Below are 54,938 nucleotides of genomic sequence, written 5' to 3' on the forward strand. Positions count from 1 at the left end.
CCTGAGATCACCTACTTCATGCGTAAGCACTACAACTACCCGGACCTCCCATCCGGGTATCAGAGGACATCCATACCCGTGGGACTTGAGGGTGAATTGAACGGTGTGAGGATCAGGGAGGTCCACATCGAGGAGGACCCGGGCCAGTACAAGCCCGACCAGGGAACCGTGGACTTCAACAGGTCAGGAATCCCCCTCATTGAAATAGTCACAGAACCCGACATGACCTCCCCTGAGGAGGCCAGGAACTTCCTCAGGGAACTCATAAGGGTCCTCGAGTACAGTGGCTGTGCACGTGGGGAGGGTACAATGAGGGCCGACGTCAACATATCCCTTGAGGGTGGTAAAAGGGTTGAAATAAAGAACATAAACTCAATTAAGGGCGCCTACAAGGCCCTGAAATTTGAGATGATCAGACAGAAGAACCTCCTGAAGAGGGGTGTTGAGGTCAAGCAGGAAACAAGGGCCTTTCTTGAGTCGCAGATGATAACTGTTTCAATGAGGCTCAAGGAGGAGGCAGAGGACTACAGATACATACCTGACCCGGACCTTCCGCCAATGAAGTTCACGGATGAAGTGGTGGAGGGTCTGCGGGAGAGGATACCGGAAGCACCCCACCTGAAGGTGAAGCGTTTCATGGAGGAGTACGGCCTGAGGGAGGAGGATGCAAGGGTCCTCACATCAGAGCTGGAGCTTGCAGACGCGTTCGAGGAGGTTGCTGGCTCAATAGACCCTGAATTTGCTGCCCTGTGGATGAGGGATGAACTGAAAAGGGTCCTTTACTACAACAAGATAAGCTTTGCAGAAAGCATGATAACACCAGGGGATATCATCGAGCTTCTCGCCATGATCAGGAAGAAGGAGATAACAAGCAAGGCAGCCAAGAAGATCATAGAGGAGATGCCACTGAATAAAAAGGGTCCCCGGGAGATAGCGACCGAAATGGGACTCATAGGCATCATAGATGAATCGGAAGTCATAAGGGCCGTTGAACAGGCCATAAGAGAGAATCCAGGGGCTGTTGAGGATTACCATGCCGGTAAGGAGGCAGCCATAAATTTCCTGGTTGGTCAGGTCATGAGGATGACCCGTGGTAAGGCTGAACCCGAACGCACCGTTGAACTGATAAAGGAACGGATCTGAGGTGTATGGCCAAGAACGTCCTGGATCTTCTGATGTGGCATCCGAAGTGGGATATTGAAAGATGCAGGATAAGCTACCTCCACAGGGGTGCCTGCAGGAACCTTAAAACAATCAGGGGCTCCGACATAGAAAGGCTTGAGAGGGGCTTCATGATACTGAGGGATGGGAGCTCCATCCCATACCACCGTGTGGTGAAGATAGTCTGTGATAACAGTTTCATCTGGAAAAAACAGAAGAAGGGAATAGGATGAGCAACAAGGCACTTGTAAGGGACTACATGACCCGGGACGTTATAACGGTATCCTCAGATACTTCAACTGCTGAGATAATCAAACTTATGAAGGAAACAGGGCACGATGGGTTCCCTGTTAAGGATAACGGTTCTGTGATCGGGATGGTGACGGCCTTTGACCTTCTGATAAAACCGTGGGTTAAAACCGTCTCAGAGATCATGTCAAGGGATGTTGTTGTGGCTGACCAGGACATGTCACTCAATGACGCCGCAAGGGTGATGTTCAGGATGGGCATCTCCAGACTACCTGTTATAAACAAGGAGGGTAAGCTTGTTGGAATCATAACAAACACCGATATCGTGAGGTCCCACATCGAGCGTTCAACACCCATGAAGGTCAACTACTTCAAGAAGACCCTGGAACAGCTCTATGGTGTTAAACCAGAGGTTAAAAGGATGAAGGTCCCAATCGAGAAATTGAGGCCAACCCAGAACAAGGTCTATGCCGATGAACTCCAGGGCAGGACCTATGAAATTAAAAGGGGTCTTGCAGAGCCCACAATAGTTGTTAAGACAGGTGAAAGGTACGTCCTCATTGATGGTCACCACAGGACCCTCGCATCCTACAGGCTCGGGTGCAAGGAGATAGACTCCTATGTCATAGATATAAAGAAGGATATGAAGCTGGGTATGGAGAAGACAGCTGACCTCAATGGTGTTCACACCCTGGAGGACATAGAGGTCATAGATGACGCCCAGCACCCACTGATTGCGATAACGACGAGCATGAGAAAGGCCATGGCAGGTAAGAAGAATGGTAGATGAGGGAATTTTAAGGGAAGTATACCGTGTGCTTGAGGATCGGAGGGACAGACCCATTGATTCATACACTTCACGCCTCATGAGGGATGATGATAAAATGGCAGAGGATAAGATCCTTGAGAAAATAGGGGAGGAGGCCGCAGAGGTCATAATAGCATCAAAGAATGATGAGAACCTCGTGGAGGAGGCAGCCGACCTCATATTCCACACTCTGCTCCTGCTGGTATACAAGGGCGTGCCCCTTGACAGCCTCCTGGAGGAGTTTGCTGCAAGAAGAAAATAGGGAAAGACAGCTCCAACGATAGAAGCAGAACAGGAAATGGAATAGGCTGGTGGAAACTCAGATAAGAGATAATTCCATGCGGTAGAACATTCTGTTTAAGATTTTTATTCCGCTTTCGTCTTTGATTCTGAAACCGAATTTCCTGTAAAGTTTGAGGGCCGGTCTGTTGCTCTGTGCAACATCAAGGGTGAGTCTCTCAAGACCTTCCTCCTCTGCTATTTTTCGTGCCTCCTCGAGGAGTCTGAACCCCACCCCCATCCCCCTTGCTCCCGCTGAAACTGCAAGGGATGAGATATAGAGATCACCCTCCCCCAGGTCCAGTGTGCTGAGGGAGTCAATTAAATCCATTGCAGAGAACCTCAGGAAATCCAGGGGGCCCAGACATCTTATCAGATCCAGCCTACTGATCTCTGCGCCCTTAAGTTCATAGACCAGTGCCCCAATAACCTCCGGCCCCCTGGATGCCAGTACTATCCTGTCAGGATCCAGGTACAGTCCGTGGGCTATAAGCTTTTCTATTATCAGATCTGGGTCAGTGAAGAACCAGTCAAATAACTGCCTGTCCGACTCATATATGAGGTGGCTGACACTCCTTCTGGATGATGGTGTGGGCGTGAATGGGTGCACTCTCATGGTATCCTCTTTACTGAGAATCAGTGGATTTTTATGATTTAAGTCCAGGTGCATAAAATTTTGTCAAAATGAAGGGGGTTATGAAAAATGGGGGCTGTTAGAAAAGGAGAATTTACTGCTCTGCGTCGAGCATTTCGCCGTATTCTATCTCTATCTGACAGCCCTTTGGACCGCAGCAGAAGTGCTGTAGATCAAAGCTTACAAGCATGTTTTTCACCTCTCAACCTTCTTTACTATAGTAAAGTAACTTAATGTATTTAAATGATGTAGTTACACAGAATGTATATACTTACAATAAGTATACCAGGTTACAGCGGGTATAGTGGTGATGACATGGGAGATGATGAATACCTGTGTTCAGTTGAGGTCGCCGTCAACGAGATAGGTGGTAAATGGAAATCACTGGTCCTCTGCACCCTGAAGGATGGTAAACTACGCTTCAGTGAAATAAACCGGAGGATCCCAAAAATAACACAGCGGATGCTCACAAGGACACTCCGTGAACTTGAATCCAGTGGACTGATAAACAGAGAGGTCTACCCTGAGGTGCCCCCCAGGGTGGAGTACTGCCTCACAGAGAAGGGAAAATCCGTCATACCCATACTGGACGCCCTCTGCGAATGGGGTAAAATGTACGGGTCCCACCAGGAGAATTCAGGTGAGAAAGCCCCCTGAAAGGGCTGCGGGGAGTTAGAGACTGCATGCCCTCAGTATCTTAACTGCCAGAACAGCCGCCCCGAATCCATTGTCTATGTTAACAACCCCTATGCCGGGCGAGCATGACTGGAGCATTGATTTAAGCGCCACTGACCCGCCCTCACCCACACCGTAGCCAACAGAGGTTGGAACCCCTATGACTGGTACATCAACAAGTCCTGCAACCACTGAGGGAAGAGCACCCTCCATACCTGCAACCACTATGAGGGCCTTAACCCCTGATTCATGCATCCTCCTGAGTGGGTCCAGGAGCCTGTGGAGGCCTGCAACACCAACATCATAGGCATTGATGACCTCACAGCCTGATTCCTCTGCAACCACCCTTGCCTCCTCTGCAACGGGTATGTCCGATGTCCCGGCAGAGAGCAACCCTATCCTTCCAATAAACTGGGGGTCTCCTGACCTTGCAGCGAGCACCCCTGCGGTCTCATGGTACTCAATTCTTCTATCAATATCCCCGAGTTCTTTCAGTATTCCTTCAGCCCTATCAGGTGGGAGTCTGGTTACAAGCACATCCCCCACAGCCTTCACAATATTAACTATATCCTCATCACTCTTGCCTGGGGCGAATACTGCCTCTGGAAATCCTGTTCTCTTCTCGCGGAATATATCAAACCTCACCCTATCCCCCAGGCTCAGCTGGGCTGATTCAATGGCCCTCTCAGCTTCCTCCAGTGATATCCTTCCCCTGAGTAGTTCCTCAAGAATTGATCTTACCGGCATCACTACCTAATTTATAAGTACATCAATATAATCTTAGCATAGGAGAACTCATGCAAACTCAAGGTAGATAGAAATGTACCGTGCCCATCTCACAGTGGAGGGAATAGTCCAGGGCGTTGGCTTCAGGCCAGCGGTCTACAGACTTGCAAAGGAACTCAGCCTCACGGGATACGTGAGAACATGGGGAACATGGTGGAAATAGTCCTCGAGGGTAGCCACGAAGGCATTGAAGAATTCATTGAGAGGCTTAAGAAAGATAAACCCCCCATTTCAAGGATAAACAGTATAAAAAAGGACATTTTTGAGGTCAATGAGGCATCATTCACTGAATTCATTATAAAGGAGAGTTCATCCAGTTCCTCAGGGACATCTGTAATACCCGCGGATGTCGCCACCTGCAGCAGCTGTCTGGAAGAGATGATGGATGAGAATAACAGGAGATACCTCTATCCCTTCACCGCCTGCACAGACTGCGGGCCCAGGTTCACCGTTATAGAATCCATTCCCTATGACCGTGAAAGGACCAGCATGCGTGATTTTCCTCTCTGCAGCTCCTGCATGGAGGAATACCTCAACCCCCTCGACAGGAGGTACCATGCAGAGGCCACATGCTGCCCCATCTGCGGTCCAAAGCCCTTCCTGTACAGGGATGGGATCCTGAAGACCCATGACCCCATTAAAATGGCGGCAGAACTCCTTGATGATGGCAGCATACTTGCAGTTAAGGGTATCGGTGGTACGCACCTCGTCTGCCGTGCCGATGATGATGAGGTAGTTAAAAGGCTCCGTTCAGGGCTCGGAAGACCAAATCAGCCCTTCGCATGCATGTCCCCTGACCTCGAATCCATAGAGTCCTATGCGTCCATATCAGACGTGGAGGAGGAAGCCCTCACCTCAAGGAGGAGGCCCATCGTTGTCCTGAAAAAAAGCCGGGACTACTGCCTGGCCCCCTCGGTTGCACCGGGCCTCCATAACATAGGGGTCATGTTACCCTACTCTGGTCTTCACCATGTCCTCCTGAGGTACACAGAGGCGCCGGCCTATGTGATGACATCTGCAAACAGGCCAGGGGACCCCATGTTCATAGAGAACACTGAGATCATAGGGGGCCTTCAGGGGATAGCAGATTACTTCCTGCTCCATGACCGAAGGATTGTGAACCGCTGCGATGACTCTGTTGTCCGTTTCAGGGGTGGTGAGATGGCATTCATAAGGAGGTCCCGCGGATATGCCCCTGAACCCTACGAGATCCCCCATGTTGCCGGTGACGTCTCGGCAATCTGCCTGGGACCGGAACTTGACGTTACATTCTCGGTGCTGAAGGGTGGTCAGTGCTATGTCTCCCAGCACATAGGCAACACCTCAAGGTATGACACCCTCCTCTTTCTTAAGGACGCTGTGGATTACCTCATGGGCATAACCGGGACAGAGGATGTTGATGTTATAGCCTGTGACCTGCACCCCCAGTTCCTCACAACATCCTATGCTGAGGAACTCGCCAGCAGGTTCTCTGCAGAGGTCCTGAGGGTCCAGCACCACCACGCCCATGCCCTTGCCCTGATGCTTGATGCTGGTGTCGATGAGTGCATATGCATAGCTGCAGATGGTGTTGGTTACGGTGATGACGGTACATCATGGGGTGGTGAGATACTCCACTGCCATGGTTCAGATTATGAGAGACTGGGGAGTCTGATGCCCCAGAGGATGCCGGGCGGTGATCTTGCGACAAGGTACCCTGCAAGGATGCTCCTCTCCATGTTGAGGGGACGCTATGAGGGGGACCTCCAGGAGCTATTCAGTGAGAGGTACTCTGACTATTTCCCCCACGGCGAGAGGGAGATCGGTGTGGTGATGAGGCAGCTGGAGTCCGGGCTGAATACAGGTATAAGTACAGGCACCGGGCGTGTGCTTGACGCCATCTCAGCAGCCCTCAGGATCTGTGGTGTAAGGACCTATGAGGGTGAGTGTGCAATGAAACTGGAATCCGAGGCCTTCAGGGCCTCTGGAAAGCTGAGTATGCCCTTTGAGGTTAAAGAAAAAGGTGGGAGGTACATCCTGGACACATCAGCCATCCTGCTGGATGTCATGGAACTTATTGATAGGGGTGAGGATAGAGCAGAGATAGCCCATGCCGCCCAGAAAGCCGTTGCAGAGGGCCTTGCAGAGATGGCGGTACTTGCAGCAGATGATGCTGGAGTGAAGTGTATCGGCGGGACCGGTGGCGTGTTCTATAATGAGGCCATAAGTCTCGCTGTGAGGGATTACGTCACAGAGAGGGGTTACAGGTTCATCCAGCACAGGAATTCCTGTGCAGGTGATGGCTCAGTTTCCCTAGGACAGGCTGTTGCAGTGGCCCTCAGATACCGTTAGGCACCTTCAGTCCATATAAATAAGGTGGGGGTCATGTCACTCCATTTTCCTTCGAATCTCTGCTTCCATCAGCAGGTCCTCGGCCCTCCGCTTAAGGTGATCATAGAGCCTTATGAGGTTCTTTAACTCCTCAACTGCCTCCCATTGGCCTTTCTTTATCTTATTTTCAATGTTGAGGAGTCTGGACCATTCATCCCCGGGAGGTAGCTGCTTCCTGTTCAGGAGGTCATCCATGACGTCAACCCTGAAGGTGTTCCTGTTTATTGTTATGCTGACGTGGATGTCCCTTGAGATGTCATAGTACTTACGGGGCCTTCCCCGCTCTATTTTCCTGAAGAAGGAGCTCAGGATCCCTGCCTCCTCCATGGCCCTCAGGTGCTCTATTATGGCCTTCTGCCCTATATCCAGCTCCCGGGATATCTCACTGACAAATCTTGGCTCCTCACGAAGGAGGTTTATGATATCCCTCCGGGTCTTGCAACCCATGACATCAAGTATAACTTCCATGTTCTGGTTTTCAGTGGATTTTCCGCTCATCATGTAGATTATGTCGAAAGGTTTATATAACCTTTTGTAAGTATAATAGCTATAAGGTTATAGGTAACCTCCGGTAACTTTAATTTCTGTAAAAAATCAAAGGTGAACTGATGTGCGAAGATAAAAAAACTGATTCTAGGTCCCAACAGGAATGCCAGAAGGAACTTGAGGAACTCAGGGAGCGTCTTAAAGATTTAGAGAACGAAATCAAAAAGAAGGAAGAGGAAGTCAGGGAGTACACCTCCCACCTCCAGAGACTCCAGGCAGATTTCGATAACTACAAGAAACAGATGGAGAAACAGGAACTCGAAATCATAAAAAACGCCAACGAAAGGCTCATACTCAAGCTCCTGGATGTCTATGAGGACCTCGAAAGGGCCATTGAAAATCAGGACAGCAGCATGGATGGTCTTGAGGTCATCTACCGGAAGTTCAGAGACACCCTCACAAAGGAGGGTCTCAGTGAGATACCTGCAGAGGGGGAGAAATTCGACCCCTTCCTCCACGAGGCCGTTATGGTTGAGGACCATGACGGATATGAGGATGGTATCATCATCGAGGAGTTATCACGTGGTTACAGACTGAACGACCGCATAATAAAGCACTCAATTGTTAAGGTATGTAAGAAAAGCTGATTTGAGGTGATCACATGGCAAAGAAAGAAAAAATTCTCGGTATTGACCTTGGAACAAGTAACTCTGCAGCCGCAGTTCTCATAGGCGGTAAACCAACCATCATACCCAGTGCAGAGGGTGCATCACAGTACGGTAAATCATTCCCAAGCTGCGTGGCATTCACAGAGGACGGACAGATGCTGGTGGGTGAACCTGCAAGGCGCCAGGCAGTCACAAACCCAGAGAACACCATAACAGCCATAAAAAGGAGTATGGGTACAGACAGGAAGGTTAAGGTCCATGGCAAGGAGTACACACCACAGGAGATCTCAGCATTCATCCTCCAGAAGATCAAAAAGGATGCCGAGGCCTTCCTGGGAGAGGAGATAAAGAAGGCAGTGATCACTGTACCTGCCTACTTTGACGACAACCAGAGGACAGCCACAAAGGACGCCGGGACCATCGCCGGTCTTGACGTTGTGAGGCTCGTCAACGAGCCAACAGCCGCAAGCCTTGCCTACGGGCTTGACAAGGAAGACGAGGACATGGTCATAATGGTCTTCGACCTCGGTGGAGGTACACTGGACGTTACAATAATGGAGTTCGGTGGAGGGGTCTTCGAGGTCAGATCAACCAGTGGTGACACCCAGCTCGGTGGAACCGACATGGACAATGCGATAATGAACTACCTTGCCGAAGAATTCAAAATGGAGACCGGTATAGACCTCATGGAGGACGACCAGGCGGTCCAGAGGTTGAGGGAGGCCGCTGAGAAGGCCAAGATAGAGCTATCAACAACCCTGACAACCGAGGTGAACCTCCCATACATCACAGTGGCCCAGGATGGACCAAAACACCTCATAAAGACAATAACAAGGGCCAAACTGGAGGAACTCGTTGACCCCATAGTCCAGAAATGTGCAGGACCCATGGAACAGGCACTCAGGGACGCCGGGATGACCAGGGAGGACGTTGACAAGATAATACTTGTCGGCGGACCCACAAGGATGCCCATCGTCCAGAAATTCGTTGAGGACTTCATAGGAAAACCCGTCGAGAGGGGAATAGACCCCATGGAGTGCGTTGCCATGGGTGCAGCCATACAGGGAGGTGTCCTTGCCGGTGAGATAAAGGACCTGGTACTTCTCGATGTAACACCACTATCACTGGGTATAGAGACCCTCGGAGGGGTCTTCACCAAGCTAATAGAAAGGAACACCACCATACCCACCAGGAAGAGCCAGATATTCTCAACTGCAGCGGACAACCAGACATCAGTGGATATCCACGTCCTCCAGGGTGAGAGGCCAATGGCCGCAGACAACACAAGCCTTGGAAGATTCCAGCTCGTGGGCATACCACCAGCGCCCCGTGGAGTGCCCCAGATTGAGGTGACCTTCGACATTGACGCAAACGGTATACTGAATGTATCAGCAAAGGACCTTGGAACGGGTAAGGAACAGGCCATAACAATAACAGCTCCAAACAAGCTCTCCGAGGAGGAGATAAAACAGAAGATAGAGGAGGCCAAGAAACACGCAGAGGAGGACAGGCGGAAACAGGAGGAAATCGAAATAAGGAACAACGCAGATTCAATGATCTACACTGCAGAAAAGACCCTGGATGAACTCGGAGACAAAGTGCCAGCCGAGAAGAAGGAAGAGGTTGAGAAACAGGTCAGGGAACTCAGGGAACTCATAGCAGGAGACGACATCCAGGCAATAAAATCAAAGACAGAGGAGCTCACAAAGACTGTCCAGGAGATCGGAGTCAGTTATATACCAGCAGGCAGCACAGCAACAAGCAGCACAGCAGCAGGCAGGTAGCACAGCCTCTGAGGGTGAAGACAGGGGCGGCGATGATACCATAGATGCAGACTTTGAGGTCAAGAACTAGCCCCCAACCCACATTTTTTTATTCTTGATGAACAATTAATTCCTAGTAGACTGTTTCTAGAGTATACCAGGTGAAAATCGATGGCTAAACGTGACTACTATGAGATCCTCGGTGTAGATAGGGGTGCGGATAAGAAGGAGATAAAGAAGGCCTACAGGAGGCTCGCCAGAAAGTATCACCCTGACGTCAGTGATGACCCTGATGCAGCTGAAAAGTTCAAGGAAATAAGCGAAGCCTACGCAGTCCTCTCTGATGATGAGAAGAGGGCGAGGTACGACCGCTTCGGCCATGCTGGTATGGATGGCTTCAGTCAGGAGGATATATTCAACAACATAAACTTTGAGGACATCTTCAGCGGCCTGGGATTTGACATTGGAAACATATTTGACATGTTCGGATTTGGTGGGGGAAGAAGGCACGGGCCACAGAGGGGCGCTGATATAAGCTACACCCTGGATATAAGCCTTGAAGATGCCTACAATGGTCTTGAAACCGATATAAGGGTTCCACATACAAAGAAGTGTCCGGTGTGCCATGGCAGCAGGGCTGAGCCAGGCACCGGTACAAGGACCTGCCAGACCTGCGGTGGCAGCGGACAGGTGCGGCAGGTGAGGAACACCATCCTGGGGCAGATGATGAACATAACAACGTGCCCCGACTGTCAGGGCGAGGGTACAGTAGTCGAGAAACCCTGCAGTAACTGTAACGGTAAAGGCGTTGTCAGGAAGACCAGCACCATCCATGTGAAGGTCCCTGCAGGTGTTGAGACAGGATCCCGGCTCAGGGTCCCCGGTGAGGGGGAGATGGGTCTTCGTGGTGGAGAACCAGGGGATCTCTACGTGGTTATCAAGGTCAAGCCCCACAGCATTTTCAGGAGGGAGGGCGCCAACCTGTACACCGAGAAGCCCATAAGCTTCGTCCAGGCAGCCCTGGGTGACACCGTCGAGGTTCCGACCCTTGACAGGCCAGTGAAACTGAGGATACCCGCAGGGACCCAGAGCGGTACAACCTTCCGTGTTAAGGGTCACGGGATGCCCCATCTCAAGTGGAACGGCTACGGGAACCTCTACGTAAAGGTCAAGGTTGTGACACCAAGAAAGCTGAGCCCCAGGCAGAAGGAACTCCTCAGGGAATTTGCAAGTATCAGTGGGGATGAGATCCACGAGGATAAGGGCTTCTTCGATAAGGTGAAGGATGCCATAATCCACTGAATCTCCTATTTTTTAGAATTCATGACCTCTGACAAAATCAGTTAGTTCTGAAGAGAGAACAACAGCTCCATCGCGCCTGCGAAGAAATCATTTAGTTCTGGAGAGCGATGCAGGGATACTGATTTCCGTACCCCTCAGGGGCTCTTATTGGATCACAGTAATTGAATATAATGATTGAAACCGGGCATGCCGAGAGTAACCCACCTTCTGTTTCGGCAGCATTCATCTGGGCGGACTACCTCTGCCTCCTACAGTAATCACCGGCAGCATTTGTCCTTGCATCCCGTGGAATGGCCGTTTCACCGGTCCTCCTGATGTCAGTCTGCTCCTTGAGGGTGAAGCTTCATTATCATCCATCAGGAGACGTGTCGTTTCTGCTCCAGGGTCCAGCCTCTCAGCTGATGCCTCACGGCACCACGGTTCTGTATGATGGGTGGAGTTTCCTCAGCCCCTTGAGGGACCGTCAGCTGCCCTTCGGCTTGCCCGGTAAATAATCATGAAAATTAGAACTGATAGCGGGGCCTAGATTTGAACTAGGGATCTCGGGGTTATGAGCCCCGCGGGATCACCAGACTACCCCACCCCGCTAAACATTAGATTTGTTATTTCAGTATATAAATGTTGTGGTCAGTCCTTTTCCTCCTTTTCCTCAAGCCTTCTGAGCCTCCTGTCAAGGGACTCGAGTTTCTTATTAGTGTGACCCCTGTACTCGTTGAATCTCTGCTCCAGTTCATCTATGTTCCTTGATACAAGTTCAAGTCTTTTCTCAAGTTTAGATATGTCATCCATGGTTGCAAGTGACCAGTCCTCTATGAGTTCATCGCTCTTCTCATTGAGGAAGGCGTCTATCTTGTTTGAGATGACATCCGTGCTTATGGGTACCTCCCTCACCTTGCCCATTATCCTGTCACTCACATCTGACATCTTTTCTCCAACACCTGCCATGTAACCTTCCCTCCCTTCGGCTGTGCCTTCACCAGCTCCATATATCCTTGTTACGGGTGCTATGTTTCCTGATTCCATCAGGTAGTAGTATATGAGGACTACTATCGCCCCTGCAAGTATCAGAATTGCAAGAAGCTCCACCGGTCCCACTTTAAAACCTCCCCATTACTTTTTCAGCCTGGAATTCATCTCCGCTTCCTTCTTCTCAAGTTCCTTAAGCATCTTTTCGAGTTTCTTGAACTCTGTCCTGGCCTCAAGAAGGGCCAGTCTCTCACTTATTTCACTCTGGAGATAACCCACCTCATGCATTATCTCGGATGTTTTCTTCCTTATGGATGCCAGTTTATCCTGCTTATCCTTGGGAAGGGGTATCGTTGTCTCCATCAGACGCTTTGCATGAAGGTCATTTTCAACAAGGGTTATCTTCTTGAGTTCAATCTGTTTTTCAAGAAGCATGATGTCGTTCTGGGATTCCCTCACCCTCCTCCACTGTACAGCCACGATGATCACAGTTATAAAACCTAGGATAGATATTATAAGCCACAAAACATTCTGAGGTACCGTTGCCGTGGTCGCCATATACTGCCCCCTTGCATAGTATTATCTACTGTATATATAACTCCTTATTTAAATAAATAGCAGAACAGGATCAGTGATAAAGATGATCGAATCATACTTGAAGGCGGGTAAAATTGTATCAAAGGTCAGAAGGGAAGCCGCGGGGATAATAAGGGATGGCTTGCCCATAATAGAACTCGTAAATTACGTGGAGGATCGTATAATTGAGGAGGGTGGTAGGCCAGCTTTTCCATGTAACGTATCTGTGAATGAGGTAACGGCCCACTACACCTCCCCGCCAGGCGATGATAGTGTAATAGGTGATGGTGACCTTGTTAAGCTGGACCTGGGCGCCCATGTGGATGGATTCATAGCCGACACCGCCATCACGGTGCCTGTGGGGGATGTTGATGATAAATGCCACCAGATGATGGACGCTGCAAGGGAGGCCCTTGAGAATGCCATTTCAACCATAAGGGCAGGTGTTGAGGTTGGAGAAATTGGACGGGTAATCGAGGAAACCATTCACTCCCATGGCATGAACCCTGTTTCCAATCTGACCGGGCACAGCATGGAGCGCTGGATACTGCACTCAGGACTATCAATACCCAATATAAATGAAAGGAACACTCATCAGCTGGAGGAGGGGGACGTCCTGGCGATTGAACCCTTTGCCACGGATGGTGTGGGCCTTGTGACTGATATGCCTCAGACCTACATATTCCGGTTCCTCAGGGAGAGGCCCCTCCGGCTTGTACATGCCAGGAGGGTCCTGGGTAAGATACGGGAGGAGTATCACGCCCTCCCCTTTGCACAGCGGTGGCTTGAAGAGTACTTCGATGCAAAGAGACTGAATGCCTCCATGAGAATGCTGATACAGTCAAGGGCCATATACCCCTACCATGTGCTGAGGGAAAAGAGCGGTGCAATGGTCGCCCAGTGGGAACATACAGTCATTGTTGAGGAGGACGGCTGCACGGTTATAACAGAATAGTTAACTTGAGGATGCAGTTGAATGGACTGAATGTTCTGAAAAATAGAAAATTTAGGGATGGGATCAGTATGGTGTTGGTAATCCCATCTCTTTCCTTGCAGCGATGTTCTTCTCTGCCTTTTCCTTCTTCTGTGCAGAGAGTTTTTCAAGAAGTCCCAGGCCAGGTTTGACTTCCTCTATTGGTTTGGTCTCGAATATACCTGCCTCAACAGCCTGCTTGAGTATTGAGTCCCCTGAATCGGTCCTTGTTATGACTGTTGACCAGCCATCCGGTGATCCCACTGAACCTGTTGATACGTCTGCCAGCTCAGCCACATAGTCCTTGCAGATCTTGCATCCTGCCTGTTCGTATCCATGGGTCTCCTTGAGGGGGAGTGTGTAGACATCGTCCTGGGTGTAGACCCAGAATTTTCCTTTACCTATGTCCATCTTCTCAACGAGCTCCATGTTTAATCCGAGTTTTTCACAGATGAAGGTCTGCAGTGATGTGTATGGGAAGTTCTCCATGCAGTAGATACCGACCAGGAGTTTTATCTTATCTGCAACAAACCTGACACCGAATGGGTAGGTCTGGGCCTTCCTTATACCCATGGTCTGGCAGGGTATTGCAACTGTACCCAGTTTCTCTATACCGTACTGCCTCACTGCCTTCTTGAGCATCAGGACGTTTGGTGAGAATGTGTACTTGGTACCTGCAGCCGCCTTGAGTTCATCTGAGGTCATGGCGACCATTGGTTCTGGCTTCCAGAACTCCTTTCCGGGTCCTGCAACAACTGCGCCTTCGATTATGCCCTCGTCAAGGGCATATGCTAGAAGACCTGTAACTATTCCTCCATCCTGGGCTAATTTCTGAATCTCTCTGTCAGTTGATCTGGCGGAAACTATTTCCTTGTAAGTACCTAAAACCATTTTTCCAGCCTCCTATAGCCCTAACTCCTTTTTGATCTGTTCTTCTGGCCACCAGCTTCTTGGGCACTGCACATAGCAGATTCCACATTTTATACAGCGGTCGCTGTTGAGTTCGGGTCTTCCGTTGGTCATGTCAAGGGCCCTTGTCTGGCAGGCCATTGCACATGTTCCACATCCAGTGCAGAGACCCTGGTTTACAACCTTTGTCTGGAGGTCGCATCCGCATGCCTCTGTGTAGCCTGCAAGGTCCAGCATTGGCTGGAGGTACTCCATGTCATTGTTGAGGAGTGCAACGACTGCCTTTGCTATTATCTCAGGTGATGGTGGGCACCCTGGAATGGCGAGGTCCACATCTATGAGGTCTGCTATTGGTACAAAGGACTCGTGTGATGGCTGTGCCTGCTGTCCGCCCCTTGAGTACCTTGTGAAGCAGCCTGTTGCTGCGCATGAACCGAAGGCGCAGACGAGTTTTGCCTTCTCCCTCAGTTCTTTGAGTTCGTGCAGGCTGTGTTCGTCCTGCAGACAGACAGATCCCTCAACAAGGGCCAGATCCATCTCTGGCATCTCCCAGAGATCCACCAGGGTCTGTCCGTATACTATGTCCACCATGTTGGTGAGTAATTCTGCTAGAATGTCGTAATTTTCAGTTAACGACATGGCATCTCCGGTACATCCACTGAGGTGAATGTAACCTATTCTTGGTTTTGCATTTTCTTCAGCCACTTTTTCAACCTCCTCTTTTGAAGCTCCAACAGGTTCCGATTTTTCTTTTTCGGGTTCTTCCCTCTTAGCTTCAGCCTCCAATCCTAAAAATCTTTTGATGCGGGCAATTAAGCTCATTTAGAAACCCCAATCTCATCTAAGATCATCTGAATGGCTCTGGGAATAGCCTTTTTTACTGGGGGTGTGAGGCCCATTTCCACATTGGGAGCTGATATCTCCTTGGGTTTACACCCTATTACCACAACATCGATCTTTTCACTGAGTTCATGGAGGGGCTGGCTCACTGGCCATGTATGCATATTTTCATAGGATCCCTTTGGAATCTCAGTGACATCGAATTTCCTGAGTGTTCCGGGTTCTGCGTTGAATTCAACAACATCCACAACTATCATCTTCTTCCACTCCTCATGGGGGAGGGAGAAGACAAAGTGCGGACCGCCAGTCCCAGCATCAATGAACATAACATTATCTGGTTTTTCCCTATCCTTGAAGTACTCTTCAAGGGCCTTGATAACCTCTGGGCCGAATCCATCGTCCTTGAAAAGGATGTTTCCACAGCCCACCACTAGAATCTCAGCGTCGTATGGCATGTTATTCCCTAGAGTCTGACCATTTCATCCCTGATTACTGATCTGTCCTCATCATCAACAACCATCACGTGTGTTGCGCATGAGAGACAGGGGTCGTAAGCGCGTATGACGTGTGGCCCGTATTCATGGTGGAATCCTTCAGTTGCAGGACCCATTGTTGGGATGTTCCAGGTTGTTGGGACGAGTGCACTGTAGAACTGTATCTTACCATTTTCAACCTGGGCCATGTGAACGTCCAGTCCCCTTGGACCTTCAATTGCACCTACACCCAGTTTACCTGTGCCTCTCTCATCGAAGTCTGCCCTTACCGGTGCGGATGTGTCCAGTTCATCAAGGATTTCAATTGCCCTTGCGAGTGCCGTTTTCATCTCAAGTGCCCTTGCAACGTGCTGTGCAACAACACCCCTCTCCTTGAATCCCTGGAATTCAACCATCCTTGCTCTTGGACCGACCTCCACGTTTCTTCCATCGTAGAGTGGTATTGTTGAGCAGGCCCTCTTGGCTATTTCAGGGTCATCGTACCAGCTCTCAGGCATTACCTCGGTGAACCTGTCCAGATCGAATTTTGTCCTGTCACCGTAGATCTGGTGGCTTGCAAGTGTTGGCTGGTTGTGGACTCCAAGGCCCTTTGGAAGGCCCTTATCCTCGATTAATCCTATCATGAGTTCAACGTGTTCGTCGACTTTTGGTTTGAGCTGCTTTAACCTCGCATACAGCCTTTTCCTTGCGAGTTCCGTTATGTTGTCGGCCATTCCACCTATCCTGACATCGGATGGGTGTATACCCTCACCTGCAACCATGTCAACTACGTACTGTGCGTTTTTCCTTATCTCGGAGACTGAGTTTATGGCGTCTGCCATGAGGTTTTCAGGCACGAAGTCCGGTGCTATGAGGAAGTGATGTATTGCGTGGCTGTTTACGTGGTGTGCTGCAAGTGTAAGTTCACGGAGAAGTCTTCCGGCCTTTGGAACCTCAATGTCAAGGGAGTCGTCTATTGCCTCAACGGAAGCCAGGGTGTGTGGTATAGGGCATACTCCACATATCCTCTGGACGATGACAGGTGCTGTTTCAGGTGCTTTACCTGTCACTATTTTCTCAAGGCCCCTGACAGGAGTAATACTGAAGTATCGCCCCTTTGTCACGATTCCCTCATCATCGACTTCCATGACAAGTTCTGCATGTCCTTCTTGTCGTGATGTCGGCGATATAACAATCCTTTCGCTCAAATGTATCACCTCTTGTTTTTAAAGTTCAAAAAACCTTCAATATTATAACTATTTTTAAATGTTATAAGTTTTTCAATTATAAAAAAAGTGAAAACTATTTATATCATTTTATAGATCACTTATTATTAGTAGAAAACAGAGTTTATAATATTAATTTTTTGTTCAGTAATACTGAGTGTTATATATCTTGACCCACATACTAAATGTGTTGTTAACACCAGGAAGGTGAGTTGATGATAAACTCAAAGGTTCTAGCATCGGTGGCGATAGTCCTGATAATTGGAGCTGTTGCTGCAGGTTATCAGGTGAGTCAGAATTCCGAGACACTGTGGAAATTCACAAGTCCCCAGAGCAGTCATGATCAGGGCCAGCAGCAGGGGGAGTCAAGCGTCCACAGTGAATCGCCCTCAACCACATCATCACAGGGTGGCAGTGGTTCAACCTCAGGTGGGGGTTCAGGCGTGAATGTGAAGATATCCTATTCAGAGGCAAAGAGTATTGCCCAGACATATATAAAGCAGGAGGGTGCCGCTGCAGGGACACCAAGGCTCCTTAAAATGGACGGTAAACTGGTCTATGTTGTTCCCATCGAAATGGGTGGGAAAACCGTTGGAGAGATCTACATTGACCCCATGACCGGTAAAAACCTTGGAGGGGCTGGTGGTGCGCCATGATGATTAAGACAGAAACAGAGTGCTGCACAATATATTCAGAGGATGTTGAGGACGCTGTAGTCCTTGAGGGTTCTCCTGGAGTTGGCCTCATAGGCAACATACTGGGGTGGCTTCTGGTTGAGGACCTCAAGATGAGAGAGATAGGCTACATTGACTCAAAGTACTTCCCTCCCCTGGCTGTCCTCTATAAGGGCGTTGCAATACACCCCTTCAGGATATATGAGGGTGATGGGATAGTCCTCTTCCTCTCGGACTTCATCCTCCCCCCTGCAGTTGTCTATGATATGACAAATGCGATCGTGGAATGGATGGTCCGCAATAAGAGCAGGGAGCTGATAACCTTTAACAGCATGGTTGTCCGTGAAAAGTCACAGCCAGTGGCGGGTGCGGGTAACAGCCAGGAGGTCATCCAGAGACTTGCAGACCTTGGAATACCGATAGTCCCCTTCGGTAACCTCAATGGTATTTCAGGGACCCTCCTTACAAGGTGCGCTGTTAATGATATACCAGCATCATGCCTCTTTGCAGAGATCCTCAACCCCTACCCTGACCCTAGGGCAGCTGCAAGTGTCGTTGAGGTCCTGAATGAAATGCTCGGTACATCTGTTGACCCTGAGCCCCTCCTGCAGGAGGCGCAGGCCATAGAGTCACGCCTCAAGAAGCTCGCAGAGACGGTGCAGGGAGAGGCCGAGACACCCATCTACATGTAAAAGTTTATATATTAGAAAATCAAATATTTCTTTACTCTTTTGTTAGGGCCCGTAGCCTAGCCAGGATAGGGCGTCGGACTTCTAATCCGAAGGTCCCGGGTTCAAATCCCGGCGGGTCCGCTAAAAAAGGTGCAAAGGAAACGGGGCCCGTAGCCTAGCCAGGATAGGGCATCAGACTCCTAATCTGAAGGTCCCGGGTTCAAATCCCGGCGGGTCCGCTCAATATTCTAATTCTAAGAAACAATGATAGGAATTCCATTTTTTGAGACCCATGGAATAAAACAGCCCATTTTCCAGGTTCATTGAAGAAATAATGATGGATGATAATGGTACCCCAGGTTATTGATTAGATTATCTGAAGTAAGCATCAAGGGTCTCGGCAGGGAACCTTATCTCACCATACTTCCCACCACCACCGGGTATCACAATCAGTGAGCCATTGCGAAAGGCCTCCACTGCAACAGCAACACCCGTATCCAGAGCTGCAATATCCTCAAGGGGGGCATCAAGCAGCACCCGGATCTCTGTTCCAAATTCCCCCACAAGTTTCTCCCAGATTCCCTGTACAAATTTTGTGGTTACTCCCTTATCATATTTCATCCCTATGATCTCTGCAAGGGGCATCAGGTGGACGTAGGGGGGCCTGTGTGGTGGGTGGTGAGGTTCATCCCAGGTTGAGAGCTCGTATATCCTGTAATCCACACCCTTCTTGATTTTACCGCCACAGGGACACCTCATGTCCATTTCAAGCGCCTCCTCAGGACTGTAAATGCGGTAGCACCGGGTACATGCAGTCATGTGGTACTTTCCGAGGCGCGGGTCAAGTCCATAGTTCGCCCTTATCCTGCACTTACCTATGGCCCTCCTGAGGGAGGTGAAGGACACATCCTCCATCTCAAACTGATTGAACTCCCTCCCCAGCCTGTGGGGCCATGGCGAATGGGCATCGGAGTTGGTCAGGAAGGGTATGTCTGCAAGTTCGGCTATCTTATCAGCCATGTCAGTATCTGCAGAGAGGCCCAGTTCAAGAAAGTCTGGTCTTGCCCCGTAACAGTCCATGTAGCTGTCATATGACTTGTACATGCTGGTCCATGGTGTGAAGGCATGGGATGGTCCTGCCATGCCATCGTATTCATGTACAAGTTCAAGTATCTGGGCCCCGTTCATCCTCACCCTGGGCCTTCCATCTGTGGTGCTGGCTGAGGGCATCCTCCCGGCTATCTCCTCTGCAGCCTCAAGTGAGGGGAGTATCAGGAGGTGGTGGACCCTCCTTGAGTCCTCAACCTCCGCCGTTATTACGAAGCTGCACTCATCGCGCCCGTAAATCCCGTCCCCCTCATATTCAGTTGATTCAGCTATGATCTTCCGCCATCCAGGGTGAAGTGCGTCGCCTGTCCCTACAAGTTGAAGGCCCTTGAGGCGTGCCTGGGGTGCTATGTTGTCAATAACCATGTTACGGGACGTTGCCCTTGAAAAACAGCTATGGATATGCAGGTCAGCGTTTATGATCATCTGATCATCCAGAAAAAATAGGTGGTGGGGTCAGCCTATGTAACGCAGGTCCTCTTCCCCGGGTTTGAGGTTCATCCTCTCAATCATTTCCTGCTCCATCTGCTGGGCCTTTGAGATCATCTTCTTTGTCTCCTCTGCACGCTCCTCAAGTTTTTCAAGGTCCACTTCAAGTTTTGTCATCTCAAGTAGCACCTCAAGGAGTGCACGGGCGGCTTCGGCGTCTATGAAGTAGCCTGGTGTTTCACCCATGAGGCATACACCATCCATGCCCCTCAGCCTCCCCATTCCAAGGAGAAGTCCTGATGCGCCTATTATGCCTCCATCAGCGGATCTCATGATGACGCCGTGTTCCTTGAGATCCTCGACGAGTTCCATGCTGGTTGCTGCCCCATAGACCCTCGCCTTCTCAACGGGCTGCCCCGTTGCGAGGCCTCCAAGGGTGAATATCCTCCTGGCGCCGTATCCCTCAACAAAGTCGAGTATCATGCCACAGATCTCATACTGTCCCTCAGGTGAGAGTCCCTGGGTGTTGCCCACGAGTATTATGTAATCCCTCTCATCCCCGCCTGCATCCCTGAGGTAATAGAACTCATTCCTCATGGGTTCAACTATACCATCCTCATCAACCAGTACCTGTGGTGGGAATGATGGGGAGTAGAGTTCAGCAAATTTGACAGCCTCCAGTTCATCTATTATGTGATCGGCTGCCAGTTTACCACATGTCCTATTCCTGGAAGTGCCTCGATGAATATGGGGCTGGAAAGTTCAATGTCTTCCAGAACGTTTATGATTGTTTCCCTCATTTTGATTCACCACTACCTCTAGAGTAAAGCTCTCTTTTGAGTTTTCTCCGGTATGCGCCATATTTGTCCTCCGGGGAAAACTTTGGAGGATAAATAACCCCTGTTCTACCTCCGCAGTGTGGGCAGACCTCTTTCAGGGTGTACTCTCCGCATGAACGGCATCTTTTCATCTTCATGTGAGTTCACGGAGGAATTCTCCCTCTCCACCCTCTTTCTCAACGATCTCTATGCACTTCTGGGCTGCTTCCTTGAGCTGCTTCTCTGCCTTCAGGTAGTCCGTTGACTTCACGATGAGCCGGTACCTGGGGGCTCCTACCGCCTGGACTGTTATACCCTCATCCTGGGCTGATTTAAGTGCCTTCCTAATTATTTCGACGCCGTTGGGTGCGTAGGACTTGATGTCAACGTATCCGGTTATCTGGACCTCGGGGGGTGTTATGTTGCGCTTGGCAACCTCTGTGATGACGGCTGCCCAGTCCTCAGGGACTCCCTCCTCGATGAGGGACTTTTCCCCCTCCTCTGCAGCGGTTTCAAAGGCGCCGTAGAGGTCTCCGAATATGTCCATCAGTTCGTATCCAACCTCTTCATAGGCGGTGTCAAGGTCCTTTCCAAGGTCCCTTGCTGCGAGTTCAAGGAATTTCTCAGCCTTCTGTTCGATCTTCCATGCCTGGATCTTCTTTGTGCGCTGGTCCTCCCTTATCCTTTTCATTGAAACATCCACGTGTCCCTTACGGGGATTCACACGGAGGACCCTTGCAACGATCTTCTGGTTCTCCCTTACAAAGTCCCTTATGTTTTTAACCCATCCAGAGGATACCTCTGAGATGTGAATGAAAGCCTCCTTCCCTGGATACTCCTCCAGGGTGGCGAAGGCGCCGTAGTTGAGGACCTTGTGAACGGTCCCAACCACCAGTTCACCCTCTTCAGGCCATTCATTTTTTCTTCTTACCATGAAAAACACCTAGATTAATCCAGGACCTCTAGAATCTGGGCTTTGATCTTTGACTTTCCTCCTGTTGGCTCAACAAGTGTTTTACCACAGATTATGCACTGAACATATGATGCTGCCCTGTCAAAGACAACCTGCTGGTTTCCGCAGTCCAGACATTTAACACGGAGAAAGTTACCCTTGGTATTGTAGAATATCACGCCAATCACCTCTAGGCCACGTATTCAACCCTTCCAGCCCTGAAGGATTTCTTCTTTATGTGTGACTTTCCACATTCCTTGCATTTGAGCCTGAGGTCAAGTTTCTTAACGGGTTTGTTACCTGATGGGAGTGGACGTGGGTAACCCCTGTAACCGGCAGTGACACGTCTGAACTGCCTCTGACCCCACTTAAGTTCACTGGCCTTTCTCCTCTTTGATTCCAGTACCTCGTGAACGGTGTGTTTTCTACAGTTTGGACAGTAAGTTCTTCTTTCCTTAGGAATCTTCATATCTAATCACCTCGTAAGTGAAAAAGTAAGCCTTTAAAATAACTGAACTTTTTTATACTGGGTTAGTATATCTCAAATCTCTATTTATACCTTTGTATGTGACACCACCTGGTGGTTCACTGAACCTTAAACTGCTAATCCGTGTTGATCCATCAGTTTCATTGCAGAGTACCTGATCTTCAGAGAATAGGAGAGCAATCTAACCATTTTAAAGCCTGCTGCCTATGAATACCTTATCCTCCGACCCTTCTTTGCATTTATGAAGACGTTTGCATTCAGTGATGGGAGCGTGACTATGTCCTGCGGCCGGAATGGACCGTATACCTTTTCATCCACACCCATTATTCTGGCAGGTACCTCCTCAAATATCAGCACCGTTTCAATATCCTCCTCCCGCCCTTTAACCCCTTTATCGGTTTTTACGGATTTTGAGGGGTCAGCGAGAAGTTCAGGGCCATCCAGAACGTCCTTCCTGGGGGCATCATCTTTCGCCCCTGAATCCCTGGTACCGGATTCAACATCTATTGAGGGGATTATCCTCGCCCTGAATTCCCTCAGGGTTTCTACCAGTGAAAAGTAGAGCTCCTCCTCCTCTGGTGTCATGTTGAGGGGGGTTGTATCCTGGAGGTCGAACTGTGGCCTGCCATTGAAGAGGTGGTATGACCTCTGGACGTTCATGACGGCACTATCAGTTATCTTGTGCTCCCTTCTCTCGCAGATCTCCGTGGCTATCCTCTGGGTGTCCCTTATGAGGTAGTGTTCCTTGGCGAAGGGGTCATTGCCAACGGCGTCAAGGAGGTCCTCTATGTAACTGTGAACCCTCTCATAGAAGTCATCCCCCACCCTTGCAAGGCCGCTTTCAGATCTCTCCTTTTTCTGAATCCTCCTCAGTTTCTGAAAGAATTCGTCCAACCCCATTCCTCACCTTTAAGTTATTCCTCTGCCTCTATTCTTGGAGCAAGGAGGAAGCTGAGTTCACCCTCTTTGCTTGCCATCTTCAGGGTCAGTTTGAGGGGCATGTCATCTCCCAGGTTGATTATTGCTGTCTCACTGAACTTGTCTGCCTTGAGCATCTCCTTGATCTTATCAAGGGAGTATATGCTCCTTGCAGGTTTATCTATCCTTTCGCCGTGGAGGTATTCAATCTGGGCGTCTCCAAATTCTCCCTCAGCTGAGGCTATGAAACGGTCCTCATCTACACGGAAGGTTATCTTATCTGAGAATATGTCTATGTCAGCTATTGAGTCCTTGAGGAGCTGGAATGGCACCTCGAACTCATTCTCATACTCAATTTCAGGAGGACTTGGGGTTTCATATTCGATGTCGATAAGCCTTATCTTGAATGTCCTTACTGCTTCCCCTTCAAACTGGATTATCAGGTTTCCCTCGTCGGTTGAGAGTATGACCCTGTCATTTGCCTTTGCCCTCTTGAGGACCTTCATGAGTTCCTCTGTGTCCACGTTGATCCTCTCTGGTTCATCACAGACGTACTCATCGAAAAGCTCGGCCTTCAGTTCGAGGTGCACGTATGTGATGTGGGACCTGTCAAGGGCGTCCAGGCGCAGGCCTTCGGCGCTAAGCTGTATCTGAACCTCGTCAACGATGGATGATATGGCATCGAAGCTCGTCCTTAAAATGTTAGGGTCATTCAATTCTGCCTTGAACATTTTCGTCCTCCTTATCCTATATAGCTAGATATTGGGGTCATGATTTATATACTATTCCTCTTCTTCTTTCTCTTCCCCTCTTTCAGCCTTCTTCACCTGTTTATAGAACCCCTCAAGGGGTGTGCCCCCTATGATGCTATGGACCATGAAGGCCCCCACCAGCAGGAGACCCGTGAGGATGAGGAATGCTGCGATGACCGTGTTCTCGCCTGAGACCACATTGTCAACAACACGGTCAGATGACCCCATTATGGTGACGATACCTGTCAGCAAAAGCATGACACCAAGTACCATTGCACTGTACCTCAGTATATCGTCACGGTGTTCCATTATGAGGGTCACCGGAAAGCCGTGCTCTGATTCATCCTCCTGTAACTCCTCCCATACCCGGGCAAGGAAACCCCTGAGCCTTTCTGAATACCTGCCTTTCTTACCATCATCGGGGCCTTCATCAGACATCTGCTCACCATTTTTCAGTCATATTCCCTCCAGGTGTGCTTGCAGCGGGTACATCTGAAGAACCGTGTCTCTGATTCATCAGCCCTCCTTGTCTGCTGCAGCCACCAGAAGGCCTCCATGTTACCACATTTCGGGCATTCAACCCTCGTTGTTGGGAGGGTATTTACATCATCACCTGTGAATATTATGGTCTCCTTTGCCTCAACTTCCTCTGAGACGCGGTACTTGTCTTTGAGCTTATCTGTGATATCCTTCTCATAGCCACACTGACACTTAAATTTTCCCTCGGATGGAAACATTACAGCTCCGCACTTAGGACAAAACTCCATCTTCTTCCTCCTGGTCAGAGAAACTGAAACCTTTTTGATTTCTAAAGTTTTTCTACAAGGACATTTATAATAATTTTGATTGTGACTGAAGGTCATGATATGCTGCAGAATGATTTTTTAGTGGAACACGGGTGCATTCCTCATCAATCTATTCCCGGTATCTGCTCCTGAAATCCTCCAGAATCTTCCGGTGGTCAAATGCGAGTTCAAGATCATCTATATCCTCGATGTGGAATATTCCAATGTCTGCAGCGTCTGAACCGGCCTCCGGTTCACCGGACACTACCCTCGCGGTGAAGCATACGCTCACGGTGTGCCCGCGGGGATCCCTCCGGGGGTCGGAGTAGACCCCGAGGAGGTCCTTGATTTCAACATCAAGGCCTGTCTCCTCGAGGGCCTCCCTCCTTGCTGCATCCTCAACAGTTTCACCGTATTCCACAAATCCTCCAGGTATGGCCCAGGAACCCCTGTAGGGTGATCTGCCCCTCCGTATGAGGATTATTCTATCCCCTGATAACCTTATGATAACGTCCACCGTGAGCATGGGTGTCTTCAAACCAGACTCCTCCTGCAGGCATCTATTTCTAGGCGCTGCCCCTGGACTCTCCTAACGTGACTCCTGAGGCAATTATGTGGGCCGCCCTCAGTGGTTCTGGAATTGAGCTGCGGGTCGTTGATATCCTGACAATCTCTGCGGCGTCATCAGGTTCAATGCCTGCAGTCTGGATGTAGAGGGGTTCCCTGGATTCAACCCTGTGGATTCTACCGGCCCTCTCTATGCTGCGCCACCTTGCCTTCCAGTCAGAAAATCTGTGCTTGAGCGCCCTCTTTATTCTTTCCATATCTGGATGTTTCCTTACAACCACTATAACGGGAAGGCCGGTCCTCTCTGATAATTCCACTATGTCCACAACATTGAAGCCCCCGAAGGTCAGCCCATCAAGCATTATGACCCTCAGCTGGTTGAGGTGCCTTGATCCATTCACCATCTCGATGATCCGCTCTGTGGCATCGTCACCGTCCACCCTCACCGTGGTTGTGAGGACGCCGTCGAGCCACTGCCCGCCCCTGAATACGGTGCCGACCAGAAGCACATCCTCCTCACTTCTGGGGGTGAATGGAGCATCATCTATGCCAAGAATCCTTATCTCAGATTTTATCTGCCTGAAATTATGGTTCTCCATGGAAAAATAGTTCACAGGGACTCTATGAGGCGCCTGAATTCATCACATCTATCCCTCAGGGTTTCGGCTGCTGCCTTGAGTGATTTTTTCGGGCTTCCTGCCCTGATATATAGCTGTGGTTCCCCCACTATTGGGTGGTCTATCGAGTATGCTGCTGCCTTAACCTTTTCATCCTCCATGAGGATGCTTCTTAATACATTGCAGAGGGTGTGTGTTTCTCCCTCGAATACTATCTCCATCTCATTTCTCTTATCCAGAATGACTTCCATTAGAATTACCCCTTAAGTGATTAACCTTCATAATTCACTGATAGCTTCCTTTTTTCCCGGTTTTCACAGTTCGGGCACCTGACCTCGTCCCTGCCGTTCACTTCCATGAAGTGCCTGCAGCGGGTGCACATTGCCTTGATAACCCCAAGGTCACGGCCTGATGTCTGTAGATCTATGCCATCGAGGCCCATGATCTTTGTGACCCTTGCCTCCACGATGTCCCCTATCCTGAAGGCGTCTGTTAGCTTTGAAAGGTAGCCCTTCCTTGCCTGTGAAACGTGGACTCCTCCAACGAAGTATGTTGCAAGGGCTCTCCTGTTGCCCTTGATGCTGTGTATCCTCACAAGGGCCCGCTGACCCCTTACATCAATGACCTCTCCAATGACCCTTGAACCCCTTTTAAGTGTTGGTGGTGTGTTCAGCTTTGATATTACCTTTATGCTCTTATTCCGGTCATCCCTTGAAACCTCTCCAACGACAAGGGATTTTATCTTACCATCCTCATCGTAGGTCCCCTCAGAGGGGAGGACCTCTTCGCTTACAGCCAAAAAATCTCCGGGAAAAACCATATCCCCAGATTTAACTTTCATCCATTCACCTCTTCAAGGTAAAAACAATGCTTACCTTACAGTGATCTATGGTTAGATCTGATTATATATATGCTTTTGCATGCGACGTTCACAGATCGATTACTCCATGCCTCCGAATCTTACTACAAAACCATACTGCACATCTGTCCACTGATTACCATGCCTCTGATTACCATGCATGAGAGCCAGCCGCACACTGGCCTATCTGTAGATACCACACCAGATAAAGGGTTATCCGTGTATTATCTCATCCAGTGTGTAGTCGTCCCAGCTTCTCTCTCCCAGAACTATCTCCAGTTCAGATGGGTTCAGGAGTGGTCTATCGTAGAGCTGTGAGTCATCTATGGCTATCCTGGGACACGCAGTTACCACGAAGGCCTCAAGTTCCCTGAAGGGGAGAAGTGCAGCCGGTGAGATGTTCTCAGCGAGGAGTATGAGGGCCTCCCTTCCAGCCTCCTCAAGTTTTTTCTTAACCATGAGGGCCAGCTCAAACCTCATCTGTCCAGCCTTTGATGAGACCACCACCCCCCACCTGCTGGCATCCGATGCCCTGCTTATCCTCGCAAATCTCACCCTCAGGACCCTGTCTGCGAATTCCTCAATGTCCCTCACCTCGCCATGATATGGGTCAGCCACCACAACCTCGCGTCCGGTGAAGAGTTTTATGCCGAGGGGGTGGAAGTTCCCGCTTCCAAGGAAAAGGTAGGCATCTGCATCGGTGCCCCTGATGGCTGAGAAATTGCATCCCAGGACCTGGCCCCTGGCTGTGTTAACACCCTCCCCTGTGACGACCTCAAAGCCCCTCTCCTCAAGGAGAGACCTTGCCTGGTCAAGGAGGTGGAGGTGCTGTGCTGTTGTTGCAATTCCAATCCTCCTGTGGCCGGAAAGTCTGTCAGCAGCCTCCCTGATGACTTCACCTACCTCAACTGAGGATGCGGCCTCTATGAATATCACAGGGACCTCATAGTCGAGGGGGAGTGGTGTGTGTCCATAGTGGACTATGAGGTCAACCATGTCCCTCATTTTTCTATCTGAAACATCACATGCCCCGAAGCATGGGTCTGCGGATATCACGGCAGTTGCGCCTGTTTCTGATTCTATCTGCTCTGCAAGTTCAACTGCCCTCATTTTAAGTCCCTCAGGGAACTGAAGGCCCACGACCCCTGCATTACGTTTCCTTATCTCCCCGATGACCCTTTCAGTTTCAAGCCTGTAGAGTGACATTTAATCATGCGGCCCCCCGGCAGGGATATCCTCAACCTTAACTCTGCCATCGATAACATCAACCTTCACGAGGCTCTTCACAGTGAAACCTGTCCTTTCCCTCACGACCCTGGATCCCTCACCCTTATCTATGACTGTTATAACATCCCTGACATCAACATCCATCTCCCTGAGGGCCTCCAGGACCGCCAGGAGGGTCCCCCCAGTGCTCACAACGTCGTCAATGACAACGACCCTGTCTCCACTATCAACACCATTTATGTAGAGTTCCCCTTCACTGTATCCTGTCATCTGATGGACGGCAACCTCGCCGGGAAGGCCGTACCTTCTCTTCCTCACCACGACGAAGGGTATTCCAGTCTTCAGTGATAGAACCGTTGCATGGTGTATGCCCATGGCCTCTATGCAGATTATCTTATCCGCTTCAGGTCTGAACCTCCTCACTATCTCCTCTGCAACCTCCTCCAGGAGTTCGGGTTCGGTGAGGGGTATGCCATCGGTTACAGGGTTTACAAAGTAGTCATACTCTCCCTTCTTAATCACAGGTGAATTTCTGAGGCTTTCCTTGAGTTTATCAAGCATTTCGATCACGCATCGGGATTGTTGAAAATTGAATTCATTATCTAGATATGATTGAGGATCTTAATATAGGTCCTCAAAGGATCTGCCGCCCACCACCCTGTGACCTTTATATGGCACAGCCCATCCACCACTCTTAATTATATAAGGTGATCCCAACAATAGTTAATGATTATCCATCACTGCAGGTGAAACCATGCTTGGGAATCTGGGCAGAAGTCTCAGTAAAACTATGAAAAAGCTGGCAGGGATGACAATTGTTGATGAGGAGGTCGTCAGGGAGGTCATAAAGGATATACAGAGGGCCCTGATCCAGTCCGATGTCAACATAAAACTTGTATTCAACCTGTCAAAGTCAATTGAGGAACGGGCACTCAACGAGGAACCCCCTAAGGGGATAACGCCAAAGGAGCACATCATAAGCATAGTGTACGATGAGATGGTCAAACTCCTGGGTGAGAAGAGCCATGAACTTGTCATAGATGATAAACCGTACCGCATACTCTTCCTTGGACTCCAGGGTAGCGGTAAAACAACAACCATAGGTAAACTTGCAAGGTACCTCCGCAAGAAGGGTTTCACTGTTGGGGTGGTCTGTACAGACACCTGGCGCCCTGCGGCCCTTGAGCAGCTGAAACAGTATACCGAGGGACAGGACGTGAGCATATACGGCGACCCCCAGAACAGGGACGCCCTGGACCTTGCAGAGAAGGGACTTGCCCGGTTCCAGAAGAAGGACGTTATCATATTCGATACGGCCGGAAGACACAAGGAGGAGAAGGACCTCCTCAGGGAGATGGAGGAACTTTCAGCCATTGTGGAGCCCCATGAGGCCATACTTGTAATCGACGGAACCATAGGCCAGCAGGCAAGGGAACAGGCCCTCGCATTCAGAAAAGCCACAGATATAGGTTCAATAATTGTGACCAAGCTCGATGGTTCAGCCAAGGGTGGTGGGGCCCTCTCGGCCGTTGCAGAGATAGGTGCTCCCATAAAGTTCATAGGTACCGGTGAGAGGATAGATGACCTGGAGGTCTTCGATCCCGAAAGGTTCATATCACGTCTCCTGGGTATGGGGGACCTCAGAAGTCTCCTCGAGAAGGTTGAAGAGGTTTCAGAGGAGGAGATTGCAGAGGAATCCCTCGACGCAATACTCTCAGGTAAGTTCACCCTCAGGGATATGAGGGTGCAGTTTGAGATGATGGGTAAGATGGGGCCCCTCCAGCAGGTTATGAGTATGCTGCCCGGTGCCGGGAAACTCCCAAAGGACGCCAGCAGGATGACCGAGGAGACCATACGGAAGTACCTCATAATAATGGACTCCATGACAGAGGAGGAACTGGAAAAACCAGACATCATAAAGCACTCAAGAATACGCAGGATAGCCCGGGGTTCAGGGACACGCAATGAGGACGTTAAGGAGCTCCTGAAGTACTACAGGGTCACCAAAAAGGCCATGAAGGGGCTTGGAAGGAGAAAAATGGGCGGACCCATGGGCCAGCTCATGAGGCAGTTCATGAGATAGCATCCTGAAGGGCAGAGATCAGGGGATAACCATGGATGTTCAGCAGAGACTGGGAGGACTGCTTGAAATCACAGAGTCCAGAATATGTCTGCACTGCCTTGGCAGGCACTTTGTTGATTTGGTTGAAGGGCCAGGGAACCGTCTGAGGGGTGAGAAGCTCCAGAAGAAATTCTCGCTGAAACTATCCGGGCCATGCATGATATGCGGTGACGTCTTTGACAGGATTGATGAGGCCGCAGGGATGGTTAAGGAGAAGGTGGATGAACTTGGCCTTGAATACTCTTCGGTACTTGTGGGTACAAGGTTGCCCCCCAAAATGGTGGAACTTGATGATGAGATCAGAAAGCGCCTCGGAATCCAGACTGAGGGGCTTAAAAGGGATCTCAACCGTGAACTTGGTAAGAGGGTTGTCAAACTGCTGGGCTGCAGCGCAGAATTTGAGGACCCCGACCTCGTGGTGATGGTGGACTTCAGGGGGGACATCAGGGTCTGGATCCAGATAAACCCCCTCTTCCTTGAGGGGAGGTACCGCAAGCTGGTTAGGGGAATACCCCAGACCCGCTGGCCCTGCAGGAAGTGCAGGGGGAGGGGCTGTGAGAGGTGCAATTACACCGGTAAGATGTATCCCACGTCTGTGGAGGAGCTCATAGCCGGGCCCATCCTGGAGGCCAGCCAGGGACGTGATGCAAGGTTCCATGGCTCAGGCAGGGAGGATGTGGACGTCCGGATGCTCGGGACAGGGAGACCCTTTGTCCTGGAGATAAGGGAACCCCGGGTGAGGAACCTGGACCCTGAATCCCTTGAGGAGGAGGTGAACCGCAGGGCCCAGGGCATGGTTGAGGTTGAGGGCCTCAGATTCTCCACAAGGAAGAGGAAGGTTGAACTGAAGGACTCATCCCAGAGCAGGTACAAGGTTTACCGGGCCCTGGTTGAACTGGATGGAGACGTTACTGATGAGGACCTTGAGAGACTCGGGTCACTTGACATCATAAAACAGCGGACCCCTGTGAGAGTTTCCCACCGCAGGGCTGACAGGGTCAGAGAGAGGAGAGTCCTGGAAATATCATGGAACTTGCTGGATGGTTGCCTTGAGTTGATAATAAAGGGTGAGGGCGGCCTCTACATAAAGGAGCTTATTTCAGGGGATTCGGGACGTACAGAACCAAGTGTGAGCAGTGTTCTGGGGGTCCCTGCAAGGTGCGTGGCCCTTGATGTCCTTGAGGTCGGTGATGAACCATCAGAAAAAGATTAAGCAGATGATCGAAAAAATAAAACACTGCGTCCCATGCAGAATAGCCATGATAAGGAAAAATATATATTAATGGAGATATTAAATAGAGAACTTATAAGTTTAGATATCTGATTCTTGTAAAGTTTTAGTGACTGTTACAAGCCATTGAAGGCTTTTTATGGAGGTTAAAGAATGAGAAGATCAAGAGGTTTCAGAAGTAAAACAAGACACAAGCTTCAGAAGGTTAAAAGGCCAGGCAGGTCCAACCCCATAACAAGGAAGATCCAGAGCTTCAATGAGGGTGACCTTGTACACATCATCATCGACCCTAGCATTCACAGGGGCCAGCCACACCCGCGTTTCCATGGTAAAACCGGTCGAGTTGTGGGGATGATGGGTAAATCCTATGTTGTTGCCCTGAAGGATGGTAACAAGGATAAACAGCTTGTTGTGAGGCCAGAGCACCTTCAGATGCAAGAGTGATTCCCATGATCGGGAAAAAGGTTCTGGAAAGTGAACCTGTTTCTATGGCAGAGGTTAAGGAAATCCTTGAAAAATTTGGGGAAGACCATGAACTCACATACGAGCAGAACCTTGTCCTTGACCATGTAACCCGTTTTTCAAGGCTTGACCCTGAAAAGAGCAGGGAGCTGGTGGAGGAACTGATGGACATCCCCAACATCAAAAGGAGGCATGCTGTTAAAATTGCAGATATAATGCCGGTGGACATATCCGACCTCCGTTTAATCTTTGCCAAGGAGAGGGTTCCCATAAAGGCTGATGACCTTCCAGGCATACTCGAGGTAATAGATAAATACCGGGTCGAATAAAAATAATATCTGACCTGAAAAAAGTAGAGTATGTGATTTCATGGAAGAATACGCTATCATACTGGATTACCTTCCACTTGGTTACATGAGCGAAGGGTTCGGTACATTCAAGAAGAGGCCTGTTGCCCAGGCACTGGGTAAGGATGAGTTCACCCTCCTGGAGTTAACACCAAGACCGGACGTGGACCTTGAAATCCACGAGGAGGTCTACATCGGTAAGGGTAAAAGGGACAAGATCGCCCGTATAAACAGGAGGCTCCGTCACAATGAACTCACAGCCACCGCCAGGGTTGAGCTGCCCTACGTCGTTGAGGAGATAATAAAATCAAATGAGGACCGGTTTGTAAAGTTCTTCAACGAGGCTGGACCCATAAGTACCAGGCTTCACCAGCTTGAACTTCTTCCAGGAATCGGTAAAAAGCACATGTGGGATATCCTCAAGGCCCGTGAGGAGAAGCCCTTTGAAAGTTTCGAGGACATAAAGAACAGGGTCCCCATGTTATCAGACCCTGTTAAACTCATCGTCAGGAGGGTCCTCATGGAACTGGATGTTGAGGGCGCCAAACGGGGAAAACGTAAGTACAACATATTCACAAGACCGCCCCAGAAGAGGAGGGGCTGATCCTTCAATTTAAATTTAGAATCTATTTTTATGTCAGGGCTCTACACCGAGACAAGGGAGGTGCTGAGGAAGTATGGTGTGAGGCTTAGAAGGAGCCTCGGCCAGAACTACCTCATAGATGAGGTCAAAAGGCAGCGCATACTTGAATACGCTGACCTCAGGGAAGATGACAGGGTCCTTGAGATAGGACCGGGTATAGGGACCCTCACACTTCCAATGGCAGAACTTGCTGGTCATGTCACCGCAATTGAGAGTGATCCCCTCATTGCAGCTATCCTGATGGACAGGCTTCAGGTGGATAACGTTGATGTGATAGTCGGTGATGCCCTCAGGGTTGATTTTCCAGAATTCAACAAGGTCGTATCCAACCTGCCCTACCAGATCTCCTCCCCCATAACCTTCAGGCTTCTGGAGCATGACTTTGAACTCGCTGTTCTCATGTACCAGAAGGAATTTGCAAGGAGAATGGTTGCAGAGCCGGGTACAAGGGAGTACTCAAGACTGTCGGTCATGGTGCACTTCCTTGCAGAGGTTGAAATAGTTGACTACCTCAAACCGGGCTGTTTCTTCCCCCGTCCCAGGGTTGAATCTGCGGTTGTAACCCTTAAACCTACGGGTTTCAGGGCCCCGGCATTCCTAGAGGATGTATGCCGTGCACTCTTCCAGCACAGGAAGAAGAAAACCTCAAAATCCCTCAGAGAATCATTCCATGAAATAAGGACTGATCTGAGCTTTAATGAAGTTCTGAGGGGTCTTCCACCAGAAATACTGGAGAAGAGGGTCTTTCAGCTGAGACCAGAGGATATACTTGAAATAGCAGAGCATATAGAGGATCTCTCAGGTTCTTCCTGAGCTGGGCCTTCATCAGCACATCCCTGAGAAAACTATAAGTATTATGTAAACTATTTTTTACATAGGTGATTGTTTTGATAATAGCAAGACCCCAGTGGTTCGGTAGAAGAAAGTACGGTGGCTGGGGAGTCTCAATAAAAACCTGGCAGGGCGCAGTATACCTTGCATGCGTATTCCTGCTGCTCGTCGGGATCCAGCTACTTCCCCTCAACACCACCACAAGGATGTATGTGACAGGTGCCTGGCTTGCATTCATGTTCCTGGACATGTTTGATGTTATGTGGAAGGTGAAAAGGGATGAAAGGGAGTACCTCCATGAGGCCATAGCAGAAAGAAACGCCGCATGGGCCATGATGCCAGTGCTTGTAATTGGAGTGTTCATAGAACTCATCTCAAGTTCCCTGCAGGGAAAGCCCCACGTCGACCCCTTCATTTTACTTGCACTCCTTGCAGGTGTCCTTGCAAAATCCGTGACAAACTACCGGCTGGAGAGGGAGAATTGAGGACACTAATAAGGGAACACAGGAAGGAACTCGGATTAACCCAGGAGGAACTCGCAGAGAGGGTTGGGGTAACAAGGCAGACCATAATAGCCCTTGAGAAGGGACGTTACAGCCCCTCCCTCATCCTTGCCCACAGGATCGCAAGGGCCCTGGGAAGGGAGCATATCGAGGATATCTTCATCCTTGATGAGGACGGTGCAAAATGAAAATGATAAGATACGGTGAAATTAAAATAAAGACCTGCGAAAACGTCTATGAACCAGCAGAGGACACCTTCCTCCTTGCAGATAACCTGGATGTCAGGGAGGGTGATCGTGTCCTTGAAATAGGTACAGGAACAGGACTTGTTGCCATAAGAGCATCAGAGAAGGGAGATGTGACTGCAACCGATGTGAATCCCGCCGCAGTTAAGTGCACGCAGGAGAATGCCATTATCAATGGAGTTGAACTCAGGGTCCTGCAGGGGGACCTCTTTGACCCGGTTGAGGGCGAAAAATTTGACGTCATCCTCTTCAACACACCCTACCTTCCAGCCACCGGGGATGATGCCACAGGGGATGTCCTGGACCTCGCCTGGAATGGGGGCCCCGACGGCAGGATGGTTATAGACAGGTTCCTTGATGAGGTCCCGGCACACCTGAAACCTGGGGGGAGGGTCCAGCTGGTGCAGTCCTCCCTCTCCGATACAGAGAAGACCCTCCAGAAACTGGCAGATATGGGCTTTGATGCGTCGGTTACTGCAAGTGAGAGGTACTTCTTTGAGGAGATAGTCCTGATAACAGCCATGATTTAATAAAAAAATTTTATAACCACCACTGAGCTGGTGTGTCATGTTTTTCCAGTTTTTTTAATCGCCCATCGATTTATGGCGAGTCCCCCGTTTATATACCTACTATGAAATTTTACTGTCGCCTCAAGTAATATGCTGTAGCTGATCCGTAATATATATGAGTTTTTTGTATAGAATTATTATAAGTTAATGGGAGTGTCCAAAGTGAGAGGTTTGTATATACTGTTGCTGGTCGTGCTCCTCCTCGCGGTGTCTGTTAACTCTTCAGCCGCTGCAGACAACTGTACAGTCCTTGAAGCACAGGGGGATGATGTAGCGGGTGCACTGACCCATAATGTTACAGTGGATTCTGAGGGTGTGGTCCTCCAGACAAGGAACTACACCTGCGGACCCGCAGCACTCGTCACCGTCCTCCAGAGACTCGGAGTGAACACCACAGAGGATGAACTCGCAGGCCTTGCCGGAACAACCGAGGACGGGACCACCATGCAGGGCCTCCTGGAAGCCAGCAGGGCCAAGGGAGTGAACGCAACCGGCATGAAACTAAACATATCTGAACTCAAAGAAAACATGATCGCCTATACCATCAATGACGGCACCGGACACTACACCGTAATAAACGGAATCACCAATGACACGGTCAAACTCGCAGATCCAAGCCTCGGGAACATCGAAATGAATATAGAAGAGTTCACTGAGATCTACAGCGGATATGCACTGGTTATAAATGATCCTAATAATCCAAGACAGGTCAACGGAACCACAGAACAAACAAATAATCAAACAGATCAAAGCAACGAGAACACCTCATCAGAAACCATAAATAACCTGACAGATACCACCTCTGATGTGCAGGCAGACAACAGAACTCTGACTGATGAGGAAATGCAGAACATTAAAGGTAAAAAATGGAGGCATAAACATTGGCATCCATGGAAGTGGCGGTGTTCTTATCATTGGCATGGTTGGTATCCTGTGCGTGTCCGTGCCTATTATGGATTCCATATAGTCTCTTATACAGCCCAAATGGTGCGCTGTGCTTGTACGCTGGATGCTGATGGCTTTGACTATTATTATGCTCGCTGTAAGACCTATGGTGATCGCTATATGGATTGGTATCGGCGCGTGGGATATAGGTATGCGGCATGAAGAAATTAAGTGTGGAATATGAGTATCATTCGGAGGTATGTGAAAAATGAAACGGGCATATGTCCTGCTAATTGGTTTGTCAATGCTTCTCATCTCCTTGATAGTACCATTCCCTCTAGCATTGTCCTTTGTTATCCTGGCAGGATTATTTATCGCACATTTCAGTAAGATGGAAGAAAAAGAGGTTAACATGATTATAACAGCCACGGTATCTTTATTCATAGGATTACTGGGAGGATTACTTGGATCGATGATTCACCACAATATTTCATCAACCTGGACACTACTATCTGCTCATGGGGGACTCTTTTTAATAGCCTTAATTGGATACTTTTTCATGGTCCTAATACTGATGACATTAGGATCCATGATAGACAAGGTTATATCGAAAGCTAGATCAAAATCCCTTTGAGTTTCCGCAGACCCCACCACAACATCAATGACACCAGAAGATACCATCAATGACGGCACCGGACACTACACCGTAATAAACGGAATCACCAATGACACGGTCAAACTCGCAGATCCAAGCCTCGGGAACATCGAAATGAATATAGAAGAGTTCGCTGAGATCTACAGCGGATATGCACTGGTTATAAATGATCCCAATAATCCACAGGTCAACGGAACCACAGAACAAACAAATAATCAAACAGATCAAAGCAACGAGAACACCTCATCAGAAACCATAAATAACCTGACAGATACCGCCTCTGCTGTGAAGGCAGACAACAGAACTCTGACTGATGAGGAAATGAAGAACATTAAAGGTAAAAACTGGAAGTACAGGTTAAATCAAAGGTTAAAGAGACAGGGAAGATGGAAAAGAAATGCATGGTACAACCGAAGCTTTAACTGGTGGAGAGTCTACTATGGAGGTGCCTGGGTCTGTGTAGCACCAGGTTACACAAATCATCCCGTGGGTAAGCTTTTTGGTTTCTTAGGGACAGTTTATCTAGGCACCGTGGGAACAGCGCATCTTAACGAAGGGTGGTGGACATATACCTGACATTTAATTTTATTTTTATGAAATAGGAGGAGTATCTAGGATATAAGTGAAAAACATGAAAAAATAATAATGTTACTCCTGTCTGTAGTCTTTTTTGGGATTTTTTTATACATAGAATTTAATTTTTTCCAATACTCAGAGTTAAGATTGTTAATGTTCATGTTAATTGTACTAACTCTTTATGGATATGCCAGACTTCAAAGTATCTATGATACCCCCGCAAGAAGATTAAAACTTTTGTTTTACACAATAGTTCTGGCTTTATTATTTTATATAGTAATACTAACCCGGCAGCCAGCGTTACTAAGAAATACCATGACTATAGTGACTATAGCGGCGTTAATTCTACTTGCATTTGATAAAAAAGAGAAGGTGAAATAGCCAACATAATAGTTATCGACAGATGAGACTAACCCTAACTAAATGAAAGTGTTGAAGTTGCAGATCCAAGGAAAAAGATAGACAATTAACACCCCCACAATTTCCAAGAGATTTACAGGCTACACTACTGTAATCAACCAAGAAACAGATGACATTCCGGCCGTGGACAGCGCAGCTCAAACCAGCACTTAAAACAACCCTAACCAAAGAGAAAATGCAGAACATCAAGGGTAAAGGTGAAGGTTATTCCTTCAAGATCGAAGTTTTTTCACTCTTTGTCTTGGGTGTTTCCTTGGTCTTACATTCATCTTATACGTGACATTAAGAAGAGAGTTCCGAAAGCAGGAGACATCGGTTTGTTCATAGCAAACATCTCATGCTCTTTTAAGTATTCCGCAAACACATCTAATTGTCTGCTCTGCATGCTAGATTGGATATAGATATGCAGCATAAACTTTTATGGGGTTCATTTTATTCCACATATATTAAAACTAGGCGTGGGTGAAGGAAGATGCGGGTTTGTGTGTCATCCTGAACAGTCTTACTTTCCTTAGGGGAGATATTTAATGTATTCCTTAGAGCTGTTTGATGCTCTTTCCCTTTGTGGCTTGTCATAGCCGGCTATTTTATTGCACGTTTCAGCGAAAAAATAGAAAAGACATGGTAATAGTGGCTATGGTATGTCTTTCACTGCATGAGTAGATTACTCATAGCACTAATAATAAATATCCCCTCTTAAAAAGCTTTTCGAGACAAAAACCGCTGAAAAATTGAAGTGTTATTAAGATGCACAATATTATAACCCAACTTTAGGAAAGGAACCAGACATCACGGATGCTCTCACATGGAACAGTGAGAGACGCATGTTACCCCGACCCAGAAATCAAACAATATTGGAGATCCCCAAGTGGATCCCCTGATAAAACCAGGCCCCTACCATTTTTCAAGGATTTGAAAAATGAATTATAGGACCTTTTAAACCGTTTATGGATCACGGAGCAGTATACCATCAAATACCATGACGGCATCGCCCTCCATGTAGGCCCCTAGTTCTGTGCCGTCCTGGTAGACGTCTATTTTAAGTTCCCCTCCTGGAAGGTGCACCAGGACACTGTCATCCAGTTTTTCAAGTTTAACACCCGCAATTACACTGGCTGTGGCCCCGGTGCCGCAGGCCATTGTGGGTCCAGCACCCCTCTCCCAGGTCACCATGATTATCTCAGAGGGGCTCACGACCTCAACAAAGTGGACATTTATCCTCTCAGGAAAGAGGGGATGGTTCTCTATTGCCGGTCCAAGCCTGTCAAGGTCCACGCCCTCCGCATCATCAACGAATATTATGGCGTGTGGATTCCCGACGCTTAGTGCTGTGAGCTTAATGTCCTCACCCTCCACAGGCAGGAACCTGTCTATGAACTCGTATTCCTCAACATCCATGGGTATCTGGTCTGTTTTGAATGTTGCGGTGCCCATATCAACCCTTGATGAGACCACTGCACCATCCTCGACCTCCAGTTCCACGGTCTTGATACCTGCGAGGGTTTCCACCTCCAGTCTCCTCTTCCTCACTATGGCATTGTCATATACAAACTTTGAGAAGCACCTTATACCGTTTCCGCACATCTCTGCCTCGCTTCCATCAGCATTGAATATCCTGAAGCGGATATCCCCTTCGCCGGATGCAGGCTGGACAAATATAACACCATCCGCACCCACAGAGAATCCCCTGGTGCATACCTCCCTTACAAACTCTGGCTTCTTATCCTCAGGTATGCACTCCTGGGCGCTCTCATCTATAACCACATAGTCGTTTCCAAGCCCATGCATCTTGGAAAAGAGTATCATCCTCGTCATCAGATCTACCTCTTCAGAAGTCTTGCAGGTACATTCTGTCCCCTCAGGAGGTCAGAGAAGGTCTCCCTCTCCCTGACAACATCAACCTTGCCTTCCCTCACAAGGACCTCAGCGGGTCTTGGCCTGGAGTTGTACTGGGAGGACATTGAGAAGGAGTAGGCCCCTGCGTTCATGATGGCAAGGACATCGCCCTCATTAATTTCAGGGAGCTGCCTGTCCCTTGCAAAGAGATCCCCTGATTCACACACGTTTCCAGCCACATCCATCTTCTCAGATGGTTCATCCAGGGGTCTTTCAGCCACGAGTATGTGGTGGTAGGATCCATACATGGCAGGTCTCAGGAGGGTGTTGAAGCCTGCGTCAACACCTGCAAATTTTCTGTAGCTCTCCTTTATGGTGTTGACCCTTGTGAGGAGGTAGGATGCATCCCCAACTATGTACCTTCCAGGCTCCAGGCACATCATGGGTCTTCCAAGACCGTACTCTGAGAGTTTATCCTTGAAGAGTCCTGTTATCTTTGATGCGAATTCATCAATGTCCAGTGGTTCCTCTTCAGGCGTGTATGGTATTCCAAGTCCGCCTCCAAAGTCTATGAACTCAAATTCAACCCCTGTGGCCTCATGAACCCTGCCGGCTATGTCCATCAGGGTTTCAACGGCCAGCATGAATGGCTCAGGGTCCAGTATACCTGAGCCTATGTGGGCGTGTATCCCCACTGGCTCAAATCCAAGGTCCATGGCCATCCTGTAGACCTCAGGTGCCTCTCTCTCCATTACACCGAACTTGCTCATCTCTCCGCCGGTGATGCAGTGCTCATGGTGCCCTGCCCCCACCAGGGGGTTCACCCTGAAGGATATCCTGAGACCCTCAGGGGCGATCTCTGAAAGCCGCAGGAGCTGTGACCTTGAATCCACATTGATCCTGACACCTGAATCTAGGGCAAACTGCAGTTCATCGTCCCTGACGTTGTTACCGGTGTAAAGTATCCTGTCAGGGTCAAAGCCTGCCATGAGAGCTGTGTAGATCTCTCCAGGAGATACAGCGTCAATTCCGCTCCCCTCCTCCTCCAGTATCCTCATGACCGCAAGGTTGGTGTTGGCCTTGCATGCATAGAATACCTGGAACCGCGAGTATTCACCTGAGAATGCCCTGTAGAGCCTCCGGTAGTTCTCCCTTATCCTCATCTCATCGATGACATAGAGTGGGGTGCCGTATTCATCTGCCAGTTCCACTGCATCTGCACCGCCAATCAGAAGATGTCCTTTATCGTTAACCTCAATATCAGGAAACATTAGTGTTGATCCTCCCTAAAGTTTAATCAAATCTTTATCCAAATGACAATATAAGTCCTTAGGGTGTGAAGATATGAAGCCGTTTATTCCAGTTGTAAGGGCCCTTATAAGGGGCGAGGATGGTGTTCTAATGCTCAGGAGGTCCCGGGAATCGTCCACAAATCCATCACTCTGGGAGCTCCCGGGTGGTAAGGTGAGGGCAGGGGAAACACTTGATGAGGCCCTTTCAAGGGAGGTCCGTGAGGAGACGGGCCTCAGGATAACACCTCTGCACCTGCTGGGTGCATATGAGCAGGTGTTCCCCCATAAGGTCTCGGTGAACATAATATTCTCTGTGGAGGTCCGTGGGGGCGCCCTTGAGCTGAGCATGGAGCATGAGGACTTCTGCTGGTTCAGGTCAGGGGTCCTTGAATTTTCTCCCTGGCTGAGTGAATTCAAAGGTGATAGGCCAGACCTCTTCAGGTGAGAGAAGCTGGAGCTATCAGAGGTCTGAGATCACATGACCCAGTACATCCACAGCCGCATCAATCTCCTCCTTCTTTATTACCAGGGGCGGGACAATCCTTATGACCTTGCCGGCTGTGCAGTTTATCAGCACCCCCATCTCCCTTGCAGCGTCAACCACCCCTGCACATTCACCATCGATCTCAATTCCGATCATGAGGCCGACACCGCGTATGTCCCTGACGGCATCACATCCATGGAGGACCTGCCTCAGCCTTCCAAGGAAGTAGGAACCCATCTTAGCTGCCCTCTCAGGTAGCTTCTCGTCCATCAGAACTTCGATGGTGGCTATGGCTGCAGCACATCCCCAGGGGTTTCCCCCGAAGGTGGATCCATGGTCACCCGGTTCAAATGCCATTGCAACCCTCTCATTTGCAAGCACAGCTCCTATTGGATACCCGCCGCCCATGGCCTTTGCCACGGTAGTTATATCTGGCTCTACACCGAATAGCTGGGATGCGAACATTGCTCCGGTTCTTCCAAATCCTGTCTGGACCTCATCGAGGATCAGTAGCACGTCATTCTGCCTTGCAAGTTCCTGGACATCCTTCAAGTATCCCTCTGGTGGAATTATGACTCCACCCTCCCCCTGTACCGGTTCCAGAATTATGGCTGCAGTTTCATCACCTACTGCATCCGCCATTGCCCCGATGTCGCCGTAGGGGACATGTTTAAAACCCTCTGGTAGTGGCCTGAAGGGTTCACTGTACTTCTTCTGGCCAGTCGCAGTTACCGTTGCAAGTGTCCTCCCGTGGAAGGAGTTCTCAGCAGCTATTATCTCAGATTTGCCCGTGAATTTCCTTGCAAGTTTTATGGCTCCCTCATTGGCCTCTGCACCGCTGTTTGCAAAGAAAACCCTGTCGTGTGGGGATATGGCCGTTAGAAGCTTTGCGAGTTCAACCTGCTCCCGGGTATAGTAGATGTTGGATGAATGTATGAGCCTCTGTGCCTGGTGACAGATTGCCAGGGCGACCTTTGGGTGGGCGTGGCCGATGCTGTTAACAGCGACCCCTGCAAAGCAGTCTATGTAGGAGTTGCCCTCAATGTCCCATACAGTTGCCCCCTTCCCATGGGACAGTACAATGGGCTGCCGGGTATAGGTCTGCATGATGAATTTCCTTTCAAGTTCAATTATTTCCTCTGAATCCATGATATCACCAAAAATTTATATGGGGACCTGTATTAATGTTGAACCTAAACTGATAATAAATATTTATGTTGAGGTGGTTAAATGAAAAGTGCTGTCATTGAAACCGTTAAGGGAGATATAGAGCTGATCCTCTTTGAGGAGGACGCCCCAAACACGGTTGCGAATTTTGAAAAACTTTCAAACAGTGGATTCTATGATGGACTCACCTTCCACAGGGTCATACCTGACTTCGTGATCCAGGGAGGGTGTCCGGTGGGTGATGGGACAGGCGGCCCCGGTTACACAATAAAGTGCGAGATAAACCCGAACAGGCACGTTAAGGGGGCCCTGTCCATGGCACATGCAGGGAGAGATACCGGGGGCAGCCAGTTCTTCATAACACTATCTCCCCAGCCCCACCTCGATGGCGTCCACACCGTCTTCGGAAAGGTTGTGAGGGGTATGGATGTTGTTGAATCCATAGAGAGGGGAGACCGGATGCTCAGGGTCAGGGTCTACGACGAATGAACCGTTCCCTGATATCACTCCAGGGGTATCTCACCCCTCCAGAACCTTCTGAGGACCCCGGCATAGTGCCCCGCAATTTCCTCAGCTATTCTCAGGTGTGTCTCATCGTAGTTCTCTGGTGGATCACCTGCGACTATCTGGCCGAGTATCCCCTCCGAATCCTTAACAGCGACTGAGAGGAACTTTGAAACCTTCCTGTGGCCATCGGGTATTCCATGGGCTGCAGGATGCCCGGCAGGGTTGTTGGTGAAGAATGACTCCCCGGTGTCCAGGGAGTAGCCGAGGAGCCCCCCGTATTTACCGCTGGATGGCAGCTTAAAGCGTGCCTCACCCATCTCCTCGTAGTGTCTGCAGTACTCTGTGAGATGGGAGAATTTTATGCCGACACTATCCCCGTTTTCGGGGTCAACATAGGCAACGTAGCAGTACCTGCTCCCGGTCATCCTCTTTATTTCATCAAAAACAATATCTGATGCTTCCCTTACTGATGCTGCAGACTCAATCCTTTCCTTAAGATCCATTCCTATTCCTCCAGTTCATCAGCTCCCTGTAGAGTTGGTGCCGGGGCCCTATCCTCCCAAGGACCCTCCCCTCAATTTCATGGAGGGGGTGTTCTCCATGGTCTGTTATTAGCCTTAGTCCCTCAAGTTTTTTAACCCTGAGGACACGGGACCCCACCAGGACCTCATGGCCTATTTTAATCCCGGATACACTGTCCAGAACAACCAGGTACTCCCCGCGCCTCCTGATTATCCTCAGATCCCCGGTGCACTCCCTTTCCCTTCCATCCTTAGAAGTACACGGTCGAACTGATCCCTCCCCAGGGTCTCCATCAGGTGCGCCTGAGTTCATCCTCAAGGGCTGAGCGGAGCCTCATCCAGGCATCTGCCTCACGGCACCCTATATTCTCCCTTGTGGACCTCTGGGGGCACTTCCAGCAGTACTTTTCATCAAGGACCCTGCGAAGATCCTCAAAGGATTTCCTTGTGTATACCTTGAATCTGGCAATTATATTCTTCATCTGGACTCACCGGTATGTAATGACCCACCAGATCAGGATTGTGTTATCCAGTGCCCTGCCTGAGCCTATCAAGTAGCCCCGATCTTCTGGCATGGTTGAAGAGGTAAAGCTGCACATAGTCGGCCATCTCCCCGTACTCCCTCCGTGCGAATTCCACCATCGACCTGTCATTGAAATTCCTGCCAGGGTGGATGTGGTTCATGATCCTCCTGATCCATACATCAACAGGAAAGGCCTCTGTCTTCCTGAAACCATAGAGGAGTATGCAGTCAGCAACCTTGGGACCCACACCCGAGAGTTCAAGGAGGAGCTCCCTTGCATCGTCATAGTCCATCCCATCGATCCTCCTGATATCCATCTCCTCTGCGAGTATCCTCGATGTCTCCCGGATGTAGGGCGCCCTGTAGCCGACGCCACAGGATCTGAGGTCATTGAAACTGAAGTCCGAGGGGAGGTTATCCTCGGCCCTCTGCAGGTCCTCAAGGGAGCCCTCAGCCACGCCTGTCAGGACGTGTGGAGAGGGGAACGTGTGGAAGGTCTCGCCATTGAAGGTGTTGGCCTGGCCCCAGAGCCTCCTTATGTCCTCTATGGACCTTGTCCATCTCACAACCGAACAGTTGGCTGATGCTATTGAGGATATCACACACTCAAATGGGTCCTTTGCAAGGAACAGCCGCAGCCCCCTCGATGAATCCAGGGTGTATGATAAGTTTTTATCCTCCAGGAATGTGTAGAAATCTTCAATATCAAATTTCAGGTCGAATATGTATTCAATCTTCTCCCTGAGAGTTTTCTGAGGTACATCCACGTAGGGTCTGACCCTGAGCACCCCTGCCTCATTCCTGACCTCAACCGGACAGGGTACCCCCTCGATGATGAGAAGTTCCCTGAAGGCCCCCTCAACCTCCCTCCAGGGTGGCTGGGAGGTCTGTCCACTCCTCTGGGTCATCTCAAGGTCAAAGTCCCCCACGGGTATCCTCATTTCCCTCCCCCTCTGCTGACTACAATCTTATGGGAACTCCCCTTGATCTGAGGTACTCCTTCACTGCAGGGACAGGGTATTCATTGAAGTGGAATATGCTTGCAGCAAGTGCAGCGTCTGCCTTACCATCTGTGAATGCCTCATAGATGTGTTCAGGTTCCCCTACACCCCCTGATGCGATCACAGGTATGTCAAGGTTCTCGCTCATGGTCCTTGTGAGGGGAATGTCGTAGCCCATCTTTGTACCGTCACGGTCCATTGATGTGAGGAGAATTTCACCTGCACCTCTATCCTGGCATTCCATTGCCCATTTCACCGCGTCAATACCTGTGAATTCTCTTCCACCATAGATGCTGCACTCGTACCAGCAGTATCCATCATCAACCTCTATTATGAACCTTTCATCTGATTCACGGGGGTTTTCGATGTATCTCCTCTTGGCATCTATTGCCACTACGCATGCCTGGGACCCGACGAGGTCTGATGCCTCATTGATGAGTTCAGGGTTCTTTATTGCGGCCGTATTGGTGGAGCACTTGTCTGCCCCCGCCTTAAGCATCTTAAAATAGTCCTCTGGCTTCCTTATACCCCCACCGACACATATGGGTACGAAGACGTTCTCTGTGGTGGCCTCTATCACATGGGTCATGGTCTCCCGTCTCTCATGTGATGCTGTTATGTCGAGGAAGACTATCTCATCGGCACCATCCTCATAGTACCTTGTTGCAAGTTCTACAGGGTCCCCTGCGTATCTTATCTGTTTGAATTCAACTCCCTTCACGACCCGGCCATTTGGAACCTGGAGGTCACAGTCAAGACATGGTATTATCCTCTTTGCAAGCATTTCAATCGCCATCAACAACTCTGAGGTGTCTGAATCTACATAAAACATATTCCTTCTCATTTGAAATAACCCGGAAGACATATTTATTAATTAAGGGGCATTTAGTATAAAGCTGTCTGCTGTCCCCTGAGTCTGGTCTTCGGCTGACACGTTGATGAGAAAATATTTAAATGGTTAACTTTAAATAGAGATGTGTGTAGGGGGCCCGTAGTCTAGCCTGGAATATGACGTGGGACTTCGGATCCCAAGGTCGGGGGTTCAAATCCCCCCGGGTCCGCTTTTTTATTAACTGCTTTTTATTAACCTTCAAAGCACGGAATACAAACCATCCTACCATTCTTTACTCGTGCACGGTGCTCTGAGACGGGTTCACCACACTCTGCGCATATGATGGACCCATATATCCTTGCCTCCTCTGGAGGTTTCTCTGAAACATCCCTGACCTCAAAGAGGTCATGTGGATCCATTTCAAGTATCTTCTCTGTCAGTTCAGCCCTGTCCGTAACCCCGAGTTCCTTCATGAGCTGATCCATTGGTTTTTTAAGTGATATCCTGATTCCATCGCCTGTTTTCCTGTTGAAGAATGTGTAAACATGTTTTCCGTAATCCCTGAATATCAGGTTGCCCTTTCCAAAGGTGCACCCAGTCATGAACTGGATGGCGTCTATGCTGCAGCTGTCATTCTCAACAACCGCCACTATCTCCTCATCCTCTGACCTTCCAAATCTTTCAGCTACGATCTCACCGACCTTGTATCCGAGGGCAGTGCCGGCACAGGAGTGACCGTGAAATCCAACTATATCCTCATAATCCATAACTATCACCCTCCCTATCTCTGGATCACGATTCAGATATAGGTGATGGTGGTAAACCATGTTTTCATTATTACCTTTCATTTAAATCAACAAAAAAATGTAATAATATATCTTTATATTGTAAGAAGAGATTAGTTAACACGAAACAAATTAGAGGGAGGTGAAATGGATGAGGAGATTATTCATGGTTTCAGTTCTTTTCCTTCTGGCCATGCTTACTGGTTCAGTGGCAGCTGCAGACAACGCAACCTGCGAGGTTGGTGTCCTTGTCAGCTACCAGTACAGCGATGATAACGGTAGGATCAATCCGACCCTCGAAATCACGGATTCAGGTACAGGCATAGAATACAACCGGACCTACGACCCATCCAGTGGTTATACAAAGCTGATCTTCCAGCATTCAAACATAAGCGCGGCAAACCTTACACTGACTGTGAGGGCACCGGGCTACGTTACCGTCGAGAGAAGGTTAAACCTCACACCGAACCCCATGGACCCCCGGCACACCGGGTACTATGCAAGCATAAACCTTGTTCTAAATGCAACCGAACCATACCGGATCGGTAGAGAGTTGACAGAAAAAGCAGATAAGCTCCTGAACTTCACAGGGAAGGGAGAAGTTCTTGTTATAACAACAGCCGGCCTTGTGAAGTACCATAATATGACTACAGAGGATGTCCTGGAGGGAATACTTAACAGGGGAGGTGGCCTGATAAGCTACGGCAGAGCTAACCTCCTTACAGTCCGAAAAACAGCCACAGATCCTCTGTGTACGGCTTTCATAGTGAGGAAGGGTAACGATCTTCTCATGGCATTCTACAGGAACACCACACTGGTGTACCTTGGAACGGTGTCCCAGAACATGAGCTCTGCCCAGTGGAACAACCTTACATCAAAGCTGGGGGATGATGCCTTCCCCTTCGCAAGCCTTGCAAATGCATGGGCAGCTGGAGCACCAGCAGATCTGCTCAAACAGGCCGCATTCCATGGACACATGTGCCTGGGTACCATAAGCGGATATGCCATGAGTAAAACCATCTACATGTACTATCCACCTATCCAGGACTGGTCCACCGGTTCACCCATAGAGATAACCAGCTACGTCACCATAGGTGTTCCCGGCGGCTCAGACGATGATGCCCTCATACTTGCACTCGATAACACCCCCGGGAAGAGGTCATACCTCGGCTTCGATACAACCGGTGCCGGTGCAGAGGACAGTATGGTGGGCTTCATAAGGTGGAACTCAAGGACAAACACCGGTACCCTTGTGGTCATGAAGTTCGACCAGCAGGCACTCATAGATACCTACAAAAGGGAGACCGGAGTATCAATGGTTCAGGAACTCAAATTCAATGCCTGGCTCGTTAAAAAGGTCACAGAGAACCCTGCCTCCATTGTAACTATCGTTAAGGAACTCGACAACCTGACAGCCGACCAGTACTACTACCTGGCAGGAAGGGAGGTCAACTACAACCAGGTAAATGAGACCCATGGACTGGACATGAACTACATAAACAGCCTCAATCTGCCAAACGCCACCAGGGCAAATGTGAATGCAACATGGAATCCTGTGAGCTATGCTGAGCTCCGTGAAATCGGTAGAAGGGCCGCTGAAATGGCTAAGGAGATATTCCTGGCTGAGAGAGGAATAAACCTTGAAAGGGACGATCTCAATGTAGCTGTCCTCACATCAGCCGGTTACGTCTACCTGAACGGCACCCCGACCGATGGCTGCTACGACGGAATATTCAGCGTTCTTGGTTCAAGGCTAAGCAGGAAAAACCTTCTGCCAGTCCACAGCCCATTCTACAAACCACTATGGTTCACCTTCGTCTTGAAGGGTGCTGATGGGAAAACACTGGACTCAGTGCATATAACCTACAATCCACTGACAGGTGAACTGAGTGCCGGAGCAGGGCCGGATGGTTCACGGGTTAACGATATAGGTCCCGCAGCCCTCAATAACGCGACAAGGGATAACGCCAATTCCGCGATATTCGGTAGCTCCTACTTCAGCATTGAGAGCATAGCCAATGCCTGGAAGTACAGCATCCCCTATGACCAGCTGGTAACCTTCCTGTTCCACAACCATGTCTGTCCGGGTGTCCAGCCAGGATTCTTCATCACCGAGTACGCCCTTGAGAACTATCCACTTGCAGCCGGCCAGCAGTATCAGTGGTTCGGGACAAGCATATACTGCAAGGATGACGCCCTCCTCTACCTCATGGGTGTTAGTCCCGGTACCGGGACCTACTTCGCCAAGAGGGTCCTCCAGGAGGAACTCGAATCCCCGATGGTACCCGGTGGAAGTGAAGAGGGAATACTCATAGTCTGGGATCCAGTTAAGAAGGTTGGTAAGGCTGTGATGATAAGCTTCAGGTGGCCAGAGTTCGACCTCAGCGACTGCACCACAAGGAACGCCATGTTCGAGAAGTGGGCTGCCGCCTTTATAATGCTCTACAGTGGCCAAACACCATCCTACATGACGTCCCCAATGGTCCTCACAAAGGAGGTTGAGAAGTGGATAACCGAGGACGAACTCAGGGTGATACAGAGCGGTGCAAACGGTAACCCCCTGGCATACCTGCGTTCAATACCTGCACGAAACCTTGAGGACCTTATACCTGTGAACAACGGTGGAACACCAGTTAACACAGGAGGAAACCAGGGAGGTTCCCATGGTGGTTCAACTGGAGGTGTTCCTTCAGGTTCAGCTTTCACAGGACATGCAGGTTATTCACCGGGTGTGGATACTGCGGCTTCACCTGCAGAGGTGGGCGCTGCATCCTCAGTGTCAGAGGAGCCTGCATCAGCCCCTGCAAAGGCCTATGAGGTTAAGAATGTGACCTCAGGTGCCAGGGGCGGTGACTCCTCATGGTACGTCTACGGTATCGTGGGTGTCCTTGTTGCCGCTGGTCTTGTGGCCTTCGGATTCCTCAGGGGCGGAGCAGGAAAATAAACCCCAAAATTTTTTCTTTTTGATGCTGTACAGGAGCAGAGAATGTGAAATAACTGAGGGTAGAAATTAAGAGTCTTCGAAGCTTATCTGGAGTATCTCAATAAGTTCTATGGATATACAGAAAAAATTCTGGATCTCTCCTCAGTGTGTCGCCGATACAAAGGAGATCTGCCAGATTGTTAGCATTCAGGACTCTCACTCATTTACTATGGCCTCCTTGAAGAACTCTGGCAGAAGTGACCTGTAGAGGGGGCTTCTGAATATCATCTCTATGTTACCGTCAAGGATGTAGGTGTAGCAGGAGTCATCATGGGCCCTCATTCCACGCCCATAGGCCTGCATGAGGGTCATTATGGTTTTGTAGGCGTACCACCTCTGATCCATCCTCTGCCTCCGGTTAACCTGCTTATCACCCAGGTAGGGGAATGGTATCTTGTAGATCACCTGGAAGCGGCACTTGTCATAGGGTAGATCAACACCCTCACTCATGGATGGGCTTACAAGCACCAGGGGCTCGTCGGACTCCTCAAAGTACCTCAGCACCGCCTCCCTGTTGGATGCCTTATGGTCGATGAGCCTCCTGCTGGGTATATTATCCATTATGAAGCGCTGGCAGCGATAGTTGTGGGTGTGTATGAGTCCCTTATCGTTTTTATGCCTCTCAAGGATCCTGTTAAGGATGGGTATGGTCTCGGGGGCCGTGTGCCTTATCCTGTTGCGGGACATCTTCCCTGCGATCTTCAGTTCTATGGGCCTTCTGGATGCAGGGAACGGACTGTCAACCCTTACAAAGTATGCATCCCCTGGATTTATGCCGAGCCACTGGCAGAAGAGCCTCTCACTGAGTATGGTGGCGCTCATGAATAGGCAGACCTCAGAGTAGGAGAAGAGCCTGTCATGTGCATAGTGATGTACCCTCAGGGGCTTGAAGGAGACAGAGTCATCATCGGCGTCGATGACCCAGTTCTTTGGTTCATCCTCCAGACTCATCCTGAGCTCCGAGAGCCTCTTTATGGTCCTCTTTATCCTGTCCCTTCTCCTTCTTGACATTGAATCCAGTTCAAGGTCACTGTAGTGGTCTGCTATTGCCTCAATCTGGAGCACCCATTCAGCCGGGTCATCCTCCCGGAGCATCGATGGGGGTATTGTTCTTCTGATATCCTTGCTGAGGCGTTTGTTTGATATGGTTACTTCGAGCCTCCTCATGAGCTTGTCCTCGATGTTGTGAGCCTCATCCAGTATCATGAGGTTTCTCCGGTCGAAGTGACCGACGTAGTTGAGTTCAAGGAATGCATAGTCATAGTTCATGAGGGTTATAGGGCTGTTTATGGCCTCTGCCTTCTGTTCCCAGTACTGGCAGTGCTCAGCTGTCTTGAAGAATACCCTGTTACCATAGGAGTCCTGGAAGGCCTCCTCTCCAAGGAGCGTCTCCCCCCTCACAACACCGTAGGGGCACTGGAACTTCTCTGATGAGGGCAGTGTCTGGCATGTCCCCATGTCACAGGTTGACTCCAGGTTGTCGTTGAGGCAGAAGAAGTTACTCCTCCCCTTGACGACGGGAAACCCGAATTCCCTGGCATACTGGTCCTGGAGCTGTTTGGTCATGGTGAGGATGTAGGCTGGCTGGTAGATACCTGCGAGGGTACAGGCTATTGCTGATTTGCCTGTGCCTGTGCCGGCCTCAAGTATAACGTACCTGTAACCTTCCTCGATTGCCTGGTAGATGTCGTTTATTATGTCAAGCTGTCCCGGTCTTGGCTGTGGAAAGGGGAAGTTCTCTATGATCTCCGGGGGTATGTGGGGATACCTCCTCTGGAGGTCTTCGTTGAGGGTGTCTGATTTCTCAGGAGGCCTTATAATGTTTCTGAAGAACGAAAGACGCCCCTTGCCCTTGCATGTGCAGTTATCCCTCATCATTCCACAGTCTGGACAGAAGAGTGGGTTTTCCATGGACCTATTTAAGGGGGTGGAACTATATAAGTTTAGAGAGTGCCACAGAAAAATAATGATAATAAAGGCGGGTCTGGATATTTCCAGAGAAGGATGACCAGACCATCATCATGTCTACAGAGTTATTAAAGGTGTTCTAATGCATGGAAAACTCATCGGTGTGGGTGTGGGTCCCGGGGACAGTGAACTTCTGACCCTCAGGGCTGTGAATGTACTCAGATCTGTTCCAGTTATATGCGCACCCCGTTCATCATCTGAGAGGGAGAGCATAGCCCTCTCAATCGTTGAAGATATCCTCACTGAACGCAGGGACGGCTGCAGAATACTTGACCCTGTGTTTCCAATGACTGATGACCGGGATGAACTTGAAAGTCACTGGGATTCTGCGGCCAGAATGGTTGCAGCTGAACTTGAGGATGGACGGGATGTTGCCTTCATAACACTGGGTGATCCATCCATCTACAGTACCTTCAGTTACCTCCAGCAGCGCATTGAGGATATGGGCTTTAAGACAGAGATGGTGCCAGGAGTCACCTCCTTCACGGCATGTGCAGCCACCGCTGGCAGAACCCTCGTTGAGGGTGATGAGATCCTCCTTGTGGTGCCCCGGGTTGATGATCGGTTTGAGAGGGTGCTCAGGGATGTGGATGCCTGTGTGATCATGAAGACGTCACGCCATGGCAGGAGGGCCATGGAGGTTGTGGAGTCTGATCCCCGCGGAAAGGATGTTGTATCTGTGGCAAACTGCAGCATGGATGACGAGGTCGTTGAAAGGGGATTTGCCTCCGGTGGAGGGTATCTTGCAACAACCCTTGTGAGGTTCAGGGAGCAATCCTGAAGCAACACCTCTATATATAAACCAAAAAAAATCAGCTTTCAGGAACAATCCTGAAGGAGCACCTTCCATCACCACGGGCATAACATTCCGTCTCCTCCACAATGACATCACCCTTGAAATGACGGCTGAATACCGCCTCAAGTATCCCTGAGTCCAGTGCACAGGCAGATTCACCTATCTGGTGGAGTAGTCCGCATTCAAAGCATTCATAGGCCCTGATCACCAGGGGATCTGTGCTCTCCACCTCAAGGACTCCCAGGCGGTTTATCATCCAGAACCTCCTGAGATTTTCAAGGAGATCCCCAAGTTCCTCCGATGCTATCCTCGGGTATATTACCTCCCCTATTCTTTTTCCTGCCTCATGGCGGACAGGGTCTATGTTTATGCCCTCCTTTATGAGTTCAACCCTCAGGACATGGAACATCAGTCTGAAGAATTCAAGGGGGTCACCCCTCTCTGTGAGGTGCTCTGCAAGGAATTCTGTTTTTTCCTCATCCAGTTCATCGATCCTCTTCCTTGTGAGTTTACCAAGGTACCTTGAGTTTATCTCGAAGAGTTTTCTTCTCCTGTCTTCAGGATCCGGCATTTCAACTATGAGGCCCGCTTTCCTGAGGTCTGAGAGGTGTTTTGATACTGTGGACTTGGATTTATCTGTGATTCTGACTATTTCCTGGAAGCTGAGTGCTCCCTTTTTAAGTTCGGAGAGTATGAGCGACTTGACAGTGCTTTCTATTACCTCGATTCCAGTTTCGGTTGAGAATATCGTGAAATTATGTCTCCTCTTCATTGGCCCATGTTATGTCTGAAGGACTATATTACTGTTTCAATACCATGGAACAGAAAAAATTATATAGAAGTTCGTATAGTATAGTACATTCGATGATATACGAACTAAATGTGTGGTGATATAATGAAGGCCAGAGCAGAGAAGATAGCAGATGGATTATACTGGACTGGTGTCCTTGACTGGGACATCAGAAACTACCACGGATACACACTTCAGGGGACAACCTACAACGCCTACCTTGTATTCGGAGATGAAGGTGTGGCGCTGATTGACAACTCATATCCAGGGACCTTCCAGGAGCTCATGGCAAGGATGGAGGATGCATTCAACCGTGAGGGAAGAGAGATGAGAGTGGACTTCATAGTCCAGAACCATGTTGAAAGGGACCACAGCGGAGTGCTGGTGGAACTTCACAGGAGGTTCCCTGAGGCAGAGATCCACTGCACAGAAGTTGCCGTGGAGGGACTGCTCAAGCATTACCCGGCCCTTGAGGGCACAGAGTTCCGCACAGTGAAGACCGGGGATTCCATCGACCTCGGAGGAAGGACCCTCACCTTCCTTGAGGCACCCCTGCTCCACTGGCCAGACAGCATGTTCACCTTCCTTGATACCGGCATACTGTTCTCAAACGACGCCTTTGGACAGCACCTCTGCTATCCACAGCGCCTCGACACCGAAATACCCGAATACATACTCATGGATGCTGCCAAAAAATTCTATGCGAACCTCATAACACCCCTATCAAAGCTTGTGCTCAGGAAGTTCGATGAGGTGAAGGAACTCGGCCTCCTTGATAAGATAGGGATGATAGCGCCCTCCCATGGCCAGATATGGACCGAACCCATGAAGATAATAGAAGCATACACCGCCTGGGCCACAGGTAAGGTGAAGAAGAAGGTCACCGTAATCTATGATACGATGCACCACTCCACAGCCATGATGGCCCATGCAATAGCAGAGGGGGCCATGAGCGAGGGGGCTGATGTGAGGGTCTACTACCTCCATGAGGACGACCGCAGCGAGATCGTGAAGGACATACTTGACAGTCACGCCATTGCCCTCGGAGCACCCGCAATCTACGATGAACCCTACCCGAGCGTTGGAGACCTCCTGATGTACCTCCGTGGTCTGAAGTTCAACAGGACCGGGCAGAGGAGGGCCATGGTATTCGGGTCAATGGGTGGCAGGGGAGGTGCCACCGGGACCATGCAGAAACTCCTTGCGGATGCTGGATTCGATGTCATGGAGGCGGATGAAATCTACTACGTCCCGAACAATGAGGAACTCGATGCATGCTTCGAGGCTGGAAGAAGGCTTGCAGGTGATCTCAATGAATGAAAACATCACCGGTGTCTGCAGGGGCACCGAACTTGAGAATGTTGTGGATGCAAACTTCAGGGGAGAGTGCAGTGAGGTCGGTATCTACCTTGCAATGGCAAGACAGGCCCAGCGTGAGGGCCTCCCCGAGGTTGCAGAGGCCTTAAGAAGAATAGCCCTTGAGGAAGCTGCCCATGCAGCCCGCTTTGCAGAGCTAAACGGTGTGATCAGGGAAAACCTCAGGGAAAACCTTGAGATGATGCTTGAGGGGGAGGAGGCGGCTAACAGGGAGAAACGTGAGGCAGCCCTCAGGGCAAGGGAATGCGGTGTTGATGAGGCCCATGACTTCTTTGATGAGAGCTCAAGGGACGAGGGAAGGCATGCTGCCATGCTGAGGGGACTCCTCCAGAGGTACTTCCAGGGATAACCATGAAGATCTGCAGAATATGCGGCTATCAGATCCCAGAAGGTGAATTCAACCTGCTGGAGGATGGCTGGGTGTGTCCCCGGTGTGGTGTTGGGAAGGAGGAACTCCAGGATTCCGCCGAGCCCCTGGGGGGTCGGGACCCCCTCATGCTTATTTTCAGGGCCATGACTGTGGGGCTCTGGAGGGTTCTGGGTAATGGATCCCAGGGAGTTACAAGGGAGATGGGGTCTG

Annotated in this window: 64 protein-coding genes, 4 tRNA genes, 1 other RNA gene and 3 pseudogenes (2 of these 72 only partly in view); 34 read left to right on the plus strand and 38 right to left on the minus strand. The window is 49.6% G+C overall.

What is annotated here, in order from left to right; translation table 11 throughout:
• The 4 genes in view from gatB to hisE are tightly spaced (at most 5 nt apart) and all read left to right on the plus strand, a layout consistent with a single transcriptional unit that may run on beyond the window.
• Positions 1–1,143, plus strand: the 3' portion of a protein-coding gene (gene gatB, locus MTH_RS06110) for an Asp-tRNA(Asn)/Glu-tRNA(Gln) amidotransferase subunit GatB (protein ID WP_010876897.1). The gene continues 207 nt to the left of window position 1, outside the view; the window shows 1,143 of its 1,350 coding nt (coding positions 208–1,350); the start codon falls outside the window, past its left edge; the stop codon is at positions 1,141–1,143.
• Positions 1,144–1,148: 5 nt separating this feature from the next.
• Positions 1,149–1,394, plus strand: a complete 246-nt coding sequence (locus tag MTH_RS06115; RefSeq protein WP_010876898.1) for a DUF504 domain-containing protein — start codon at positions 1,149–1,151, stop codon at positions 1,392–1,394.
• Positions 1,391–2,200, plus strand: coding sequence for a CBS domain-containing ParB/RepB/Spo0J family partition protein (locus MTH_RS06120; protein WP_010876899.1), 810 nt, complete (start codon positions 1,391–1,393; stop codon positions 2,198–2,200). Before MTH_RS06115 ends, MTH_RS06120 begins: the two co-directional genes overlap by 4 nt.
• Positions 2,190–2,480, plus strand: coding sequence for a phosphoribosyl-ATP diphosphatase (gene hisE / locus MTH_RS06125; protein WP_010876900.1), 291 nt, complete (start codon positions 2,190–2,192; stop codon positions 2,478–2,480). The genes MTH_RS06120 and hisE overlap by 11 nt, the downstream gene beginning before the upstream one ends.
• Before the next feature lie 57 nt (positions 2,481–2,537).
• Here the strand turns inward: hisE and MTH_RS06130 are convergent, their stop codons facing one another.
• Positions 2,538–3,113 (minus strand): GNAT family N-acetyltransferase, encoded by a 576-nt coding sequence (locus tag MTH_RS06130; RefSeq protein ID WP_143485778.1) that lies wholly within the window; start codon positions 3,111–3,113, stop codon positions 2,538–2,540.
• Between the two features lie 333 nt (positions 3,114–3,446).
• Here MTH_RS06130 and MTH_RS06135 point away from each other — a divergent pair, with 333 nt between their 5' ends.
• Positions 3,447–3,788: a winged helix-turn-helix transcriptional regulator gene (locus MTH_RS06135; protein WP_048061015.1), complete on the plus strand. Its 342-nt coding sequence runs from the start codon at positions 3,447–3,449 to the stop codon at positions 3,786–3,788.
• A 15-nt stretch (positions 3,789–3,803) separates the two neighbouring features.
• Here the strand turns inward: MTH_RS06135 and larB are convergent, their stop codons facing one another.
• Entirely contained in the window at positions 3,804–4,553 is a 750-nt protein-coding gene (gene larB / locus MTH_RS06140) for a nickel pincer cofactor biosynthesis protein LarB (protein WP_048061016.1), read from the minus strand.
• A 73-nt stretch (positions 4,554–4,626) separates the two neighbouring features.
• Between larB and hypF the strand changes: the two are divergent.
• Positions 4,627–6,923: pseudogene (hypF, locus tag MTH_RS06145) on the plus strand (carbamoyltransferase HypF).
• Positions 6,924–6,959: 36 nt separating this feature from the next.
• Here hypF and MTH_RS06150 read toward each other — a convergent pair.
• Positions 6,960–7,463, minus strand: coding sequence for an ArsR/SmtB family transcription factor (locus MTH_RS06150; RefSeq protein WP_010876905.1), 504 nt, complete (start codon positions 7,461–7,463; stop codon positions 6,960–6,962).
• A gap of 107 nt (positions 7,464–7,570) precedes the next feature.
• Between MTH_RS06150 and MTH_RS06155 the strand changes: the two genes are divergently transcribed.
• The 3 genes and pseudogenes from MTH_RS06155 to dnaJ all read left to right on the plus strand — a co-directional run bounded on the left by MTH_RS06155 (position 7,571) and on the right by dnaJ (position 11,181).
• A complete protein-coding gene (locus tag MTH_RS06155) occupies positions 7,571–8,095 on the plus strand; it encodes a nucleotide exchange factor GrpE (RefSeq protein WP_010876906.1) in 525 nt (174 codons plus the stop codon).
• Between the two features lie 14 nt (positions 8,096–8,109).
• Positions 8,110–9,970: pseudogene (gene dnaK / locus MTH_RS06160) on the plus strand (molecular chaperone DnaK).
• 80 nt (positions 9,971–10,050) lie between these two features.
• Positions 10,051–11,181 (plus strand): molecular chaperone DnaJ, encoded by a 1,131-nt coding sequence (gene dnaJ, locus MTH_RS06165; protein ID WP_010876908.1) that lies wholly within the window; start codon positions 10,051–10,053, stop codon positions 11,179–11,181.
• A gap of 184 nt (positions 11,182–11,365) precedes the next feature.
• Here dnaJ and rnpB read toward each other — a convergent pair.
• From rnpB to MTH_RS06180, 4 genes are all read right to left on the minus strand, one after another.
• Positions 11,366–11,664: RNase P RNA component (rnpB, locus tag MTH_RS09470), an RNA gene on the minus strand.
• Positions 11,665–11,694: 30 nt separating this feature from the next.
• A tRNA-Met gene (locus MTH_RS06170) sits at positions 11,695–11,769 on the minus strand.
• A 39-nt stretch (positions 11,770–11,808) separates the two neighbouring features.
• Positions 11,809–12,276, minus strand: a complete 468-nt coding sequence (locus MTH_RS06175; protein ID WP_010876909.1) for a hypothetical protein — start codon at positions 12,274–12,276, stop codon at positions 11,809–11,811.
• A gap of 15 nt (positions 12,277–12,291) precedes the next feature.
• Complete coding sequence (locus MTH_RS06180; protein ID WP_010876910.1) at positions 12,292–12,705, minus strand: hypothetical protein; 414 nt, start codon at positions 12,703–12,705, stop codon at positions 12,292–12,294.
• Positions 12,706–12,787: 82 nt separating this feature from the next.
• Here MTH_RS06180 and map point away from each other — a divergent pair, with 82 nt between their 5' ends.
• Complete coding sequence (gene map, locus MTH_RS06185) at positions 12,788–13,678, plus strand: type II methionyl aminopeptidase (RefSeq protein WP_048061017.1); 891 nt, start codon at positions 12,788–12,790, stop codon at positions 13,676–13,678.
• Between the two features lie 63 nt (positions 13,679–13,741).
• On the opposite strand, the gene frhB is transcribed toward map, so the two are convergent.
• The 4 genes from frhB to frhA are packed head-to-tail and all read right to left on the minus strand — an operon-like array spanning position 13,742 to position 17,126.
• Positions 13,742–14,587 (minus strand): coenzyme F420 hydrogenase subunit beta, encoded by an 846-nt coding sequence (frhB, locus tag MTH_RS06190; protein WP_010876912.1) that lies wholly within the window; start codon positions 14,585–14,587, stop codon positions 13,742–13,744.
• A gap of 12 nt (positions 14,588–14,599) precedes the next feature.
• A complete protein-coding gene (gene frhG / locus MTH_RS06195; RefSeq protein WP_010876913.1) occupies positions 14,600–15,427 on the minus strand; it encodes a coenzyme F420 hydrogenase subunit gamma in 828 nt (275 codons plus the stop codon).
• Complete coding sequence (gene frhD / locus MTH_RS06200; RefSeq protein WP_010876914.1) at positions 15,424–15,900, minus strand: coenzyme F420-reducing hydrogenase, FrhD protein; 477 nt, start codon at positions 15,898–15,900, stop codon at positions 15,424–15,426. The genes frhG and frhD overlap by 4 nt, the downstream gene beginning before the upstream one ends.
• 8 nt (positions 15,901–15,908) lie before the next feature.
• A complete protein-coding gene (frhA, locus tag MTH_RS06205) occupies positions 15,909–17,126 on the minus strand; it encodes a coenzyme F420 hydrogenase subunit alpha (protein WP_048061018.1) in 1,218 nt (405 codons plus the stop codon).
• A gap of 233 nt (positions 17,127–17,359) precedes the next feature.
• Between frhA and MTH_RS06210 the strand changes: the two genes are divergently transcribed.
• The 4 genes from MTH_RS06210 (at position 17,360) to MTH_RS06225 (ending at position 18,728) form a co-directional block, all read left to right on the plus strand.
• The gene (locus MTH_RS06210) at positions 17,360–17,800 is read left to right on the plus strand and encodes a PepSY domain-containing protein (RefSeq protein WP_048061019.1); all 441 of its coding nucleotides are present in this window, start codon (positions 17,360–17,362) and stop codon (positions 17,798–17,800) included.
• Positions 17,800–18,510: a proteasome assembly chaperone family protein gene (locus MTH_RS06215; protein ID WP_238374186.1), complete on the plus strand. Its 711-nt coding sequence runs from the start codon at positions 17,800–17,802 to the stop codon at positions 18,508–18,510. Before MTH_RS06210 ends, MTH_RS06215 begins: the two co-directional genes overlap by 1 nt.
• A gap of 45 nt (positions 18,511–18,555) precedes the next feature.
• Positions 18,556–18,630 (plus strand) — tRNA-Arg (locus MTH_RS06220).
• A 23-nt stretch (positions 18,631–18,653) separates the two neighbouring features.
• Positions 18,654–18,728 (plus strand) — tRNA-Arg (locus tag MTH_RS06225).
• A 133-nt stretch (positions 18,729–18,861) separates the two neighbouring features.
• Here the strand turns inward: MTH_RS06225 and MTH_RS06230 are convergent.
• From MTH_RS06230 to hpt, 16 genes and pseudogenes are all read right to left on the minus strand, one after another.
• On the minus strand, positions 18,862–20,022 hold the full coding sequence (locus tag MTH_RS06230; protein WP_010876918.1) for a TIGR00375 family protein: 1,161 nt from the start codon (positions 20,020–20,022) through the stop codon (positions 18,862–18,864).
• A gap of 30 nt (positions 20,023–20,052) precedes the next feature.
• A pseudogene (locus MTH_RS06235) lies at positions 20,053–20,825 on the minus strand (proteasome assembly chaperone family protein).
• Entirely contained in the window at positions 20,822–21,001 is a 180-nt protein-coding gene (locus MTH_RS09575; RefSeq protein ID WP_010876920.1) for an RNA-protein complex protein Nop10, read from the minus strand. Before MTH_RS09575 ends, MTH_RS06235 begins: the two are co-directional and overlap by 4 nt.
• Complete coding sequence (locus tag MTH_RS06240; RefSeq protein WP_048061020.1) at positions 20,998–21,777, minus strand: translation initiation factor IF-2 subunit alpha; 780 nt, start codon at positions 21,775–21,777, stop codon at positions 20,998–21,000. Before MTH_RS06240 ends, MTH_RS09575 begins: the two co-directional genes overlap by 4 nt.
• A 14-nt stretch (positions 21,778–21,791) precedes the next feature.
• Positions 21,792–21,983 (minus strand): 30S ribosomal protein S27e, encoded by a 192-nt coding sequence (locus MTH_RS06245; RefSeq protein WP_010876922.1) that lies wholly within the window; start codon positions 21,981–21,983, stop codon positions 21,792–21,794.
• Positions 21,984–21,985: 2 nt separating this feature from the next.
• On the minus strand, positions 21,986–22,264 hold the full coding sequence (locus MTH_RS06250) for a 50S ribosomal protein L44e (protein ID WP_010876923.1): 279 nt from the start codon (positions 22,262–22,264) through the stop codon (positions 21,986–21,988).
• Between the two features lie 222 nt (positions 22,265–22,486).
• Positions 22,487–23,176: a hypothetical protein gene (locus MTH_RS06255; protein ID WP_048061021.1), complete on the minus strand. Its 690-nt coding sequence runs from the start codon at positions 23,174–23,176 to the stop codon at positions 22,487–22,489.
• A 20-nt stretch (positions 23,177–23,196) separates the two neighbouring features.
• A complete protein-coding gene (gene pcn / locus MTH_RS06260; RefSeq protein WP_010876925.1) occupies positions 23,197–23,931 on the minus strand; it encodes a proliferating cell nuclear antigen (pcna) in 735 nt (244 codons plus the stop codon).
• Between the two features lie 51 nt (positions 23,932–23,982).
• Positions 23,983–24,390: a hypothetical protein gene (locus MTH_RS06265; RefSeq protein WP_010876926.1), complete on the minus strand. Its 408-nt coding sequence runs from the start codon at positions 24,388–24,390 to the stop codon at positions 23,983–23,985.
• Positions 24,391–24,404: 14 nt separating this feature from the next.
• Positions 24,405–24,719 carry a transcription factor S gene (locus MTH_RS06270; protein ID WP_048061022.1) on the minus strand — a complete coding sequence of 105 codons (315 nt, stop codon included), beginning with the start codon at positions 24,717–24,719 and terminating at the stop codon, positions 24,405–24,407.
• A 148-nt stretch (positions 24,720–24,867) separates the two neighbouring features.
• On the minus strand, positions 24,868–25,275 hold the full coding sequence (locus MTH_RS06275) for an NUDIX domain-containing protein (RefSeq protein WP_010876928.1): 408 nt from the start codon (positions 25,273–25,275) through the stop codon (positions 24,868–24,870).
• A gap of 28 nt (positions 25,276–25,303) precedes the next feature.
• Complete coding sequence (locus MTH_RS06280; protein ID WP_010876929.1) at positions 25,304–25,918, minus strand: DUF99 family protein; 615 nt, start codon at positions 25,916–25,918, stop codon at positions 25,304–25,306.
• A complete protein-coding gene (locus tag MTH_RS06285) occupies positions 25,915–26,172 on the minus strand; it encodes a DNA-directed RNA polymerase subunit L (RefSeq protein ID WP_010876930.1) in 258 nt (85 codons plus the stop codon). Before MTH_RS06285 ends, MTH_RS06280 begins: the two co-directional genes overlap by 4 nt.
• Before the next feature lie 20 nt (positions 26,173–26,192).
• On the minus strand, positions 26,193–26,762 hold the full coding sequence (locus MTH_RS06290; RefSeq protein ID WP_010876931.1) for an exosome complex RNA-binding protein Csl4: 570 nt from the start codon (positions 26,760–26,762) through the stop codon (positions 26,193–26,195).
• A 231-nt stretch (positions 26,763–26,993) separates the two neighbouring features.
• Positions 26,994–27,986 carry a diphthamide biosynthesis enzyme Dph2 gene (gene dph2, locus MTH_RS06295; protein ID WP_010876932.1) on the minus strand — a complete coding sequence of 331 codons (993 nt, stop codon included), beginning with the start codon at positions 27,984–27,986 and terminating at the stop codon, positions 26,994–26,996.
• A complete protein-coding gene (gene hpt / locus MTH_RS06300) occupies positions 27,987–28,568 on the minus strand; it encodes a hypoxanthine/guanine phosphoribosyltransferase (RefSeq protein WP_048061024.1) in 582 nt (193 codons plus the stop codon).
• A gap of 193 nt (positions 28,569–28,761) precedes the next feature.
• Here hpt and MTH_RS06305 point away from each other — a divergent pair, with 193 nt between their 5' ends.
• The 12 genes from MTH_RS06305 to MTH_RS10065 all read left to right on the plus strand — a co-directional run bounded on the left by MTH_RS06305 (position 28,762) and on the right by MTH_RS10065 (position 37,076).
• Positions 28,762–30,090, plus strand: coding sequence for a signal recognition particle protein Srp54 (locus MTH_RS06305; protein WP_010876934.1), 1,329 nt, complete (start codon positions 28,762–28,764; stop codon positions 30,088–30,090).
• A gap of 31 nt (positions 30,091–30,121) precedes the next feature.
• Positions 30,122–31,342, plus strand: a complete 1,221-nt coding sequence (locus tag MTH_RS06310) for a tRNA pseudouridine(54/55) synthase Pus10 (protein WP_010876935.1) — start codon at positions 30,122–30,124, stop codon at positions 31,340–31,342.
• Between the two features lie 171 nt (positions 31,343–31,513).
• Entirely contained in the window at positions 31,514–31,804 is a 291-nt protein-coding gene (locus MTH_RS06315) for a 50S ribosomal protein L21e (protein WP_010876936.1), read from the plus strand.
• Positions 31,805–31,809: 5 nt separating this feature from the next.
• Positions 31,810–32,151 (plus strand): RNA polymerase Rpb4 family protein, encoded by a 342-nt coding sequence (locus tag MTH_RS06320; RefSeq protein WP_048061025.1) that lies wholly within the window; start codon positions 31,810–31,812, stop codon positions 32,149–32,151.
• Positions 32,152–32,191: 40 nt separating this feature from the next.
• Positions 32,192–32,773 (plus strand): DUF655 domain-containing protein, encoded by a 582-nt coding sequence (locus MTH_RS06325; protein ID WP_010876938.1) that lies wholly within the window; start codon positions 32,192–32,194, stop codon positions 32,771–32,773.
• Between the two features lie 30 nt (positions 32,774–32,803).
• The gene (gene rsmA, locus MTH_RS06330; RefSeq protein WP_010876939.1) at positions 32,804–33,625 is read left to right on the plus strand and encodes a 16S rRNA (adenine(1518)-N(6)/adenine(1519)-N(6))-dimethyltransferase RsmA; all 822 of its coding nucleotides are present in this window, start codon (positions 32,804–32,806) and stop codon (positions 33,623–33,625) included.
• A 65-nt stretch (positions 33,626–33,690) separates the two neighbouring features.
• The gene (locus tag MTH_RS06335) at positions 33,691–34,128 is read left to right on the plus strand and encodes a hypothetical protein (RefSeq protein ID WP_010876940.1); all 438 of its coding nucleotides are present in this window, start codon (positions 33,691–33,693) and stop codon (positions 34,126–34,128) included.
• Positions 34,125–34,334, plus strand: coding sequence for a helix-turn-helix transcriptional regulator (locus tag MTH_RS06340; RefSeq protein WP_010876941.1), 210 nt, complete (start codon positions 34,125–34,127; stop codon positions 34,332–34,334). Before MTH_RS06335 ends, MTH_RS06340 begins: the two co-directional genes overlap by 4 nt.
• 2 nt (positions 34,335–34,336) lie before the next feature.
• Positions 34,337–34,921, plus strand: coding sequence for a HemK2/MTQ2 family protein methyltransferase (locus tag MTH_RS06345; RefSeq protein WP_048061290.1), 585 nt, complete (start codon positions 34,337–34,339; stop codon positions 34,919–34,921).
• Between the two features lie 201 nt (positions 34,922–35,122).
• On the plus strand, positions 35,123–36,067 hold the full coding sequence (locus tag MTH_RS09405; protein ID WP_238374187.1) for a C39 family peptidase: 945 nt from the start codon (positions 35,123–35,125) through the stop codon (positions 36,065–36,067).
• A gap of 46 nt (positions 36,068–36,113) precedes the next feature.
• The gene (locus MTH_RS09685) at positions 36,114–36,479 is read left to right on the plus strand and encodes a hypothetical protein (RefSeq protein ID WP_010876944.1); all 366 of its coding nucleotides are present in this window, start codon (positions 36,114–36,116) and stop codon (positions 36,477–36,479) included.
• A 27-nt stretch (positions 36,480–36,506) separates the two neighbouring features.
• Complete coding sequence (locus tag MTH_RS10065; RefSeq protein WP_010876945.1) at positions 36,507–37,076, plus strand: cysteine peptidase family C39 domain-containing protein; 570 nt, start codon at positions 36,507–36,509, stop codon at positions 37,074–37,076.
• Positions 37,077–38,441: 1,365 nt separating this feature from the next.
• Here MTH_RS10065 and dapF read toward each other — a convergent pair.
• Positions 38,442–39,311 (minus strand): diaminopimelate epimerase, encoded by an 870-nt coding sequence (gene dapF / locus MTH_RS06370; RefSeq protein WP_010876947.1) that lies wholly within the window; start codon positions 39,309–39,311, stop codon positions 38,442–38,444.
• A 5-nt stretch (positions 39,312–39,316) separates the two neighbouring features.
• Complete coding sequence (gene lysA / locus MTH_RS06375) at positions 39,317–40,603, minus strand: diaminopimelate decarboxylase (protein ID WP_010876948.1); 1,287 nt, start codon at positions 40,601–40,603, stop codon at positions 39,317–39,319.
• Between the two features lie 73 nt (positions 40,604–40,676).
• Here lysA and MTH_RS06380 point away from each other — a divergent pair, with 73 nt between their 5' ends.
• A complete protein-coding gene (locus MTH_RS06380) occupies positions 40,677–41,069 on the plus strand; it encodes an NUDIX domain-containing protein (protein WP_010876949.1) in 393 nt (130 codons plus the stop codon).
• Between the two features lie 15 nt (positions 41,070–41,084).
• On the opposite strand, the gene MTH_RS06385 is transcribed toward MTH_RS06380, so the two are convergent.
• A complete protein-coding gene (locus MTH_RS06385) occupies positions 41,085–42,257 on the minus strand; it encodes an acetylornithine transaminase (protein WP_010876950.1) in 1,173 nt (390 codons plus the stop codon).
• A gap of 81 nt (positions 42,258–42,338) precedes the next feature.
• Here MTH_RS06385 and MTH_RS06390 point away from each other — a divergent pair, with 81 nt between their 5' ends.
• Positions 42,339–42,764 (plus strand): peptidylprolyl isomerase, encoded by a 426-nt coding sequence (locus MTH_RS06390; RefSeq protein ID WP_010876951.1) that lies wholly within the window; start codon positions 42,339–42,341, stop codon positions 42,762–42,764.
• Between the two features lie 14 nt (positions 42,765–42,778).
• On the opposite strand, the gene MTH_RS06395 is transcribed toward MTH_RS06390, so the two are convergent.
• The 5 genes from MTH_RS06395 to hisF are packed head-to-tail and all read right to left on the minus strand — an operon-like array spanning position 42,779 to position 45,611.
• On the minus strand, positions 42,779–43,285 hold the full coding sequence (locus MTH_RS06395; protein ID WP_010876952.1) for a GAF domain-containing protein: 507 nt from the start codon (positions 43,283–43,285) through the stop codon (positions 42,779–42,781).
• A complete protein-coding gene (locus tag MTH_RS06400; protein WP_143485780.1) occupies positions 43,275–43,622 on the minus strand; it encodes a hypothetical protein in 348 nt (115 codons plus the stop codon). Before MTH_RS06400 ends, MTH_RS06395 begins: the two co-directional genes overlap by 11 nt.
• Positions 43,597–43,785: a hypothetical protein gene (locus MTH_RS06405; RefSeq protein WP_010876954.1), complete on the minus strand. Its 189-nt coding sequence runs from the start codon at positions 43,783–43,785 to the stop codon at positions 43,597–43,599. Before MTH_RS06405 ends, MTH_RS06400 begins: the two co-directional genes overlap by 26 nt.
• A 43-nt stretch (positions 43,786–43,828) precedes the next feature.
• The gene (locus tag MTH_RS06410) at positions 43,829–44,767 is read right to left on the minus strand and encodes a DNA glycosylase (protein ID WP_010876955.1); all 939 of its coding nucleotides are present in this window, start codon (positions 44,765–44,767) and stop codon (positions 43,829–43,831) included.
• Between the two features lie 19 nt (positions 44,768–44,786).
• Entirely contained in the window at positions 44,787–45,611 is an 825-nt protein-coding gene (hisF, locus tag MTH_RS06415) for an imidazole glycerol phosphate synthase subunit HisF (RefSeq protein ID WP_048061292.1), read from the minus strand.
• Between the two features lie 201 nt (positions 45,612–45,812).
• On the opposite strand from hisF, the gene MTH_RS06420 reads away from it, so the two are divergent.
• Positions 45,813–45,888, plus strand: a tRNA-Arg gene (locus MTH_RS06420).
• 22 nt (positions 45,889–45,910) lie between these two features.
• Here the strand turns inward: MTH_RS06420 and MTH_RS06425 are convergent.
• Positions 45,911–46,426 carry an FmdE family protein gene (locus MTH_RS06425; RefSeq protein WP_048061028.1) on the minus strand — a complete coding sequence of 172 codons (516 nt, stop codon included), beginning with the start codon at positions 46,424–46,426 and terminating at the stop codon, positions 45,911–45,913.
• A 184-nt stretch (positions 46,427–46,610) separates the two neighbouring features.
• Between MTH_RS06425 and MTH_RS06430 the strand changes: the two genes are divergently transcribed.
• Positions 46,611–49,388, plus strand: a complete 2,778-nt coding sequence (locus MTH_RS06430; protein WP_238374188.1) for an FmdE family protein — start codon at positions 46,611–46,613, stop codon at positions 49,386–49,388.
• Between the two features lie 195 nt (positions 49,389–49,583).
• Here the strand turns inward: MTH_RS06430 and MTH_RS06435 are convergent, their stop codons facing one another.
• Complete coding sequence (locus tag MTH_RS06435; RefSeq protein WP_010876959.1) at positions 49,584–51,338, minus strand: helicase C-terminal domain-containing protein; 1,755 nt, start codon at positions 51,336–51,338, stop codon at positions 49,584–49,586.
• A 139-nt stretch (positions 51,339–51,477) separates the two neighbouring features.
• On the opposite strand from MTH_RS06435, the gene cobI reads away from it, so the two are divergent.
• Entirely contained in the window at positions 51,478–52,176 is a 699-nt protein-coding gene (gene cobI / locus MTH_RS06440; RefSeq protein WP_010876960.1) for a precorrin-2 C(20)-methyltransferase, read from the plus strand.
• Between the two features lie 31 nt (positions 52,177–52,207).
• Here cobI and MTH_RS06445 read toward each other — a convergent pair whose 3' ends face one another.
• Positions 52,208–52,963, minus strand: a complete 756-nt coding sequence (locus MTH_RS06445; RefSeq protein ID WP_010876961.1) for a V4R domain-containing protein — start codon at positions 52,961–52,963, stop codon at positions 52,208–52,210.
• A gap of 123 nt (positions 52,964–53,086) precedes the next feature.
• Here MTH_RS06445 and MTH_RS06450 point away from each other — a divergent pair, with 123 nt between their 5' ends.
• The 3 genes in view from MTH_RS06450 to MTH_RS06460 are tightly spaced (at most 2 nt apart) and all read left to right on the plus strand, a layout consistent with a single transcriptional unit that may run on beyond the window.
• On the plus strand, positions 53,087–54,301 hold the full coding sequence (locus MTH_RS06450; protein ID WP_048061030.1) for an FprA family A-type flavoprotein: 1,215 nt from the start codon (positions 53,087–53,089) through the stop codon (positions 54,299–54,301).
• Complete coding sequence (locus MTH_RS06455; RefSeq protein WP_010876963.1) at positions 54,294–54,707, plus strand: ferritin-like domain-containing protein; 414 nt, start codon at positions 54,294–54,296, stop codon at positions 54,705–54,707. Before MTH_RS06450 ends, MTH_RS06455 begins: the two co-directional genes overlap by 8 nt.
• A gap of 2 nt (positions 54,708–54,709) precedes the next feature.
• Positions 54,710–54,938 carry the 5' portion of a rubredoxin gene (locus tag MTH_RS06460; protein ID WP_010876964.1) on the plus strand. It continues 305 nt past the right edge of the window, so 229 of the gene's 534 nt are visible here — the first part of the coding sequence; the start codon lies at positions 54,710–54,712; its stop codon lies off the right edge, out of view.

The sequence above is a fragment of the Methanothermobacter thermautotrophicus str. Delta H genome (assembly GCF_000008645.1).
Taxonomy (GTDB): Archaea; Methanobacteriota; Methanobacteria; order Methanobacteriales; family Methanothermobacteraceae; genus Methanothermobacter; species Methanothermobacter thermautotrophicus.

Bases quoted from the DNA above. Each gene is read 5' to 3' on its own strand.
- MTH_RS06320 (WP_048061025.1), top strand. From the start codon at position 31,810: ATGATCGGGAAAAAGGTTCTGGAAAGTGAACCTGTTTCTATGGCAGAG.
- MTH_RS06115 (WP_010876898.1), top strand. From the start codon at position 1,149: ATGGCCAAGAACGTCCTGGATCTTCTGATGTGGCATCCGAAGTGGGAT.
- MTH_RS06455 (WP_010876963.1), top strand. From the start codon at position 54,294: ATGAATGAAAACATCACCGGTGTCTGCAGGGGCACCGAACTTGAGAAT.
- MTH_RS06130 (WP_143485778.1), bottom strand. From the start codon at position 3,113: ATGAGAGTGCACCCATTCACGCCCACACCATCATCCAGAAGGAGTGTC.
- cobI (WP_010876960.1), top strand. From the start codon at position 51,478: ATGCATGGAAAACTCATCGGTGTGGGTGTGGGTCCCGGGGACAGTGAA.
- MTH_RS06430 (WP_238374188.1), top strand. From the start codon at position 46,611: ATGGTTTCAGTTCTTTTCCTTCTGGCCATGCTTACTGGTTCAGTGGCA.
- MTH_RS06180 (WP_010876910.1), bottom strand. From the start codon at position 12,705: ATGGCGACCACGGCAACGGTACCTCAGAATGTTTTGTGGCTTATAATA.
- hpt (WP_048061024.1), bottom strand. From the start codon at position 28,568: ATGCTTGATAAACTCAAGGAAAGCCTCAGAAATTCACCTGTGATTAAG.
- MTH_RS06310 (WP_010876935.1), top strand. From the start codon at position 30,122: ATGGATGTTCAGCAGAGACTGGGAGGACTGCTTGAAATCACAGAGTCC.
- map (WP_048061017.1), top strand. From the start codon at position 12,788: ATGATCGAATCATACTTGAAGGCGGGTAAAATTGTATCAAAGGTCAGA.
- MTH_RS06380 (WP_010876949.1), top strand. From the start codon at position 40,677: ATGAAGCCGTTTATTCCAGTTGTAAGGGCCCTTATAAGGGGCGAGGAT.
- MTH_RS06265 (WP_010876926.1), bottom strand. From the start codon at position 24,390: ATGTCTGATGAAGGCCCCGATGATGGTAAGAAAGGCAGGTATTCAGAA.
- MTH_RS06405 (WP_010876954.1), bottom strand. From the start codon at position 43,785: ATGAAGAATATAATTGCCAGATTCAAGGTATACACAAGGAAATCCTTT.
- MTH_RS06450 (WP_048061030.1), top strand. From the start codon at position 53,087: ATGAAGGCCAGAGCAGAGAAGATAGCAGATGGATTATACTGGACTGGT.
- MTH_RS06135 (WP_048061015.1), top strand. From the start codon at position 3,447: ATGGGAGATGATGAATACCTGTGTTCAGTTGAGGTCGCCGTCAACGAG.
- MTH_RS06250 (WP_010876923.1), bottom strand. From the start codon at position 22,264: ATGAAGATTCCTAAGGAAAGAAGAACTTACTGTCCAAACTGTAGAAAA.
- MTH_RS06345 (WP_048061290.1), top strand. From the start codon at position 34,337: ATGATAAGATACGGTGAAATTAAAATAAAGACCTGCGAAAACGTCTAT.
- MTH_RS06270 (WP_048061022.1), bottom strand. From the start codon at position 24,719: ATGGAGTTTTGTCCTAAGTGCGGAGCTGTAATGTTTCCATCCGAGGGA.
- MTH_RS06425 (WP_048061028.1), bottom strand. From the start codon at position 46,426: ATGGATTATGAGGATATAGTTGGATTTCACGGTCACTCCTGTGCCGGC.
- MTH_RS06410 (WP_010876955.1), bottom strand. From the start codon at position 44,767: ATGAGGATACCCGTGGGGGACTTTGACCTTGAGATGACCCAGAGGAGT.
- hisE (WP_010876900.1), top strand. From the start codon at position 2,190: ATGGTAGATGAGGGAATTTTAAGGGAAGTATACCGTGTGCTTGAGGAT.
- dph2 (WP_010876932.1), bottom strand. From the start codon at position 27,986: ATGTCACTCTACAGGCTTGAAACTGAAAGGGTCATCGGGGAGATAAGG.
- MTH_RS06240 (WP_048061020.1), bottom strand. From the start codon at position 21,777: ATGGTAAGAAGAAAAAATGAATGGCCTGAAGAGGGTGAACTGGTGGTT.
- MTH_RS06210 (WP_048061019.1), top strand. From the start codon at position 17,360: ATGATAAACTCAAAGGTTCTAGCATCGGTGGCGATAGTCCTGATAATT.
- MTH_RS06155 (WP_010876906.1), top strand. From the start codon at position 7,571: ATGTGCGAAGATAAAAAAACTGATTCTAGGTCCCAACAGGAATGCCAG.
- MTH_RS06445 (WP_010876961.1), bottom strand. From the start codon at position 52,963: ATGAAGAGGAGACATAATTTCACGATATTCTCAACCGAAACTGGAATC.
- MTH_RS10065 (WP_010876945.1), top strand. From the start codon at position 36,507: ATGACACCAGAAGATACCATCAATGACGGCACCGGACACTACACCGTA.
- pcn (WP_010876925.1), bottom strand. From the start codon at position 23,931: ATGTTCAAGGCAGAATTGAATGACCCTAACATTTTAAGGACGAGCTTC.
- frhB (WP_010876912.1), bottom strand. From the start codon at position 14,587: ATGGTTTTAGGTACTTACAAGGAAATAGTTTCCGCCAGATCAACTGAC.
- lysA (WP_010876948.1), bottom strand. From the start codon at position 40,603: ATGTTTCCTGATATTGAGGTTAACGATAAAGGACATCTTCTGATTGGC.
- MTH_RS06395 (WP_010876952.1), bottom strand. From the start codon at position 43,285: ATGGATCTTAAGGAAAGGATTGAGTCTGCAGCATCAGTAAGGGAAGCA.
- MTH_RS06390 (WP_010876951.1), top strand. From the start codon at position 42,339: ATGAAAAGTGCTGTCATTGAAACCGTTAAGGGAGATATAGAGCTGATC.
- MTH_RS06150 (WP_010876905.1), bottom strand. From the start codon at position 7,463: ATGATGAGCGGAAAATCCACTGAAAACCAGAACATGGAAGTTATACTT.
- MTH_RS09575 (WP_010876920.1), bottom strand. From the start codon at position 21,001: ATGAAGATGAAAAGATGCCGTTCATGCGGAGAGTACACCCTGAAAGAG.
- MTH_RS06285 (WP_010876930.1), bottom strand. From the start codon at position 26,172: ATGGAAGTCATTCTGGATAAGAGAAATGAGATGGAGATAGTATTCGAG.
- MTH_RS06290 (WP_010876931.1), bottom strand. From the start codon at position 26,762: ATGAAAGTTAAATCTGGGGATATGGTTTTTCCCGGAGATTTTTTGGCT.
- MTH_RS06325 (WP_010876938.1), top strand. From the start codon at position 32,192: ATGGAAGAATACGCTATCATACTGGATTACCTTCCACTTGGTTACATG.
- MTH_RS06120 (WP_010876899.1), top strand. From the start codon at position 1,391: ATGAGCAACAAGGCACTTGTAAGGGACTACATGACCCGGGACGTTATA.
- larB (WP_048061016.1), bottom strand. From the start codon at position 4,553: ATGCCGGTAAGATCAATTCTTGAGGAACTACTCAGGGGAAGGATATCA.
- MTH_RS06435 (WP_010876959.1), bottom strand. From the start codon at position 51,338: ATGGAAAACCCACTCTTCTGTCCAGACTGTGGAATGATGAGGGATAAC.
- dnaJ (WP_010876908.1), top strand. From the start codon at position 10,051: ATGGCTAAACGTGACTACTATGAGATCCTCGGTGTAGATAGGGGTGCG.
- MTH_RS06230 (WP_010876918.1), bottom strand. From the start codon at position 20,022: ATGATCATAAACGCTGACCTGCATATCCATAGCTGTTTTTCAAGGGCA.
- hisF (WP_048061292.1), bottom strand. From the start codon at position 45,611: ATGCTTGCAAAGAGGATAATACCATGTCTTGACTGTGACCTCCAGGTT.
- MTH_RS06315 (WP_010876936.1), top strand. From the start codon at position 31,514: ATGAGAAGATCAAGAGGTTTCAGAAGTAAAACAAGACACAAGCTTCAG.
- MTH_RS09685 (WP_010876944.1), top strand. From the start codon at position 36,114: ATGAAACGGGCATATGTCCTGCTAATTGGTTTGTCAATGCTTCTCATC.
- MTH_RS06305 (WP_010876934.1), top strand. From the start codon at position 28,762: ATGCTTGGGAATCTGGGCAGAAGTCTCAGTAAAACTATGAAAAAGCTG.
- rsmA (WP_010876939.1), top strand. From the start codon at position 32,804: ATGTCAGGGCTCTACACCGAGACAAGGGAGGTGCTGAGGAAGTATGGT.
- MTH_RS06385 (WP_010876950.1), bottom strand. From the start codon at position 42,257: ATGGATTCAGAGGAAATAATTGAACTTGAAAGGAAATTCATCATGCAG.
- MTH_RS06215 (WP_238374186.1), top strand. From the start codon at position 17,800: ATGATTAAGACAGAAACAGAGTGCTGCACAATATATTCAGAGGATGTT.
- dapF (WP_010876947.1), bottom strand. From the start codon at position 39,311: ATGACGAGGATGATACTCTTTTCCAAGATGCATGGGCTTGGAAACGAC.
- frhG (WP_010876913.1), bottom strand. From the start codon at position 15,427: ATGAGCTTAATTGCCCGCATCAAAAGATTTTTAGGATTGGAGGCTGAA.
- frhD (WP_010876914.1), bottom strand. From the start codon at position 15,900: ATGCCATACGACGCTGAGATTCTAGTGGTGGGCTGTGGAAACATCCTT.